This is a genomic window from Streptomyces sp. NPDC054863, assembly GCF_053610825.1.
Window position 1 is genome coordinate 1 of sequence record NZ_JBSGZD010000008.1, and the last position, 54342, is coordinate 54342.

60 protein-coding genes (1 of these 60 only partly in view) are annotated in these 54342 nt (G+C 70.1%); 24 read left to right on the forward strand and 36 right to left on the reverse strand.

Annotated features, from left to right (window positions below; genetic code table 11):
• Window positions 1–210 precede the first annotated feature (210 nt).
• Complete coding sequence (locus ACWGIG_RS03185) at window positions 211–1455, forward strand: TolB family protein (protein WP_453319759.1); 1245 nt, start codon at window positions 211–213, stop codon at window positions 1453–1455.
• A gap of 42 nt (window positions 1456–1497) precedes the next feature.
• On the opposite strand, the gene ACWGIG_RS03190 is transcribed toward ACWGIG_RS03185, so the two are convergent.
• Together ACWGIG_RS03190 and ACWGIG_RS03195 are read right to left on the reverse strand one after the other, a co-directional pair.
• Window positions 1498–2406 (reverse strand): threonine/serine dehydratase, encoded by a 909-nt coding sequence (locus tag ACWGIG_RS03190; protein ID WP_453319760.1) that lies wholly within the window; start codon window positions 2404–2406, stop codon window positions 1498–1500.
• 140 nt (window positions 2407–2546) lie between these two features.
• The gene (locus tag ACWGIG_RS03195) at window positions 2547–3842 is read right to left on the reverse strand and encodes a geranylgeranyl reductase family protein (RefSeq protein ID WP_453319761.1); all 1296 of its coding nucleotides are present in this window, start codon (window positions 3840–3842) and stop codon (window positions 2547–2549) included.
• A gap of 105 nt (window positions 3843–3947) precedes the next feature.
• Between ACWGIG_RS03195 and ACWGIG_RS03200 the strand changes: the two genes are divergently transcribed.
• Complete coding sequence (locus ACWGIG_RS03200; RefSeq protein ID WP_453319762.1) at window positions 3948–4505, forward strand: GNAT family N-acetyltransferase; 558 nt, start codon at window positions 3948–3950, stop codon at window positions 4503–4505.
• Between the two features lie 47 nt (window positions 4506–4552).
• Here ACWGIG_RS03200 and ACWGIG_RS03205 read toward each other — a convergent pair whose 3' ends face one another.
• From ACWGIG_RS03205 to ACWGIG_RS03230, 6 genes are all read right to left on the reverse strand, one after another.
• Window positions 4553–5533, reverse strand: coding sequence for a glutaminase (locus tag ACWGIG_RS03205; protein WP_453319763.1), 981 nt, complete (start codon window positions 5531–5533; stop codon window positions 4553–4555).
• Window positions 5530–6225 (reverse strand): demethylmenaquinone methyltransferase, encoded by a 696-nt coding sequence (locus ACWGIG_RS03210; protein ID WP_453319764.1) that lies wholly within the window; start codon window positions 6223–6225, stop codon window positions 5530–5532. The genes ACWGIG_RS03205 and ACWGIG_RS03210 overlap by 4 nt, the downstream gene beginning before the upstream one ends.
• A 234-nt stretch (window positions 6226–6459) precedes the next feature.
• Window positions 6460–7005 (reverse strand): imidazolonepropionase-like domain-containing protein, encoded by a 546-nt coding sequence (locus tag ACWGIG_RS03215; RefSeq protein ID WP_453319765.1) that lies wholly within the window; start codon window positions 7003–7005, stop codon window positions 6460–6462.
• Window positions 7006–7012: 7 nt separating this feature from the next.
• Window positions 7013–8209, reverse strand: coding sequence for a cyclic dehypoxanthinyl futalosine synthase (gene mqnC, locus ACWGIG_RS03220; protein WP_453319766.1), 1197 nt, complete (start codon window positions 8207–8209; stop codon window positions 7013–7015).
• 140 nt (window positions 8210–8349) lie between these two features.
• A complete protein-coding gene (locus ACWGIG_RS03225; protein WP_453319767.1) occupies window positions 8350–8796 on the reverse strand; it encodes a hypothetical protein in 447 nt (148 codons plus the stop codon).
• 76 nt (window positions 8797–8872) lie between these two features.
• Window positions 8873–10687 carry a protein kinase domain-containing protein gene (locus ACWGIG_RS03230; RefSeq protein ID WP_453319768.1) on the reverse strand — a complete coding sequence of 605 codons (1815 nt, stop codon included), beginning with the start codon at window positions 10685–10687 and terminating at the stop codon, window positions 8873–8875.
• A 230-nt stretch (window positions 10688–10917) separates the two neighbouring features.
• Between ACWGIG_RS03230 and ACWGIG_RS03235 the strand changes: the two genes are divergently transcribed.
• Window positions 10918–11949, forward strand: coding sequence for an alpha/beta hydrolase (locus ACWGIG_RS03235; protein WP_453319769.1), 1032 nt, complete (start codon window positions 10918–10920; stop codon window positions 11947–11949).
• 12 nt (window positions 11950–11961) lie between these two features.
• Here ACWGIG_RS03235 and ACWGIG_RS03240 read toward each other — a convergent pair whose 3' ends face one another.
• Window positions 11962–12834, reverse strand: a complete 873-nt coding sequence (locus ACWGIG_RS03240; RefSeq protein WP_453319770.1) for a menaquinone biosynthetic enzyme MqnA/MqnD family protein — start codon at window positions 12832–12834, stop codon at window positions 11962–11964.
• Between the two features lie 331 nt (window positions 12835–13165).
• Here ACWGIG_RS03240 and ACWGIG_RS03245 point away from each other — a divergent pair, with 331 nt between their 5' ends.
• Window positions 13166–13369, forward strand: coding sequence for a cold-shock protein (locus ACWGIG_RS03245; RefSeq protein ID WP_112451444.1), 204 nt, complete (start codon window positions 13166–13168; stop codon window positions 13367–13369).
• A gap of 118 nt (window positions 13370–13487) precedes the next feature.
• Here the strand turns inward: ACWGIG_RS03245 and ACWGIG_RS03250 are convergent, their stop codons facing one another.
• Window positions 13488–15263 (reverse strand): AMP-dependent synthetase/ligase, encoded by a 1776-nt coding sequence (locus tag ACWGIG_RS03250; protein WP_453319771.1) that lies wholly within the window; start codon window positions 15261–15263, stop codon window positions 13488–13490.
• A gap of 91 nt (window positions 15264–15354) precedes the next feature.
• On the opposite strand from ACWGIG_RS03250, the gene ACWGIG_RS03255 reads away from it, so the two are divergent.
• Both ACWGIG_RS03255 and ACWGIG_RS03260 read left to right on the forward strand, forming a co-directional pair.
• A complete protein-coding gene (locus tag ACWGIG_RS03255; RefSeq protein ID WP_453319772.1) occupies window positions 15355–16413 on the forward strand; it encodes an AraC family transcriptional regulator in 1059 nt (352 codons plus the stop codon).
• Window positions 16414–16556: 143 nt separating this feature from the next.
• Entirely contained in the window at window positions 16557–17741 is a 1185-nt protein-coding gene (locus tag ACWGIG_RS03260) for a lipase family protein (protein ID WP_453319773.1), read from the forward strand.
• A 50-nt stretch (window positions 17742–17791) separates the two neighbouring features.
• On the opposite strand, the gene ACWGIG_RS03265 is transcribed toward ACWGIG_RS03260, so the two are convergent.
• The 4 genes from ACWGIG_RS03265 to ACWGIG_RS03280 all read right to left on the reverse strand — a co-directional run bounded on the left by ACWGIG_RS03265 (window position 17792) and on the right by ACWGIG_RS03280 (window position 20505).
• On the reverse strand, window positions 17792–17926 hold the full coding sequence (locus ACWGIG_RS03265) for a hypothetical protein (RefSeq protein ID WP_453319774.1): 135 nt from the start codon (window positions 17924–17926) through the stop codon (window positions 17792–17794).
• Window positions 17927–18031: 105 nt separating this feature from the next.
• Window positions 18032–18691 (reverse strand): hypothetical protein, encoded by a 660-nt coding sequence (locus ACWGIG_RS03270; protein ID WP_453319775.1) that lies wholly within the window; start codon window positions 18689–18691, stop codon window positions 18032–18034.
• A 113-nt stretch (window positions 18692–18804) separates the two neighbouring features.
• Complete coding sequence (locus ACWGIG_RS03275; RefSeq protein WP_453319776.1) at window positions 18805–19737, reverse strand: alpha/beta hydrolase; 933 nt, start codon at window positions 19735–19737, stop codon at window positions 18805–18807.
• 54 nt (window positions 19738–19791) lie between these two features.
• Window positions 19792–20505, reverse strand: a complete 714-nt coding sequence (locus tag ACWGIG_RS03280; RefSeq protein WP_453319777.1) for a hypothetical protein — start codon at window positions 20503–20505, stop codon at window positions 19792–19794.
• Window positions 20506–20686: 181 nt separating this feature from the next.
• On the opposite strand from ACWGIG_RS03280, the gene ACWGIG_RS03285 reads away from it, so the two are divergent.
• The 4 genes from ACWGIG_RS03285 to ACWGIG_RS03300 all read left to right on the forward strand — a co-directional run bounded on the left by ACWGIG_RS03285 (window position 20687) and on the right by ACWGIG_RS03300 (window position 24684).
• Window positions 20687–21745, forward strand: a complete 1059-nt coding sequence (locus ACWGIG_RS03285; RefSeq protein WP_453319778.1) for a VWA domain-containing protein — start codon at window positions 20687–20689, stop codon at window positions 21743–21745.
• A 155-nt stretch (window positions 21746–21900) separates the two neighbouring features.
• Window positions 21901–22578: an RNA polymerase sigma factor gene (locus ACWGIG_RS03290; protein ID WP_453319779.1), complete on the forward strand. Its 678-nt coding sequence runs from the start codon at window positions 21901–21903 to the stop codon at window positions 22576–22578.
• Between the two features lie 419 nt (window positions 22579–22997).
• Complete coding sequence (locus ACWGIG_RS03295; RefSeq protein WP_453319780.1) at window positions 22998–23390, forward strand: hypothetical protein; 393 nt, start codon at window positions 22998–23000, stop codon at window positions 23388–23390.
• Window positions 23391–23745: 355 nt separating this feature from the next.
• Complete coding sequence (locus ACWGIG_RS03300) at window positions 23746–24684, forward strand: helix-turn-helix domain-containing protein (RefSeq protein ID WP_453319781.1); 939 nt, start codon at window positions 23746–23748, stop codon at window positions 24682–24684.
• Between the two features lie 22 nt (window positions 24685–24706).
• Here ACWGIG_RS03300 and ACWGIG_RS03305 read toward each other — a convergent pair whose 3' ends face one another.
• From ACWGIG_RS03305 to ACWGIG_RS03315, 3 genes are all read right to left on the reverse strand, one after another.
• Complete coding sequence (locus ACWGIG_RS03305; protein WP_453319782.1) at window positions 24707–25357, reverse strand: dihydrofolate reductase family protein; 651 nt, start codon at window positions 25355–25357, stop codon at window positions 24707–24709.
• Window positions 25358–25431: 74 nt separating this feature from the next.
• Window positions 25432–25716, reverse strand: a complete 285-nt coding sequence (locus ACWGIG_RS03310) for a hypothetical protein (protein WP_453319783.1) — start codon at window positions 25714–25716, stop codon at window positions 25432–25434.
• Window positions 25717–25799: 83 nt separating this feature from the next.
• A complete protein-coding gene (locus tag ACWGIG_RS03315; protein ID WP_453319784.1) occupies window positions 25800–26228 on the reverse strand; it encodes an ATP-binding protein in 429 nt (142 codons plus the stop codon).
• 126 nt (window positions 26229–26354) lie between these two features.
• Between ACWGIG_RS03315 and ACWGIG_RS03320 the strand changes: the two genes are divergently transcribed.
• The 4 genes from ACWGIG_RS03320 (at window position 26355) to ACWGIG_RS03335 (ending at window position 29020) form a co-directional block, all read left to right on the forward strand.
• Window positions 26355–27221 (forward strand): helix-turn-helix domain-containing protein, encoded by an 867-nt coding sequence (locus ACWGIG_RS03320; protein WP_453319785.1) that lies wholly within the window; start codon window positions 26355–26357, stop codon window positions 27219–27221.
• The gene (locus ACWGIG_RS03325) at window positions 27218–27463 is read left to right on the forward strand and encodes a DUF397 domain-containing protein (RefSeq protein ID WP_453319786.1); all 246 of its coding nucleotides are present in this window, start codon (window positions 27218–27220) and stop codon (window positions 27461–27463) included. Before ACWGIG_RS03320 ends, ACWGIG_RS03325 begins: the two co-directional genes overlap by 4 nt.
• A 110-nt stretch (window positions 27464–27573) precedes the next feature.
• Complete coding sequence (locus ACWGIG_RS03330) at window positions 27574–28776, forward strand: cytochrome P450 (protein WP_453319787.1); 1203 nt, start codon at window positions 27574–27576, stop codon at window positions 28774–28776.
• Window positions 28777–28816: 40 nt separating this feature from the next.
• Complete coding sequence (locus ACWGIG_RS03335) at window positions 28817–29020, forward strand: ferredoxin (protein WP_453319788.1); 204 nt, start codon at window positions 28817–28819, stop codon at window positions 29018–29020.
• A gap of 274 nt (window positions 29021–29294) precedes the next feature.
• Here the strand turns inward: ACWGIG_RS03335 and ACWGIG_RS03340 are convergent, their stop codons facing one another.
• The 5 genes from ACWGIG_RS03340 to ACWGIG_RS03360 form a co-directional block, all read right to left on the reverse strand.
• Window positions 29295–29960, reverse strand: a complete 666-nt coding sequence (locus ACWGIG_RS03340; RefSeq protein ID WP_453319789.1) for a TetR/AcrR family transcriptional regulator — start codon at window positions 29958–29960, stop codon at window positions 29295–29297.
• A 187-nt stretch (window positions 29961–30147) separates the two neighbouring features.
• Entirely contained in the window at window positions 30148–31470 is a 1323-nt protein-coding gene (locus ACWGIG_RS03345) for a dicarboxylate/amino acid:cation symporter (RefSeq protein ID WP_453319829.1), read from the reverse strand.
• Window positions 31471–31946: 476 nt separating this feature from the next.
• A complete protein-coding gene (locus ACWGIG_RS03350) occupies window positions 31947–32249 on the reverse strand; it encodes a DUF4229 domain-containing protein (protein ID WP_453319790.1) in 303 nt (100 codons plus the stop codon).
• Window positions 32250–32331: 82 nt separating this feature from the next.
• Complete coding sequence (gene mqnE, locus ACWGIG_RS03355; RefSeq protein ID WP_453319791.1) at window positions 32332–33495, reverse strand: aminofutalosine synthase MqnE; 1164 nt, start codon at window positions 33493–33495, stop codon at window positions 32332–32334.
• Between the two features lie 56 nt (window positions 33496–33551).
• Window positions 33552–34007 (reverse strand): Lrp/AsnC family transcriptional regulator, encoded by a 456-nt coding sequence (locus ACWGIG_RS03360; RefSeq protein ID WP_453319830.1) that lies wholly within the window; start codon window positions 34005–34007, stop codon window positions 33552–33554.
• Between the two features lie 155 nt (window positions 34008–34162).
• Between ACWGIG_RS03360 and ACWGIG_RS03365 the strand changes: the two genes are divergently transcribed.
• Window positions 34163–34303, forward strand: coding sequence for a hypothetical protein (locus tag ACWGIG_RS03365; RefSeq protein ID WP_453319834.1), 141 nt, complete (start codon window positions 34163–34165; stop codon window positions 34301–34303).
• A gap of 20 nt (window positions 34304–34323) precedes the next feature.
• On the opposite strand, the gene ACWGIG_RS03370 is transcribed toward ACWGIG_RS03365, so the two are convergent.
• The 3 genes from ACWGIG_RS03370 to ACWGIG_RS03380 are packed head-to-tail and all read right to left on the reverse strand — an operon-like array spanning window position 34324 to window position 37411.
• On the reverse strand, window positions 34324–35007 hold the full coding sequence (locus tag ACWGIG_RS03370) for a UbiX family flavin prenyltransferase (RefSeq protein ID WP_453319792.1): 684 nt from the start codon (window positions 35005–35007) through the stop codon (window positions 34324–34326).
• Window positions 35008–35054: 47 nt separating this feature from the next.
• A complete protein-coding gene (gene mqnP / locus ACWGIG_RS03375; protein WP_453319793.1) occupies window positions 35055–35963 on the reverse strand; it encodes a menaquinone biosynthesis prenyltransferase MqnP in 909 nt (302 codons plus the stop codon).
• Complete coding sequence (locus ACWGIG_RS03380) at window positions 35960–37411, reverse strand: menaquinone biosynthesis decarboxylase (RefSeq protein WP_453319794.1); 1452 nt, start codon at window positions 37409–37411, stop codon at window positions 35960–35962. Before ACWGIG_RS03380 ends, mqnP begins: the two co-directional genes overlap by 4 nt.
• Window positions 37412–37509: 98 nt before the next feature.
• Here ACWGIG_RS03380 and ACWGIG_RS03385 point away from each other — a divergent pair, with 98 nt between their 5' ends.
• A complete protein-coding gene (locus tag ACWGIG_RS03385) occupies window positions 37510–37932 on the forward strand; it encodes a PLD nuclease N-terminal domain-containing protein (RefSeq protein WP_453319795.1) in 423 nt (140 codons plus the stop codon).
• A gap of 183 nt (window positions 37933–38115) precedes the next feature.
• Here ACWGIG_RS03385 and ACWGIG_RS03390 read toward each other — a convergent pair whose 3' ends face one another.
• Entirely contained in the window at window positions 38116–38697 is a 582-nt protein-coding gene (locus tag ACWGIG_RS03390) for a TetR/AcrR family transcriptional regulator (protein WP_453319831.1), read from the reverse strand.
• 98 nt (window positions 38698–38795) lie between these two features.
• Between ACWGIG_RS03390 and ACWGIG_RS03395 the strand changes: the two genes are divergently transcribed.
• Both ACWGIG_RS03395 and ACWGIG_RS03400 read left to right on the forward strand, forming a co-directional pair.
• Window positions 38796–39230, forward strand: coding sequence for a VOC family protein (locus ACWGIG_RS03395; RefSeq protein ID WP_453319796.1), 435 nt, complete (start codon window positions 38796–38798; stop codon window positions 39228–39230).
• A gap of 83 nt (window positions 39231–39313) precedes the next feature.
• The gene (locus ACWGIG_RS03400) at window positions 39314–39916 is read left to right on the forward strand and encodes a DUF4291 domain-containing protein (RefSeq protein ID WP_453319797.1); all 603 of its coding nucleotides are present in this window, start codon (window positions 39314–39316) and stop codon (window positions 39914–39916) included.
• Here ACWGIG_RS03400 and ACWGIG_RS03405 read toward each other — a convergent pair.
• The 8 genes from ACWGIG_RS03405 to hemL form a co-directional block, all read right to left on the reverse strand.
• Window positions 39913–40428, reverse strand: a complete 516-nt coding sequence (locus ACWGIG_RS03405; RefSeq protein WP_453319798.1) for an SRPBCC domain-containing protein — start codon at window positions 40426–40428, stop codon at window positions 39913–39915. The two genes, ACWGIG_RS03400 and ACWGIG_RS03405, sit on opposite strands and share 4 nt — an antisense overlap.
• Window positions 40429–40496: 68 nt before the next feature.
• Window positions 40497–41660: a c-type cytochrome biogenesis protein CcsB gene (gene ccsB / locus ACWGIG_RS03410; protein ID WP_453319799.1), complete on the reverse strand. Its 1164-nt coding sequence runs from the start codon at window positions 41658–41660 to the stop codon at window positions 40497–40499.
• Window positions 41657–43417, reverse strand: a complete 1761-nt coding sequence (resB, locus tag ACWGIG_RS03415) for a cytochrome c biogenesis protein ResB (protein WP_453319800.1) — start codon at window positions 43415–43417, stop codon at window positions 41657–41659. Before resB ends, ccsB begins: the two co-directional genes overlap by 4 nt.
• 4 nt (window positions 43418–43421) lie before the next feature.
• Window positions 43422–44132 carry a cytochrome c biogenesis CcdA family protein gene (locus tag ACWGIG_RS03420; RefSeq protein WP_453319832.1) on the reverse strand — a complete coding sequence of 237 codons (711 nt, stop codon included), beginning with the start codon at window positions 44130–44132 and terminating at the stop codon, window positions 43422–43424.
• A gap of 101 nt (window positions 44133–44233) precedes the next feature.
• Window positions 44234–44857 (reverse strand): TlpA family protein disulfide reductase, encoded by a 624-nt coding sequence (locus ACWGIG_RS03425; RefSeq protein ID WP_453319801.1) that lies wholly within the window; start codon window positions 44855–44857, stop codon window positions 44234–44236.
• Between the two features lie 106 nt (window positions 44858–44963).
• Window positions 44964–46211 carry a twin-arginine translocation signal domain-containing protein gene (locus ACWGIG_RS03430; RefSeq protein WP_453319802.1) on the reverse strand — a complete coding sequence of 416 codons (1248 nt, stop codon included), beginning with the start codon at window positions 46209–46211 and terminating at the stop codon, window positions 44964–44966.
• Window positions 46212–46400: 189 nt separating this feature from the next.
• Window positions 46401–47099, reverse strand: a complete 699-nt coding sequence (locus tag ACWGIG_RS03435) for a histidine phosphatase family protein (RefSeq protein ID WP_453319803.1) — start codon at window positions 47097–47099, stop codon at window positions 46401–46403.
• A complete protein-coding gene (gene hemL, locus ACWGIG_RS03440; RefSeq protein WP_453319804.1) occupies window positions 47096–48403 on the reverse strand; it encodes a glutamate-1-semialdehyde 2,1-aminomutase in 1308 nt (435 codons plus the stop codon). The genes ACWGIG_RS03435 and hemL overlap by 4 nt, the downstream gene beginning before the upstream one ends.
• Before the next feature lie 124 nt (window positions 48404–48527).
• Between hemL and ACWGIG_RS03445 the strand changes: the two genes are divergently transcribed.
• The 3 genes from ACWGIG_RS03445 to ACWGIG_RS03455 all read left to right on the forward strand — a co-directional run bounded on the left by ACWGIG_RS03445 (window position 48528) and on the right by ACWGIG_RS03455 (window position 50648).
• Window positions 48528–49133 (forward strand): hypothetical protein, encoded by a 606-nt coding sequence (locus ACWGIG_RS03445; protein ID WP_453319805.1) that lies wholly within the window; start codon window positions 48528–48530, stop codon window positions 49131–49133.
• A gap of 120 nt (window positions 49134–49253) precedes the next feature.
• Window positions 49254–49442 (forward strand): hypothetical protein, encoded by a 189-nt coding sequence (locus tag ACWGIG_RS03450; RefSeq protein WP_453319806.1) that lies wholly within the window; start codon window positions 49254–49256, stop codon window positions 49440–49442.
• A gap of 63 nt (window positions 49443–49505) precedes the next feature.
• Window positions 49506–50648, forward strand: coding sequence for a magnesium and cobalt transport protein CorA (locus ACWGIG_RS03455; protein WP_453319807.1), 1143 nt, complete (start codon window positions 49506–49508; stop codon window positions 50646–50648).
• A 7-nt stretch (window positions 50649–50655) separates the two neighbouring features.
• Here the strand turns inward: ACWGIG_RS03455 and ACWGIG_RS03460 are convergent, their stop codons facing one another.
• On the reverse strand, window positions 50656–51021 hold the full coding sequence (locus ACWGIG_RS03460; protein WP_453319808.1) for a VOC family protein: 366 nt from the start codon (window positions 51019–51021) through the stop codon (window positions 50656–50658).
• 160 nt (window positions 51022–51181) lie between these two features.
• On the opposite strand from ACWGIG_RS03460, the gene ACWGIG_RS03465 reads away from it, so the two are divergent.
• Together ACWGIG_RS03465 and ACWGIG_RS03470 are read left to right on the forward strand one after the other, a co-directional pair.
• Window positions 51182–51904 (forward strand): Mut7-C RNAse domain-containing protein, encoded by a 723-nt coding sequence (locus ACWGIG_RS03465; RefSeq protein WP_453319809.1) that lies wholly within the window; start codon window positions 51182–51184, stop codon window positions 51902–51904.
• Window positions 51905–51993: 89 nt separating this feature from the next.
• Complete coding sequence (locus ACWGIG_RS03470) at window positions 51994–53484, forward strand: FAD-dependent monooxygenase (protein WP_453319810.1); 1491 nt, start codon at window positions 51994–51996, stop codon at window positions 53482–53484.
• A gap of 73 nt (window positions 53485–53557) precedes the next feature.
• Here the strand turns inward: ACWGIG_RS03470 and ACWGIG_RS03475 are convergent, their stop codons facing one another.
• Window positions 53558–54043, reverse strand: a complete 486-nt coding sequence (locus tag ACWGIG_RS03475) for a hypothetical protein (RefSeq protein ID WP_453319811.1) — start codon at window positions 54041–54043, stop codon at window positions 53558–53560.
• A 66-nt stretch (window positions 54044–54109) separates the two neighbouring features.
• Between ACWGIG_RS03475 and ACWGIG_RS03480 the strand changes: the two genes are divergently transcribed.
• Window positions 54110–54342: the 5' portion of a YnfA family protein gene (locus tag ACWGIG_RS03480; RefSeq protein WP_453319812.1), read on the forward strand. The gene runs 103 nt beyond the window's last position; the window shows 233 of its 336 coding nt (coding positions 1–233); it begins with the start codon at window positions 54110–54112; the stop codon falls past the right edge of the window.

Sequence of the window (54342 nt, forward strand, 5' to 3'; positions counted from 1 at the left end):
GTCCCCCCGCTCGGGGACGGCGGCCCTCGGCCGTGGTCGCGTGCGGGCCGGCCCCAGACGTGCGGACCGGCCGCAGACGCATGAGTGCGTGCCCTGGTTGTGGTCATTTTCGGGGATTGACGCAGTGGCACGTGGTGCGTTCCCCTCGCAGGGGGTCCTCGGCGCATGGCCGGGGACGAAGTGCCAACGGGGGGAACCGTGCTCAGATTTATGCGTGGGGCGTCCGTCACCGTGCTCGCGGGGGCGATGCTCGCGGTCTCGGCGGCGTCCGTGACGGCGGCGCCGACGCCGCGGACCGAGCGGATCACCGTGTCGTCGACCGGGAAGCAGCTCAAGGAGGGGTCGGGCGCCAATGCGCTGAGCGCCGACGGGCGATTCGCCGTGTTCACCACCGCGGACACGCAGGTGGTGCCGGGCGACACCAACGGGCAGAGCGACGTGTTCGTCCGGGACCTGCGCCGAGGAACCGTCGAGCGGGTCAACGTGGCGTCGGACGGGACGCAGGCGAACGGCTCCAGCTACAGCGCGCAGATCAGCGCGGACGGCCGGTACGTCGCCTTCATCTCCTCGGCGACGAACCTCACCAAGTGGTCCCAGGCGCCCGAGTTCGCGCAGGACGTCTACCTGCACGACCGCGGCACCGGCCGCACGGAGCGGGTCAGCGTCGCCCCCGACGGCGGGTCCGCCTGGGCGCGCGACAACCTCGCCATGTCCGCCGACGGCCGCTACCTCGCCTTCGACGGCAACTCCCAGCGGCTGGAGGGTGACCCGAAGAACCAGACGCTCGCGTACCTCGTCGACCGCAGCACCGGCGCCACCAAGCGGATCAGCGACCACATCCCCGCGGAGTGGTACGTCTTCGACGTTGCCCTGAGCGCCGACGGCAGCCACCTGGCCTACGTGCAGCGGCACCCGCGCGGCGGGCGCCACGAGCTGTGGGTCGCCGATCTGCGCACCGGCGCGCAGCGCCTGGTGAACGCCACGCCCGAGGGCACGCCCACCAACGGCTCGCCGCTGGGCGCGAGCCTCTCCGCGGACGGCAGCCTCGTCTCGTACTCCTCCTTCGACGACAGCGTGGTCCCCGGGGCGCCCACGTACACCTGGGAGCTCTACCTGTTCGACAGCCGTACGGGAAAGACCCGGTGGATGACCCACGAGGGCAAGGGCGGGCTGAGCGCGGGTGTGCTCACTCCCGACGGCAGCCGGCTGGCCTACGGGACCGAGGTCCCGGCCGACGGGACGTCGGTGGAGAACGTCCACGTGCTGGACCTGAGGACCGGCAGGACCCAGCTCGTCACCCGCACGCTCGCGGGAGGCCCGCAGACCGAGGGGTACGCGGCGCCCAGCGCGTTCGGCGACCGCGGGCGGCTGCTGTACTTCTTCTCGACGTCGGCCGGGCTCGTCGCCGACGACACCAACGGGGTGGGTGACGGGTTCGTGCAGCGCTTGCGCTGACCGACCGGGGCTGACCGACCGGGGCTGACCCAACCGCTCCGGCTAAGTCAGGTCGCCGAGCCCGGTGTTCGCGCCGCAGAGGACGATAGCGGCGCGAACACCGGGCTCCGGCGCGTAGGCGTAGGCCGTCGCCGCCGCGTGTTCGACGGCGAGGCGGCGTTCGTCCCACAGCCGCTGCCGGGCTTCTACGATCGCCTCGTCCGGTACGAGCACGGAGCGCACGCCGTCGCGGCGGGCCGTGTCGAGGGCGGTCCGCGAGACCCTCGTCGCGCCGAGGGAGTCCGCGGCCACCGAGTCCACGGCGGAGTCGACGACATGGCCGGCGGCGAGGGCGGAGTTCAGGGCGCGGCAGTTCTCCGGTTCGACGGCGACGACCTGAATTCCCTTGTCCAGTGCGGCGGTTGCCACTCCGGCGAAGAGGCCGCCGCCGCCGACCGACACCACGATCGTGTCGAGGCCTTCGGGGGCCTGCCGGAGGATCTCCTCCGTGAGCGTGCCCGCGCCGGCCGCGATGAGCGGGTGGTCGTACGCGTGCGAGGCGAGCGCGCCGGAGGCCGCGGCGAACTCCTCGCAAGCGGCGCGGGCCTCGTCGTACCGCGTCCCGACGAGCCGTACGTCGGCGCCGTACGAACGCAGCCTGGCGACCTTCACCGGCGGTGCGGTCTCCGGGAGGAAGACGCTCGCGCGGACGCCGTGCTCGCGCGCGGCCCAGGCGCAGGCGAGGCCCGCGTTGCCGCCGGAGGCGATGGTCAGTCCTGCGTCGGGCAGCAGTCCCGCCTCGCGGTGGGCGAGCAGGAAGTTCATGGCGCCGCGGGCCTTGAAGCTGCCGGTGTGCTGCATGAATTCGAGGGCGAGGAGGGTGTTGCCGTCCCCCGGGGCGAGGGTGACGGGGCGGACGTGGCCCGCGATGCGGTCGGTGGCGGCTTTGATCTCGCCGGGGGTGAGGGTCATCCTGGGCTCCGGGGGTGGGTGGGCAGCACGGCTGGCGCCGGTGGGGGCGGGGGTTCGGGGCTGCGCCCCGTGCACGGCTGCGCCGCGCGTCCTCGAACGCCGGACGGGCTGGGACGGCTGCCCGGACGGGCCGGGATGCCCTACGAGTTCGGCGCGACCTTCGCCAGGCCGTTGATGATGCGGTCCATCGCGTCGCCGCCCGTCGGGTCCGTCAGGTTGGCCAGCATCTTCAGGGTGAAGCGCATCAGGACGGGGTGGGTGAGGCCCCGCTCCGCCGCCAGCTTCATGATCTTGGGGTTGCCGATGAGCTTCACGAAGGCGCGGCCCATCGTGTAGTAGCCGCCGTACGTGTCCTTGAGGACCTGCGGGTAGCGCGCCAGCGCCATTTCGCGCTGGGCGGGGGTCGCACGGGCGTGGGCCTGGACGATGACCTCGGAGGCGATCTGGCCGGACTCCATCGCGTAGGCGATGCCCTCGCCGTTGAACGGGTTGACCATCCCGCCCGCGTCGCCGACCAGGAGCAGGCCCTTGGTGTAGTGCGGCTGGCGGTTGAAGGCCATCGGGAGGGCGGCGCCGCGGATCGGCATCGTCATGTTCTCGGGCGTGTAGCCCCACTCGGCGGGCATCGACGCGCACCACGCCTTCAGCACCTCGCGCCAGTCCAGCTCCTTGAAAGCCTTGGAGGAGTTGAGGATGCCGAGGCCGACGTTGGACGTGCCGTCGCCCATGCCGAAGATCCAGCCGTAGCCGGGGAGCAGACGGTCCTGCGGGCCGCGCCGGTCCCACAGCTCCAGCCAGGACTCCAGGTAGTCGTCGTCGTGGCGGGGCGAGGTGAAGTACGTCCGTACCGCGACGCCCATCGGGCGGTCCTCGCGGCGGTGCAGGCCCATCGCCAGGGACAGGCGGGTGGAGTTGCCGTCGGCGGCGACCACGAGCGGGGCGTGGAAGGTGACGGGGAGCTTCTCCTCGCCGAGCTTCGCCTCGACGCCCGTGATGCGGCCGGTGCGCTTGTCGACGACCGGGGCGCCGACGTTGCAGCGCTCGTACAGCCGGGCGCCCGCCTTCTGAGCCTGCCGGGCGAGCTGCTCGTCGAAGTCGTCGCGCTTGCGGACCAGTCCGTAGTCCGGGTACGAGGCGAGCTCGGGCCAGTCCAGCTGGAGGCGCTGGCCGCCGCCGATGATGCGCAGGCCCTTGTTGCGCAGCCAGCCCGCTTCCTCGGAGATGTCGATGCCCATGGACACCAGCTGCTTGGTGGCGCGCGGGGTCAGACCGTCGCCGCAGACCTTTTCGCGGGGGAATGCGGTCTTTTCCAGAAGAAGTACGTCCAGGCCCGACTTGGCCAGGTAGTACGCGGTCGCGGAGCCGGCGGGTCCGGCCCCGACGACGATCACATCTGCGCTGTGCTCGGAGGGGGTCGCGGTCGCGGGCTCGGTCACGGCGGGGTCTCCCGTAAGACTCGATGTCGATGTTGTGCCTTGACGGCACAGGGCTATGGGCAGTCTATGGGGGCGTACCTCCCACTCATCTGAAGGGCTGCCCACATGACCCTCACGCCCCCCGCGGCTCCCGAGCTGTCCTCCGCGCCGTCCCGCGCACTCCCCGCCGTGCGGCTGCGCGTGCCGACCGAGGAGGACGCGTACGCCTGGTACGACGTGTTCAAGAATGCGGAGGTCATGGAGTTCCACGGCGGGAAGCCGCACGGTGTTTCCGTGTACGAGGAGCTGACGGCGCGCCAGCGCAAGCACGACGCCGAGCGGGGCTTCTGCCTCTGGACGCTGCTCGACGAGGACGACACCGTGATCGGCTTCACCGGCGCCCAGCCGTGGCCGCACGCCCACTTCGGACCGGTGGGCGAGATCGAGATCGGCTGGCGGCTCGGCCGCGCGTACTGGGGGCGTGGGTACGTCACCGCCGCCGCGCACGCGACCCTGGAGCGGGTACGGGCGGCCGGCGTACCGGAGGTGGCGGCGATGGTGGACGCGCGCAACGCCCGCTCCGTCGCCGTCGCCGAGCGGCTGGGGATGCGGCACGCGGAGACGTTCGTCGTCCCCGACTCCGAGCCGGAGCGCACGGGTTACTGCTTCCGGCTGGAGCTGTAGGGACGTTCTGGAGCTGTAGGGACGCTGCCGGGCGGGCGGGGGCCGGTTCAGAAGACCGAGAGCCCCGTCAGCGTCGTGAACCGGTCCAGTGCCGCTATGCCCGCCACCGAGTTCCCCTGCGGGTCGAGCCCCGGGCTCCACACGCACACCGTGCACGTCCCCGGTACGACGGCCACGATCCCGCCGCCGACGCCGCTCTTGCCCGGCAGCCCGACCCGGTACGCGAACTCGCCCGCGGCGTCGTACGTCCCGCAGGTCATCATCACCGCGTTGATCTGCTTGGCGAGCCTGCGCGGCAGCAGCCGCGTGCCGTCGGCGCGCAGCCCGTGCCGGGCCAGGAAGCGGGTGGCCAGCGCCAGGTCTGAGCAGTTCATCTCGATCGAGCACTGCCAGAAGTAGTGGTCGAGGAGGGCGGGGATGGGGTTGGCGATGTTGCCGTACGCCGCCATGAAGTGGGCGAGGGCGGCATTGCGGTCGCCGTTGTCGGACTCGGAGGCGGCGACCTCCGGGTCGAAGGTGACGTCCGGGTTCCCGCTCTCCTGCCGGACGAACTCCAGCAGCTCGCTGCTCGCGTCGCCGGTGAGGGTCTGGAGCCGGTCCGTCACGACCAGGGCGCCCGCGTTGATGAAGGGATTGCGCGGGATGCCGTTCTCGTACTCCAGCTGTACGAGCGAGTTGAACGGGTTGCCGGACGGCTCCCGCCCCACCTTCTCCCACAGGTCGTCGCCGCCCTGGGCGAGGGCCAGCGCGAGGGCGAAGACCTTGGTGATGGACTGGGTGGAGAACGGCCGCTGCCAGTCCCCCACCCCGTACACCTTGCCGTCGACGTCGGCGATCGCCATGCCGAAGCCGGCGGGGTCGACGCAGGACAGCGCGGGGATGTACGCGGCGACCTGGCCCGTCCCGACCTGCGGGCGGACGTCCTCCTCGATCTGCCGCAGGATGCCCTGGAAATCGAAGTCGACGGGCTGTTCGAGCTCGGACTCGCGCCCGTGCTCCGACTCCACGGCGGCCCTTCCCACGCTCATCGGGCCCGTACGCCCCGGTGCAGCGCGACGACGCCGCCCGTCAGGTTGCGCCAGGCGACCTTCGACCAGCCGGCGCCCTGGAGCTTGGCGGCGAGGCCCGCCTGGTCGGGCCAGGCGCGGATGGACTCGGCGAGGTAGACGTACGCGTCCGGGTTGGAGGAGACGGCCGTGGCGACCGGCGGCAGCGCCCGCATCAGGTACTCGGTGTAGACCGTCCTGAACGGCGCCCAGGTGGGGTGCGAGAACTCGCAGATCACCACCCGTCCGCCCTTCTTCGTCACCCGGAACAGCTCCTTCAGCGCGGCGTCCGTGTCGGCGACGTTGCGCAGCCCGAAGGAGATGGTGACGGCGTCGAAGGACTCGTCCTGGAAGGGCAGCTTCGTCGCGTCACCGGCGGTGAGCGGCAGGTGCGGATGCTTCCGCTTGCCCTCGCGGAGCATGCCGATGGAGAAGTCGCAGGGGACGACGTACGCCCCGGTGGCCGCAAAGGGGAGCGAGGAGGTGGCGGTACCGGCGGCGAGGTCGAGGATCCGCTTCCCGGGTCCCGCGTCCACCGCCTTGGCCACCTCCTTGCGCCAGGCGCGGTCCTGGCCGAGGGAGAGGACGGTGTTGGTCAGGTCGTAGTTCGCCGCCACGTCGTCGAACATCGAGGCGACTTCGTGCGGCTGCTTGTCCAAGGATGCGCGGGTCACTCGCCCATTGTGCAGGGTGCCTGGGCGGCGGGCGTGGGGGGCTCTCCCCGTGCGGGGCCGTGGGGGCTGGTGTCCGGGGCTGCGCCCCGTGCCCGGCTGCGCCGCGCGTCCTCAAACGCCGGACGGGCTGGGATGCCTAGGGGCGCGGGGCTGTACTGGACATGCGGCTCCGCCGCGTGGGCGCGACCAGCCACGACGCGCCCGCAGGTTCAGGCCCGCACGCACCCGCGGGGTTCAGCTCCGCCGGAACACCAGCCGTCCACCGACGACCGTCACCAGGCACTCCCCGCCCTGCTCCGCGAAGACCGCGAAGTCCGCCACCGCCGACGGAGTCAGAGGGTTCGGGGGCGGCGAGTGCAGCACCCGTACCGGTGAGCGCTCGACCGCGACCCGTACGGCGGGATGGGTGAAAGGACCCGCGACCGCCGTCGTCCCCCGCGAGAGGAGGCGCTGGACACCCCGCCGGGCGCTCGCACCCCACCGCGTGTCGGTCATGCCGAGATCGTGCAGGGCCTGCCCGGACAGGGGCTCGGTCCCGAGTGCCTCGGCCTCGCGCGGGTCCGGCCAGTAGTGCGACTGGAGGAGGGACACCGCGTCCGGCTCGTAACGGCCGGGGGTGAGGTACCCGTCCCACTCCCGGACGCGGGCCCGGGGCCCGTGGCCCGCCGCCAGTTCCTCGTACGCACCCACCGCGGAGATGCGGTCGCCGTCCACGACGACCGCGTCCCCGGACACGCCGTCCGCCTCCCGGATCCCCAGGACCCGGTGAATCGTCAGCACGGGCGCGTCAGTTGGAGGCGAGGAGCTTCAGCTCGGGGTGGGCCGTGCCGCCCTCGATCGCCGTGGAGGAGAGGTGCGAGACGACGTGGTCGTCGACCGGGTCGTCGGCCGGGTCGGTGTGCACGACCAGGTGCTCGTACGTCGTGGCGCGCTGGGCCGGGACCCGTCCCGCCTTCCGGATGAGGTCGATGATCTCCATCCGGTTGGAGCGGTGCTTGGCTCCCGCCGAGGAGACGACGTTCTCTTCGAGCATGATCGAGCCCAGGTCGTCGGCGCCGTAGTGCAGGGAGAGCTGGCCGACCTCCTTGCCGGTGGTCAGCCAGGAGCCCTGGATGTGCGCGACGTTGTCGAGGAAGATCCGCGCGATGGCGATGATGCGCAGGTACTCGAAGAGGGTGGCCTGCGTGCGGCCCTTCAGCGCGTTGTTCTGCGGCTGGTAGGTGTACGGGATGAACGCGCGGAAGCCGCCCGTCCGGTCCTGCACGTCGCGGATCATGCTCAGGTGCTCGATGCGCTCGGCGTTCGTCTCGCCCGTACCCATGAGCATGGTGGACGTCGACTCGACGCCGAGGCCGTGCGCCTCCTCCATGATCTCCAGCCAGCGCTCGCCGGACTCCTTGAGCGGCGCGATGGCCTTGCGGGGGCGGGCCGGGAGCAGCTCGGCGCCGGCGCCCGCGAAGGAGTCGAGGCCGGCGGCGTGGATGCGCTGGATCGCTTCCTTCGTCGACACCTTGGAGATGCGGGCCATGTGTTCGATCTCGGAGGCGCCCAGGGAGTGGATGACCAGCTGCGGGTACGCCTTCTTGATCGCGGCGAAGTGCTCTTCGTAGTACTCGACGCCGTAGTCCGGGTGGTGGCCGCCCTGGAACATGATCTGGGTGCCGCCCAGCTCCACGGTCTCCGCGCAGCGGCGCAGGATGTCGTCGAGGTCGCGGGTCCACACGTCGGGGCTCTTCGGCGCGGCGTAGAAGGCGCAGAACTTGCACGCGGTGACGCACGAGTTCGTGTAGTTGATGTTGCGCTCGATGATGTACGTCGCGATGTGCTCGGTACCCGCGTACCGGCGGCGGCGCACGGCGTCGGCGGCCTGGCCCAGCGCGTGCAGCGGGGCGTCGCGGTAGAGGTCGAGCGCTTCCTCGGGAGTGATGCGGCCACCCTCGGCGGCACGGTCAAGGACAGACTGGAGGTCGGCCTTCTCGGTCACCGGGGCGGTTCCTTCCCAAAGGGGTGCACAGCGGGGTGCGGGGCGGTACGGCAAGACCGATCCAGCGTACGCCAGGGGGACACCCGTCCTGTGAGCGGCCACGGGGCAGCCGCAGGGGGGCGGCGGCGTCGTACGCCCGCTCACTGCTCGTGCACGGGCCGCCGCCACCTCGGGACGACGGCCGCCCGGGCCGCCGCCTTCTTCGCTTCGCGGGTGTCCCGTCCCACGGCGATCCGCCACCCCACGCAGCCGGTGAACGCCAGGCCGCCGATCGCGGCCGGCACGTACCCGAACCGGTCCTCCGCGCCCAGCAGCAGGAGGGTCGCCCCGAGGAGCGCCAGGGACAGCAGGGCCAGCAGGCTGCCCCTGTTCTGGAGCCGCCTGGCGTCGCCCGCCGGAAGGCGGTCGCGCAGGAGCCACCACAGCGCGAGGAACACCAGGGCGAAACCGCCGGGTATCGGGGCCACGGACGCCTGCCCGGCGGCGAGGTAGCCGCCCGCCGCGAAGAGCATCGGGGCGCCGACGCCGAACATGGCGGCCCGGGCGGCGCCGGTCGGGACGGTGCTGGGACGCAGAACGAAGACCATGGCCCGGCAGCCTGCCACAGCACCCCGCACCCTCCCCCACGAGCGCCCCGTGCGGCTGCCCCGCCCCCCCCCGGGGCTACTGCTTCCTGAGCGTGCCGTACGGCTTCCCCTGCTTCGTCGAGGGCGACGTGTACTGGAGGGTGCCGTCCGGATTGCGGGTGAGGACCAGTTCGCTGGGCTCTCCGGAGCAGATCAGCGGGGTGGAGGGGCGGGCCGGGTCCAGGCGGCCGTGGACGACGACCTTGTCCGCGGTGGCCGAGACGAGCTTGCCGACCCAGTGGCACTTGGCCACGCCCATCAGGTCGTACGAGGACTTCAGCACCTCCTCGCCCTTGGCCCCCTTGGCGAGCGTGAGCGTGATGGTGCCGTGCGGCTGGTTGGTCGTGCCCTCGGTGAGGTTGCCGCTCCACACCCCGAGGAAGCTGTCCGGCACACCGCCGCCCGGCACCTGCGGAGCCGACGACTTCACTTCCGACGGCTTGGCCGCACCGGGGTCGGCGGCGTCCTTGCCGTTGTGGGACGACTGCAGGTTGGGCAGGAGGAAGGAGGCGCCGAGGGTCACCACGGCCAGCGCCCCGGCCACCGCGAGCACGAGGGTGCAGCTGCGGCGCCCGCCCCGGCCGCCCGGCGTTTCGGAGGGCGTGGACTCGGTGGCGACGGACACGGAGAGCCCGGGCCGCCCCGCCCGCTGCCCGGGGACGTCCGGCTTCTGCCCGGAGGGGGCCTGCCCGCGCTCGGCCGGGACCGCCGCCGGAGTCGCCGCCGGGGTACCGGCAGGGGTCACCGCCGGGGTACCGGCAGGGGTCGCCGTCGGAGTACCGGCAGGGGTCACCGCCGGGGTACCGGCAGGAGTCGCCGCCGGGGTCGCCCCCCGGCCCCCGCCCTCCCCGTACGAACTCGGCGGCGGCCCGAATTCCCCGGCCACCGGAGCCCCGCCGTTCGCCACCGCCCCGTGAGTGAACGGCACGGGCCCGGACCGCGGGTCCGTGCCCGGTGCCGCTTCCAGTTCCAGCAGCCGCACCGCGCTCCGCCCCGCCTCCGCGACCAGCTCCCCCGGCAGCCAGCCCTTCGCGACCTCCGGGGCGGCGCCGGAAGGGGCCAGCCGGGCGGCGATCTGTTCGGGCGTCGGCCGGTCGGCGGCGGACTTGGCGAGGCAGGCGAGCACGAGGTCCCTCAAGTCCCCGCCCAAACCGTCGAGTTCGGGCTCCTCGTGCACCACCTTGTAGAGCAGGGAGGCCGCCGAGTCGCCGGGGAAGGGCGCCGTGCCCGTCGCCGCGTACGCGAGCACCGCGCCCAGCGAGAAGACGTCGGCGGCGGCGGTGACGCCCTTGCCGAGGATCTGTTCGGGCGACATGTAGCCGGGCGAGCCCACCGAGACGCCGGTGGAGGTGAGCGAGGCCGTGGAGTCGGTGGCCCGGGCGATGCCGAAGTCGATGAGGCGGGGGCCGTCGAGGGTCAGCAGCACGTTGGACGGCTTCACGTCCCGGTGTACGAGGCCCAGCGCGTGCACCGCCGTCAGCGCCTCCGCGAGGCCCGCGCCCAGCGCTCGTACGGAAGCGGCCGGCAGCGGCCCGTGCCCCGCGACCGCCTGCGTCAACGAGGGGCCCGCCACGTAACCCGTCGCCACCCACGGCACCCTGGCGTCCGGATCGGCGTCGAGCACGGGCGCCGTCCAGGCCCCGCCGACCCGCCTCGCGGCCTCCACCTCACGGCGGAAACGGGCCCGGAACTCCTCGTCCAGGGCGAAGTGCGGGTGCACGATCTTGACGGCGACCGTCCGTCCGCCGGCACTGCGCCCGAGGTACACCCGGCCCATGCCGCCCGACCCCAGGCGGCCGAGCAGCCGGTAGTCACCGATATTCTGCGGATCGCCCGCGTCCAACGGCTGCATGGTGGTGCGCTCCCCCCGAGGACCCGCTCAGTGGCCCACGCCACGTGAGCCTCGTGAACCCGTACCCCACAGTAGGGCCCACGTGTGCGGGATCACCCGGACAATTCAGACACCGGGTGAACCGATGGCCCCCGGGTCGCATCTCCTTGTACGTAAATCGCCGGCCCCCTCCACCGCGCCCCCCAGCGTCCCTGTCCGCCCCCACCGACTCACCCGCCCGGAGCCCGCCCATGAACCGCCTGGTCAGCCGCCGTCTGATAGCAGTCACCGTGATCGGCTCCGCACTGGCGCTGTCGCTGACCGGCTGCTCGGACGAGGGCGAACCCTACGACTTCAACTCGGCGGCCGGCGGCGGCAATTCCGTCCAGCACGCCGCGGTCTCCGGCGACGGCGCGACCCGGTTGCCGATGGGCCCGCGCGCGGACTTCTCCGTCTTCCGCTCCCTGGACGACGGCACGAAGGTCGCCGAGGCGACGGTGTCCGGTGCGAAGTCCGGTTTCACGGGCAAGGTGTGGGTGTGGGCGCCGAAGCAGTACTTCGACCCCAAGTTCGCGAACAGCGGCTTTCCGGTGCTGATCGCCCTGCCCGGGTCGTACGGATTCGGCAGCAATTACTGGACGAAGCCCACCAACCCGTTCCTCGACACGGTCTCCCGGATGTCCGACGAGGGCACCAGCCTGCCCTTCGTCGTCGTCATGCCGGTACTGAATCCGGAGAAGCGGTACTACGACGGAAGTGACATTCCGGGGCAGCCCAAAATGGGCACCTGGATGACGGACGACGTCCCGGATTTCGTCCGGGCGAATTTCCGTACGTTCAATTCGCGGGACGGCTGGGCGTTCATGGGCTCGTCGTCCGGGGGATTCGTCGCACTGAAATCCGTACTCAAGCACCCGGACCGGTTCAAGGCCGTGATTTCCTCGGGCCCCGACATCGTGCCGGACTCCCCGCTGTGGAAGGGCCACCCGGCTCAGAAGCTCGCGAACAATCCGCGCAAGCTGGCCGGCGACCTGATCAAGAAGCGGGGTGCGCCGGACGTCTACGTGGCGTTCCAGGTGGGCAGCAAGGAGACCCTCCAGCCGCGGGTGAACCGCTTCATCCGGGAGTACGGCAAGGGCCCCGTCAAAACGCATCTGGAGGTCGTCCCGGACGGCGTCCACAACCCGGCGACGTACGTCAGGGGCATGGAGGCGAGCAGCCTCGCCTGGATCAGCTCCCACCTGAAGGCGCCCGTCCCCACGCCGGGCGCCCCCACGCCGTAGTACCGGCGGGGGCTACTCGCCGAGCAGCGTGACCCGGACGTCCGCCGGGTAGCCGGTGGACTCGCCGGTGCGGCGTGCGAACTCCAGGACGCCCTTGATCTGGTCGGACCCGAAGCGGAAGTCCAGCGTCGTGAAGTACTTCTCCAGCAGCTCGGCGTCGAAGTCCTCCCACCGCGCGGCCTGCTCGGCGACCCGGTCGACCTCGGCGAGCGACAGGTCCCGGGAGGCCAGGAACGCCTCGTGCGCCTTGTGCACGTGGTGCGGTTCGCGCGCCAGGTAGTCCTTGCGGGCCGCCCACACGGCGAAGACGAACGGCAGCCCCGTCCACTCCTTCCACATCTGCCCCAGGTCGTGGACCTCCAGGCCGAGCCGGGGCGCGTCGTGCAGCGAGGCCCGCAGCGCGGCGTCCCCGATGAGCACGGCCGCGTCCGCCTCGCGCATCATCAGCGAGAGGTCGGGCGGGCAGGTGTAGTAGTCGGGCTCGACGCCGTACTGCTCGGCGAGGAGCAGTTGTGCCAGGCGTACGGAGGTGCGCGAGGTCGACCCGAGGGCGACCCGCGCCTTGTCGAGCTGTTCCAGGGGCACCTTGGAGACGATCACGCAGGACATCACCGGGCCGTCGCAGCCGACCGCGAGGTCCGGGAAGGCGACCAGGTCGTCGGCGTTGCGCAGGAACTCGACGAGCGTGACGGGACCGATGTCGAGATCACCGCGGATGATCTGCTCGCTGAGCCGCTCGGGGGTGTCCTTCGTCAGCTCGAAGTCGAGCAGGGTTCCGGTCCGTGCGAGACCCCAGTAGAGGGGCATGCAGTTCAGGAACTGGATGTGGCCGACGCGGGGCCGGGTGCGGTTCGGCGTCAGCTCGCCAGCGGTTGAATTGTCCACATCGTGAGGCTAGACCCGGAGTGCGCGGAGGGCCCCTCCGGGGGGCCTGCGCGGGACTCCGGCCCGGGCCGCGCCCCCCTCTCGGACCCCTCCTCGACCGCTCCCCCAAACCCCTCCTGACGTCAGCCGACACGCCCGTGTCAAACATCCGAGTGACGTGATCTTTCCCTCTACCGCTTGCCTGAGGGTGCGTGCTAGGCTCGCCCGCAAGTTGCAGTTTGGTTTCCCTTGCAGTACAGAGCCTGCGGAGCATGTAACCCCGCAGGCTTTTGTTTTCAGACTTCCTTGTAGGTTCTGGAGCAGGGCAACCCTTTGGCCCATGGGAGGGCTTATGGCTACCGGAACCGTCAAGTGGTTCAACGCTGAAAAGGGCTTCGGCTTCATCGCCCAGGACGGCGGCGGCCCGGATGTCTTCGTCCACTACTCCGCGATCAACGCGGCTGGTTTCCGCTCGCTTGAGGAGAACCAGCTCGTGAACTTCGACGTCACGCAGGGCCCCAAGGGCCCGCAGGCGGAGAACGTCACCCCCGCCTAAGTCCTCGACTTGGTGGAAATGACCGATCGCGGTCATTGAACAGCAGTACCCAAGGAGCCCTGTCCCGTGAAAGCGGAACAGGGCTCCTGCCTTTTCGCATTCTTTACGGGTTCATGCTTTACGGGTTCTTGTCGTAAAGCTCTTCGATTTCCGCCGCATAACGCTCCAGGACGGCTTTCCGCCGCACCTTCAGCGTCGGCGTGAGCACCCCGCCCCCGATGCTGAAGTCCTCGTCGAGCACGGCGAAGTCGCGGATGCGGGCGGGCCGCGAAAGCTGCGCGTTGGCGTCCTCCACCGCCTGCCGCACCAGCTCCCGCACGGCGGGGTGTCGCCCCGGCCGCTCCCCCAGCTCGTGCCCCTCCCGCGCCGCCCATCCGGCGATCTCGTCGGCCTCCAGGGTGATCAGTGCGACGGGGTGCGGTCTGCGGTCGCCGACCAGCACGGCGTGCGAGACGTACCGCGACTGCTGGACGGCGTGCTCGACGAGCGAAGGGGTGAGGTTCTTGCCGGAGGAGGTGATGATGAGGTCCTTCTTGCGCCCGGTGATGGTGAGGAACCCGTCCTCGTCGAGCCGCCCCAGGTCACCGGTGTGCAGCCAGCCCTCGTCGTCGAGGGTCTCGCGGGTGGCGGACTCGTTGCCGTGGTACCCGGGAAAGACCATGGCCCCGCGCGCCAGCACCTCCCCGTCGCCGTCCCCCTCCTCCTCGCCGATCCGGATCTCGCAGCCGGGGTAGGCGCGGCCGACCGTGCCGTGGCGGACGGCGTCGGGCCGGTTGAGCGAGATGACGCCGCCGGACTCCGTCATTCCGTACCCCTCGTACACGGGGATCGAGCAGGCCCGCAGGAAGTCGAGGGTCTGCGGGGCGATGGGGGCGGCCCCGGTGAGCGCCCACCGCAGCCGACCGCCGAAGGCGCCGCGCACGAGCCCGTACAGCGACTTCTCGGCGGCTTCGTACGCTTCCCGGTCAGCTTCCGGAAGCCGGCCTTCCGCCGCCAGGACCCCGATCCGCACGGCTTCGTCGAACCGCTCCCTGCCACCCTCCTGGGCCTCCGCCATCCCCAGCACCACCGAGTGCACCTTCTCGAAGAGCCGCGGCACGGACGGCAGATGGGTCGGCCGCACCTCGCCCAGCTCACTGAGGACGTCCTCGATCCGCCCTCCGAAATAGCACAACTCCCCGCCGAACATGAGGGTGTTGAACTCGATGAGCTGCGCGAGGAGATGCGCGAGCGGGAGATAGAGGTACGTGACGTCCCCCGGCCCGCCCCCGATCATCTCGGCCCCGCCGTCGAGCACGGCCCCGAAGTTGGCGTGGGTGAGGCGGCAGCCCTTGGGTGGACCGGTGGTGCCGGAGGTGTAGACGAGGGAGGAGAGGTCGGAGGGGGCGACGGAGGCGGCCCGGGCGAGGAAGTCTTCGAGGGTCACCTGCGTCCGGGGCAGCCCTCCGAGGTCCGGCATGAGGACGGTCCGGAGCCCGGCCCTCTCCCCCTCCGCCCCCTCCACCCGCTTCGCCTGCTCCACGCTCTCGCAGATCACCAGGCTCGCGCCGGAGTCGCGCAGCACCCAGGCCATCTCCTCCTCCCCCGCCGTCGGGTACACGGGGACGGCGACCGCGCCGACCGCGAGCACCGCGAAGTGCGCGTACGTCCACTCGATGCGGGTCTCGCCGAGGAGGGCGACGCGGTCGCCGGGGGCCACTCCGGACGCCATCAGACCGCGCCCGATCTCCCTGACGGTGTCACGGAGTTGGGCGTAGGAGACCGGGCGGGCGCCCTTCGCGCGCAGCGCGGGGAGGTTGCCGTAGCGCTCGCCCGCCCACTCGGTGAACTCCGCCAGGGCCGCGGGCCGCGACCGCATCGCACCAGCGCCCGCCGTGCTCATCGCATCCGTCATGACCCGAAGGTAAGTACACGTCCGGTCGAGGGAGATGACGGGAAACGTCACCCCCGCTGACCCGTGCGCTCAAAGCCGCTACCGTCACGCCATGGGCAAGCGGACGATCACCGTGCACCACGTACGCGCCGTACTGCGGGGTGCCGAGCGCGCGGGCGCCGACCTCGTCCCCCTCCTCCAGGCCGCGCACATCCCGCCGCTGCTGCTCGGCGACGACCGGGCCCGCATCACCTCGGTCCAGTTCGCCCGTCTGTTCCGGGCGTTGTACCGCACCACGCAGGACGAGTTCCTGGGCCTGGCAGCGACGCCCAGCCGCCCCGGCACCTTCGCGATGATGTGCTGCGCGGCGCTGGCCTGCCCGGACCTGGGCCGTGCGATGGAACGCGGCACCGCGTTCTACGGCCTCTTCGACGGCGGCCCCGACCTGACCCTCACCCGGACGCCCACCGAAGCGGTCTTCACCGTCCACAACAACCTCGACACCGACGAGGACCGCTTCCTCACCGAGTGCATGGTGATCATCTGGCACCGCCTGTGCAGCTGGCTGACCGGCAGCCGGATCCCGCTCCGCTGGGCGGAGTTCGACTATCCGCCGCCGCCGCACAAGAGCGAGTACGCGACCCTGTTCGGCTGCCCGGTCCGGTTCGGGGCCCCGCGCACGGCGGCGGGCTTCGACGTGCACTGGCTCGCGGCCCCGCTCGTCCAGGACGAGGAATCCCTCGACTCCCTGCTCCACCGGGCCCCGTTCGACCTCCTCACCCGCCGCGAGTACGGCACGACGGTCGCCGAGCAGGTCCGCCGCTCGCTCGCCCAGGCGCTGCGGGCCGGCCCGCGGCTCCCCTCCCTCACCGACACGGCCGCCCGGCTCGCGGTCAGCCCGGCGACGCTGCGGCGCAGGCTGGACCGCGAGAACACGTCGTTCCAGCAGCTCAAGGACGCGGTACGGAGGGACGCGGCGATCGCGGGCCTGACCGAGGGCAGCGAACCGATCGCCGAGCTCGCCGCCCGCCTCGGCTTCTCGGAGGACACGAGCTTCCACCGGGCGTTCAGGAGGTGGACGGGGACGACGCCGGGGGCGTACCGGGTGAGCCACGTCTGCACGCCCGCAAGAACCCCACCCCAGACCCCACCCCTGACCCCGCCCCTGTGAGACTCCACGTCAGTGAAGCTGAGCATTCCGGTCAGAGCGTTTCTTACTCCCCGGTCACTACGTTCTCCCCACGAACGCGAACACGTACCCGCACCCAGCGGAACGCTGCACCCTGCACCCCCACCCGCTCGTAGGGAGAGCCGATGTCCGTACGTCACAGAGTGCTCGCCGCATCCGCGGCCCTCGCACTGGCCGCCGCGCTGCCGACCGCCGCGTCGGCGACGGCCGCCGAGGACGCACCGCCCGCAGCCCCGGCCACCACGTCCGCCCCCGGCGACCTGGTCTCCTCCTCCCCCACGTCCTTCCACCCCCTCCCCCTCCAGCCCACCCACACCGACGCCTGGCACATCAACTACCGCTCGACGACCGCGAAGGGCGCCGCGAACACCGTCTCGGGCACGGTCATCGTCCCGAAGGACGGCAGGAAGGGCCCGCGCCCGCTCGTCACGTACGCGGTGGGCACGGTCGGCATGGGCGACCAGTGCGCACCGAGCGCGGGCTTCCCGTACGGGACGACGGTGGAGGCGACCCTCATCAACCAGGCCGTCCAGCGCGGCTGGGCGGTGGCGGTCACCGACTACGAGGGGCTGGGCACCCCGGGCGACCACACCTACACGGTCGGCCGGGCGGAGGGCCAGGCGGTCCTGGACGCGGCCCGCGCCGCCCTGAAGCTCCCGTCCGACAGGACCGGCCTGACCGCCGCCTCCCCCGTCGGCATCATGGGCTACTCGCAGGGCGGCCAGGCCAGCAGTTGGGCGGCCGAGCTCCACGACTCGTACGCCCCGGAACTCAACGTCAGGGGCACGGCGACCGGCGGTGTCCCGGCGGACCTGATGGAGGTCGCGAAGTTCAACGACGGCAACCTCGGGGCCGGCCTCATCCTCATGGCAGCGGCAGGCCACGACACCGCCTATCCGGAGCTGAAGCTCGACTCCTACCTCAACCCCCAGGGCAAGGCGTACGTCGACTTCATGCGCAAGAACTGCGTGGCGATCAACGCGATCTCCGCCCCGTTCAAGCGCATCAGCGAGGTCACGACCACCAACCCCCTGGAAGCCCCCGACTGGAAGGCCAGACTGGCCGCGTCCAAGCTGGGCACCCACGCCCCTGACCACCCGGTGTACCTCTACCACGGCGGCCTGGACGAGCTGATCCCGTACAAGGTCGGCCAGCAACTGCGCACGGACTGGTGCAAGGCGGGCGCGAAGGTCCAGTGGCGCTCGCACCCCCTCCTCGAACACATCGGAGGGGTGACGATCGGCGCGTTCCCCGCCATGAACTGGCTCAACGACCGCTTCGAGGGCAAGCCCGCAACCGGCAACTGCTAGCCCCACCCCACCACTTGAGGCCCGGCCGCACGCACCACCCGGCCGGGCCTTCACTCGTCCCGGTCGGGCTCGTCGAAGAGTTCATCGGCCGTGGTCACGGTGAGGGCACGGACCATCCACGCGGTGAGGGTGTCGTGATCGGCGCACGAGGCGATGCGCTCGCGCACCTCGTCGGGGACGGCCACCTCGCGCTGGCCGAGGATGAGCAGGAGCCCCTCCGCGAGGCCTTCGGCGCGACCTTCGGACAGACCCTCGGACCGGCCCTCGGACCGGAGCTCGCATCGTCATCGTCAACGGTTTTCAGGGCGAAGGGCTTCCCGATCTCCAGGCGTGAACGGGCCGGTCACGGGGGCCACGCACTTGTCGACGACGGTCATGTCACCGGCCGCCGAGCCCTCCAGGCAGAGTCGGCCGCCCTTCTCGCGCAGGTCGAGGAAGAACCGTGTGGTCGCACCGGACTGCTTGAGGTCGTGGATGCGGGCGTCGACGTAGCCGAGGCCGTTCAGGATCGCCTTGACCTTGGCGGGAGTGGGGTCGGCCAGATCCCAGAGCGCCTGGGCGATGCGCTCCTCGTGCAGGGAGCTGGCGCACCAGTCGCGGGCGTTCAGCTCCACTTCCGGCCCCGCCGTGGGAGCAATGGGCTCCACGGGGCCGGGCGGCGGTTCCACCGAACCGGGCGGCGGCTTGGCCGGGCCGGACGGCGGTGCCACCGGCGGGCCGCTCGCGGGGCACGACTGCGCGACCTTGCCCAGCATGGCTGTGAAGGCCGCGTCCGGCCGGTCTCCCACGGTGGCCGCGGCCTTGGCCTGCTCTCCGCCCGCGACCGCCTTCTCGGTGCCGCAGGCGCCAAGTGCCAGCGAGGCGACGGCTGTTATCGCGAGGGCGAGGAGCGGGCGGCGGCGCGCGGAGCGGGCGAACGTGGCGGTCGGGGCAGGGCGGCTTCTTCTCATGCGCACAGTCTTTGGGCGAGCCGCCCGTTGCGCGTGAGTACAGGTACCCAGGTGAGTAGGGGTACTCGCTCAAGCTGTACTCGCTCAAGGGGTACTCGCTCAAGCTGTACTCGCTACCCCCCGCTTCCGGCGATCCGCTCCCGCAGCCACGACTCGACCCCGCTCAGCGCCGTCCTGGCCATTGCCGTCGGGTGGCTCGTGAAGCCGTGGGGGGATGCGGGGTAGACGCGGAGTACGACGTCGTTGTGTGCCGCTGAGAGCCTTCCGGCCATCGTCAGGTTGTCCTCCAGCAGTACGTCCTCGCTGCCGACGACCAGCAGCGTGGGCGGCAGCCCGTCGAGGTCTCCGTAGACGGGAGAGAGGTCGGGGACGGTGCGGTCCTCCACGTGCCCGGCGTAGGCCTGGAGGAAGTACTCGTCCGCGATCCGGCGACCGGCCGGGGTGCGGGCACTCAGGTCGTACGTACCGAACTGGAGCGCCGCGCCCGCGAATTGGCCCACGGCGCCCCGGTCCCGCAGCCGCAGGAGCGTCGCCAGGGCGAGGGTGGCCCCGGCGGAGGCGCCGCCGATCGCGAGCCGGGACGTTCCGAAGCGGGCTTCGGCTTCCTCGACGAGCCAGAGCGCTGCTGTTTCGCAGTCGTCGGGCGCCGCCGGCCAGGGGTGCTCGGGTGCCAGCCGGTAGTCGACGCTGACGACGGCGAGGCCAAGGGCGTCCGCGAGCGCGCGGTTGCGCACGTCCCCGCGCGCTGCGGAGTCCAGGTAGAAGCCGCCGCCGTGGATGTCCAGGTGGACGCCGCGCGGCGGACCGTCGGCGGGCGTGAAGATCCGGACGGGGACGCGTGCTTCCGCGGCTCCGACCGTCTCTTCGAGGGCGGGCGGATCGGCGGCAGGCGCAGGGGCGGCGGCCCTCTTCGCCCGTACGTCCCTGAGCTCCGCCGGCGTGCCCGGGCCCCGGCCCGCCACCCTCGACCTGTAGAAGTCCCGGGCTTCCTCGACCTGCTCCGCGGTCACGTCGTCGGCGAACAGTGCGTCCAGCGCGAATCGCACGCGCCCTCCTCGTCATCAATTCGTCAATTCGTCAGTTCGTCACTCGGATCTCCGCTACCGGACGTGCAGCCAGACCCGCAGGGGACCCACCGGCTCGAAGCCGTGGCGGACGGCGACCGCCAGGGCGTCGCCCTGTTCGTAGCCGACCACCGGCAGGACGGGGAACAGCCTGTGCACAGCTTCCAGCACGACCGGCCAGGCCGCGTCGGACCCGCCGTCCCGTGCGAAGACATTGGTGATCCCGACCACCTGCTCACTGCGGCTCGCCACCGCTCCCGCGACCACCCGGCCGTCAGCGGACCGCCCGGCGAGCACGAACGTGGCCGGGTCGTCGAGCAGTTCGGGCCGGAAGAGGTCCGCGTTGCCGGCCCCGTCGTCCCAGGCGAGCGCCCAGGCGCGCAGCGCGTCCGGATCCTCGGCCACGTCCCAGCAGAGGTCCGGCGCCACGGCGGGCGCACTTGCCGGGCGGTGGATCCACTGCGCCTCGAACAGCACCTGGAAGCCGGCCTCGGTCAGGTCGAGGTCGGCGAAGCTGTCCTTGACGGAGGCGCCGGGTGCGACGGTGTCGATCCGGGACACCAGCGCGGCCCGCTCGGCGCCCGGCACCAGCGTCACTGCGTCGGGGTAAAAGAGCGGCGTGCGGGACGGAGCGGCCCAGGCATCCGCCCCGAACCCGCCCGCCGAGCCGTGCGCTCGGCCCATCGCCGTGCACCACTCGGCGTTGTTGCGGGCGGCGGCCAGGACCAGGTGCTGCTGCGGAGTCGTCACGACTACGGATCATGACGACTCCGGCCCGGCCTGTCGAACGGTCTTCCGATGGATCCAGGGCGCCGGGCCCGTGCTCCACATCCCGTACGAAGTGGGCGTTCTCGCAGGTCAGGGGCGTTGTCAGTGGGCCCACCTAGTGTGAAGTCATCACTCGGGGAGCCTCCGAAGGGGGAGCAGAAGCATGTCTGCCAACAAGATCCAGCACAAGGTGAATCACGTCGCGCTGGTCGTGGACTGTTCGGGGTCGATGCGCCCGCACCAGAGCCAACTGGTGCGTGTGGTCGACGAGTTCGTGGCGGGGCTGAAGGCCGAGTCGGACAGCCTCGGGCACGAGACCCGGATCAGCCTCTACTCCTTCGACCACCGGGTGGAGAATCTGGTGTGGGACATGGACGTGAAGCACCTGCCGTCCATGCGCGGGCTCTACAAGGTCAACGGCGGCGCCACCGCCCTCATCGAGGCCTCGCTGAAGTCGCTCGACGACCTGGGGCACATCTGGGAGGAGTACGGCGAGCACAGCTTCCTCCAGATCGTCGTGACGGACGGCGAGGAGAACGCCTCCGGCGGTTCCATGCGGCACGACGGCGACATGACCGTCCTCGGCCCCTGGCTCGACCGGATCGCGGCGAAGATGGGCGGGCTGCCCGGGCACTGGACCTCTGCGATCCTCGTCCCGAATTCCCTGGCCAAGCGCACCGCGCAGAACTACGGCTTCCCGGCGGGGAACATCGCCATCTGGGACGCGGACACCCAGGAGGGTGTCGAGGAGGCCATCGGCGCCGTCCGCGCCGCCGCCACCAGCTTCCTGCGCGGTCGCGAGCAGGGCGTGCGCGGCACGAAGAACCTGTTCGCCGTCGGCCAGGACGTCTCGGTCGACGACGTCCGGGCGAAGCTCGAACCCGTTCCGGCCGACAAGTACCGGCTCCTGAAGGTCGACTCCGAGGTCGAGATCCGGGCCTTCGTCGACTCGCACCCGGGCGTGACGTACGAACGCGGCTCCTGCTACTACCAGTTGGGCACACGCGTCCAGGTCCAGGCCGACAAGGAAGTCATCGTGGTCGAGAAGGACACCGACCGCGCCTACACCGGCGACGCGGCGCGCAATCTGCTGTTCGGCTCGGGTGTTCAGGGGACCGTCTCCGTGAAGGCGGGGAACAACCCCAAGCTGGAGGTCTACGTCCAGAGCCGCTCGGTGAACCGGAAGCTCAAGCCGAAGACGCGGCTGCTCATCATGCTGTGACGAGCACCCTCCGGCACTCACGGCCGGGCTGAATCGGGTGGTTCGGGCGCTTTGCGAATTCGCCTTACACGGCACCGACCCCTGTGGTACGAGTAGCCCGCCGTGGAAGCTGTGAACCTCCTGTGCGAGGCACGCGCCCGGCACACATGGGCACGATGACCAGTGCCAGCGGCCGTGAAGAGGAACGTGTGTCCGTCAGTGAGAACCACCTGGATTCGGATACGGAGGCAGATGCGGAAGCGGAAGCGGAAGTCGAAGCAAGGTCGGATCTGACTGCGGCTGTTGAATGCGCCCGGGGTGGGGATCAGGACGGTTTCTCGGTGCTCTTCCGGCTCGTACAGCCGAAGTTGCTGGGGTACTTGCAGACCATGGTCGGCGACGATGCGGAAGACGTCGCTTCCGATGCCTGGTTGCAAATCAGCAGGGATATAGGGGAGTTCAAGGGGGACGGTTGCGCCTTTCGGGGCTGGGTTCGCGCCGTGGCCCGAAATAGGGCCATCGACCATCTGCGGCGGGTGCGCAGCAGGCCCCAGGGGGTGTCCTGGGAGGTCTGCGGGATTGAGGCGGCGCCCTCCGTGCGGGATTCGGCGGAGGTGGTGATGGATTCCCTCGCGACCGCGTGCGTGATGTCGCTGATTCGCCGCCTGCCGGCCGATCAGGGCGAGGCCGTGCTGCTGCGGGTGCTCGTCGGGCTGGACAGCCCGGAGGCCGGGCGCGTGCTCGGGAAGCAGGCGGGGGCGGTGCGGATGGCCGCCCACCGGGGACTGCGGGGACTGGCGGGCCAGTTGGGCGGCGTCGGGTGCGAGCCCAAGGCTGCCACCAGAGCCGCGTGAGAGACCGCCTCCCACCGCCCCCGCACCGCTTCCCACCACCCCGCCTCCACCGCCCCGCACCGCTTCCACCATGAATTCTTCATTACGGCCGCCGGTGAAAACCGGCGGCCGTTTCGCATGTACCGCATGTATGGGACATGCGGGAAATTCGGCGTGTACACCGTCAAGGACGTCAACGCACCGAAAAGAGGGGCAAGTTGTGGGCGTAGACGAATGAGAAAGCCGGAAGGTTGTACGTGCCGTGGAAATTGAGTGCGTGAGAAGGGCCACGGGGAGAAGGTGTGACGATTGCGGGGTGGGAGCCGCTTGGGTGAGTGGGGAGTGCAGGCCTTACCCCGCCGAATGAATGCGCACCGAGGGGGAGGGTGGAAGCCGTGGCCGCTGGCGTCAGGCAGAAGCGGAGACCGGGAGCCGTGGACATGCGGCACATTGCTCAGGGATATGTGGAGCGGGTGACGATGGGGAATCGGCTGCCGCTGGATTTCTCCGTGAAGAGTCTGCGGATCGTGGACTTTCTGATCGACGAGTTGCGGAACGGCGAAGGCGGAACGGATCAGGCCGACCTCGGGCGGAACCTGTTCGGGCTCGGCGCGTACGTGGGCGAAGTCCTCGTACGGAACGCGGGCTCGAAGTGGGTCGATCTCGGCGAGCCCGAGCGGGACTACTTCCAGCAGCGCGTCGGCATGCGGATGGCGGACGGAATGCTGCGGAGCCCGCTCAGCAAGGTGGCCAACCGGTACGAGGTCGGCCCCGAGGAGTCCCTTGAGCTCTACTACCTGACGCTGCCGGGCCGGGTCCGGGCTGCGGCCTGAGCAGGGCCGAGCAGGGCAGGGCCCGCCCCAGGTCTCTTCCCGCAGGTCACCGCCGGATCGACGGAACCACGTCCGGGTAAAGGGCGACGCTAAACACTTAACCACTCACACCAAGAAATCCCAGCCCGACCGCCGTTGATACCTGCGGGAGGTTGCACGCAGGGTGAGTCACTCGTTCGGGTGGTTGCATCAATTCGAGTGTGGTGTAAGGGAGTTGGCGCGCTAGGGTCCTCCACAGATCCTCAAGGGAGCCGCCACCCGGCTCCCCGCACAACTCCACATACGAAAAGCGGCCTCAGACCGGGACGGCAATCCCGGCCGAGGCCTCTCCACTCAGGAAGAAAGCACCTTCCCCATGGATGACACGTACCTTAGCGCGCCCGGGTCCGTCCCCGTAGGCGTGCAGCACGTCAAATACCGGCATCTCGACCGGTTCACCGTGGTCGGCAATCACCTTGCCCAGAACCGCAATCTCTCCCTCGTCGCCATCGGCCTCGGCGTCTTCATCCAGTCCCTTCCCGACGGCTTCCGCATCGGCATCAAAGAGCTGGCCAGGGACTTCGACGAGGGCGAGCGGCGCATCTCCTCCGCCCTGCGGGAGCTGGAGGACGAGGGCTATCTGGAGCGCAGGCGGGTGCGGCGGGGGCGGGGGCGGTTCGCCACGCTGACCAGGTTCTTCGAGCATCCGGCCGCCCGCGTGCGGGCGAGTATCGACATTGACGCGGGGCCGGAGCCCGAGCCCGAGCCCGGCTCAGCACCAGGCTCAGCCCCAGGCCCACTGGCCGAGGACGGTTCGCCGACCGGAGCGTCCGGAGCGACCCGAGCGATCTCCATCCGGGGCAGGTCCATCGAACTCCCGCTCCCCACCCCCCGGTTGCCCGTCTCCGACGTCCGCCGGCAGATGGCCTGCGAGCTGCTCGCCGGGCTGGTGCAGTACGACCGGCGGCTCCTGCTGCCGGGGGTGGACGTGCTCCGGCTCGCGCCCGCCGTCTGCGCCTGGATGGAGCGGGGCATCACGGCGGACGAAGTACGGACCACCCTGCTCCGCAGCATGCCGGACAGCGCCGTCCCGCACCCCGCCGGGTTCGTACGGTGGCGGCTCGCCGAGCTGCTGCCCTTCGAGACGCCGACGCGGACCCGCTCCCCCTACCGCTCGCGACCGGCCGTCGAGCCGCCGGTCCCCTTCCAGAACTGCGACGAGTGCGGACTCGCCTTCCGGACGAAGGTGCCGGGGCTCTGCCGGGGCTGCCGGGCCACCGCCACCGCCACTCTCCACGCGCTGTGCATGCCCTGAACTCCCGTACAGGGAAGCCTGGTTACTTGCGCCAGAACACGTGGTGGGTGATCCCGCTCGCGCTCGGCACGACCTCCAGGTGGAACCGGTCGCGCAGCTCGTCGGGCGACTCCCAGAGCCGCACCCCGGCGCCGAGCTTCACCGGCGAGACCGCCACGTGGAGCGTGTCGACCAGATCGGCTTCGAGGAACTCACGGATGGTCGTCGCCCCGCCGCCGAGCCGTACGTCCTTGCCCTGCGCCTCTTCCTTCGCCCGCGCGAGGACGCTCGCCGGGTCGCCGTCGGTGAAGTGGAAGGTGGTGTCGGAGAGCGTGAAGGAGGGCCGCAGGTGGTGCGTCATCACGAACACCGGCGTGTGGAAGGGCGGTTCGTCGCCCCACCAGCCCTGCCAGTCGTGGTTCTGCCAGGGGCCGCGCTGCGGGCCGAACTTGTTGCGGCCCATGATCTCGGCGCCGATGTTGTGCGAGAAGTCGCGCGTGAAGTAGTCGTCCAGGCCGCGGCTGCCCCCGGGGTCGGTCCTATTCGGCCAGCTCGCCGTGGCCCCCGCCCACGCCATCAACTCCCCCGGATCGGCGTGCCCGAACGGCCTCTCCAGGGTCTGGTTCTCACCGGCCCCGAATCCGTCGCGCGAAACGACGAAGTTCTGGACCTTCAGCAGTTGTGGGCGGCTCATCCGCTTCTCCTCGTGTGGGGCGTGTGGGGTCCTGCACGGTCAACAGAAGGTATGACCGTTCCGAACGGCCAAACTCATCGCTGTCCCTTGGCCGCCGCCATTCGGACCAGGGAAGCAATCACTGCGGGCGCCACCGCGACCACCACCACGAGGATCACCACCAGGGTGGGATCCGGGCCGGTGTAGTCGCTGCGCACCTCCTGGTTCGAGGCGTACAGCGCCGCCACCGCCACCAGAAGCACCGACACCCCCAGCACGAACGCACCAAGACCCCGACGGGCGGACGGGCTGCGCAGCGGCAGCAGCGCGATCAGCAGCCAGATCACCGCGACGCCTATCCCGAGGACTCCGATGCCCATGGCCCACCTTCACTCTCACCTCAACTGCCCCCAGAATAAGAGCAGTTGACGATCTCACGGGCGTCCCGCCCTGTCACCTCTTCTCACCGATACGGCGTCCCCGGCCAGGGAAGTTCCGCCCAGACCGTCTTTCCGGGGTCGCGCTCCGTGACCCCCCAACGCGCCGCCAGCTCCTCCACCAGCAGCAGGCCGAGACCGCCCTCCTCGCCCGGGGCGAGCGGCTGCGGCGTCGGCCGGCGCTCGCCGCGCGCGTCCGAGACCTCGATGCGGAGTACGTCACCGAGGACCAGCCGCATCGAGAAGTCGCGGCCCGGGAGGTGGCCGTGCAGTACGGCGTTCGCGGCCAGCTCCGCGACGATCGAGACGACGGCGTCGGAGAAGTCGCACCCGTACGGGACGCCCCACTCCTGCATCTGCTGCTGCGCGAGCAGCCGGGCGAGGCGGGCGCCACGACGGGTGGAGGAGAGAAGCTGCTCGAACTCGGCGGCGAGGGTCGGGATTTCACTGTTCATGTGACAGAGCGTGGTCGGTCCGACCTACTCTGAACAGGAGCGACTCGGCGACTGTGGGTAGTTGTACGGGTGCGTGACGTACGTGGTACGGCCAGTCGGACGTGACTCAGAAGGCGGCACCGAGTGATGCAGAAGCCGGAGCAGGAAGCGACCCCCGAGACCCCTTCCCAGGAGGACGGCACCGCGCATCTGTTCAGCGCGCTCGGCAAGCAGATCAAGGCGTTGCGGGAGTATCGGGGCCTGAAGCAGACGGAGTTGGCGACCATGGTCAACTTCGGCGCGGACCTGATCTCGGCGATCGAGCGGGGCGTACGGACGCCGCAGCCGGAGTTCTTGGACGTGGTGGACGATGCGCTGGGCGCGCACGGGACGTTCAAGGCGGCCATCCCGGATGTGATCGAGGCGCTGAAGAAGAATCGGACCCGGCACCCGGACTGGTTCCGCAACTACGCCAATCTGGAGGCCCAGAGCGTCGAGATCTTCGACTACAGCACCATGGCCGTGCCGGGCCTGCTCCAGACCGAGAGCTACGCACGAGCCGTGTTCACCGATCGCAGGCCCTTGCTGAGCGAGGAGACCATCGAGAAGCGCGTGGCGGACCGCTTGGACCGGCAGAAGATCTTTGAGAAGTGGCCCGCACCAAGCGGAAGCTTCATCATCGAGGAGTCGGTGCTCACACGGCCGATCGGCGGCCCGGATGTGCACCGGACGCAGCTGACGCACCTACTGAAGCTGAGCAGAATGCGCACCGTGGAGATCCAGGTCATGCTGCACAGTGTTACTGAACACCCAAGCCTGGGCGGCTCGTTCATCCTGCTGACGCCAAAGGGGCGCCCACAGGTGGCCTACACCGAGACCTACGGCCACCCACGGTTGATGATCGACAGAGAAGAGGTCCGCCTCTACGCAGACCGCTATGCGATCATGCGGACACTGGCGCGTGACCCCGACGAATCCCGGGCCATCATCGAGAAGCTACTTGGAGAGCGATGAACAGCGTTCGACTCGACTGGTTCAAGAGCAGCTACAGCGATGGCGAAGGCGGCGCGTGCCTCGAAGTCGCCTTCGACTGGCGGAAGTCGAGCTACAGCAGCGGCGAAGGCGGCCAATGCATCGAAATCGCCGCCCACCCCACCACCATCCACGTCCGTGACTCCAAACTCTCCGACGCCAGCCCCGTGTTCGGCGTCTCCCCCACCGCGTGGGCGGACTTCGTCTCGTACGCCCGCCGCTGAGGGCATGAGGGTTACCCCTTTGGCCGAACATTGCGTAGACGTGTAGATGCCTCGGGCATCTAGTGGGAAGTGATCGGTAGAGGTCCCTCCATTTCCCTGTGAGGTAGTCCATGACTGAGTCGCATGTGACCAAGACACCCGTCGTCTTCCCGCAGAACCGCACCTGTCCGTACGCCCCTCCGCCCGGCTACGACCCGGTGCGCGCCTCGGGGCAGCCCGTCACCCGGGTCGAGATCTACGACGGGACCGAGGTGTGGATGGTCAGCGGGCTCGCGGAGGCGCGGTCGCTGCTCGCCGACCAGCGGCTGTCGTCGAACCGGGAACGGCCGGAGTTCCCCGTGTTCCAGCGGCGGCTGGAGGGAATCGAGCGGCGACGCGTGGAGCTGCTCGGGGTCGACGATCCCGAACACAACGTACAGCGGCGGAAGTTGATCCCCGGCTTCACGCTGAAGCGGACGGCGGGGCTGCGGCCCGCGATCCAGGAGACCGTGGACCGGCTGCTCGACGCGATGGAGGCGCAGCCGGAGGCGACGGCCGACCTGGTGAGTGCGTTCGCGCTGCCGGTGCCCTCGATCGTCATCTGTGCGCTGCTCGGGGTGCCGTACGAGGACCACGACTTCTTCGAGGGCCAGACGCGGCAGTTGCTGCGGGGGGAGGGACGGAAGGAGGTCGAGGCGGCGCGGGACGCGTTGGACGCCTATTTCTACGATCTGGTTGAGCGGAAACGAGCCCGGGAGAGCGGACTGCCGGTCGGGCTGCTCGACGACATGGTCGCCGTGTTCGAGGACACGGACGAACTGGTCAGCCTCGCGGGGATCCTGCTCATCGCGGGGCACGAGACGACCGCGAACATGATCTCGCTCGGGGTGTACACGCTGCTGGAACACCCGGAGCAGCTCGCCAGGTTCCGGGAGAACCCGGACGGTGTGCCCGCCGCCTGCGAGGAACTGCTGCGGTACCTGTCGATCGCGGACGGGATGTCGCGGCTGGCGCTGGAGGACATCGAGATCGGCGGGGTGACGATCAGGGCCGGGGAAGCGGTGATCCTGTCGACGTCGCTGATCAACCGGGACCCGGCGGTGTACGAGGCGCCGGACGAGCTGGACGTGACGCGCGGGGAACGGCACTTGGCGTTCGGGTTCGGGATCCACCAGTGCCTGGGGCAGAACCTTGCGCGGGCGGAGATGGAGATCGCGCTGAGCACGCTGTTCGCGCGGCTGCCGGGGCTTCGGCTGGCGGTGCCGGCGGCGGAGATCCCGTGCAAGCCGGGGGACACGATCCAGGGCATGGTCGAGCTGCCGGTGGCGTGGTGAGGTCGGCATGAGGAGAGGAGAGGCTGAGGTGGGTTCTCGTATGAGCATCGCGATCGACACGGACGTCTGCATCGGGGCCGGACAGTGCGTCATGACCGCACCGACCGTCTTCACGCAGGACGACGACGGAATCTCGGAGTTGCTGCCGGGGATGGCGGACGGGGGCGGAAGCCCGCTGGTGAAGGAGGCGGCGAGGGCCTGCCCGGTGTCGGCGATCACGGTGCGGGAGGAGGGGGAGGAGTAGCGGCGGCGGCTTGTGCGTCCGCGGCTGCGCGTCGGGGCCGCATTCAGGGGCGCGGGGCTGTACGGGACATGCGGCTCCGCCGCGTGGGCGCGACCCGCCACGACGCACCCGCACGACGCGGACCCGCCACCCTGCACCAGGCAGCCCGCACGACGCGCACCCGCTACCCTGCCTGCGCCCAGCAGCCCGCACGACGCAGACCCGCCGCCCTGCGCCCAGCAGCCCGCACGACGCAGACCCGCCGCCCTGCGCCCAGCAGCCCGCACAGCGCGGATCAGCGGTGCTGGGGCGGTGGGGTCCAGCTGTCGCCCTGCATGAGGTTCCCCAGACCCGCCCAGGCGAAGTTCATGAGGGTGGCGGCGGCTTCCCTGGCACAGACGCCCGGGGTGTCGTTCGCCCAGTCCGCGAGGGACTCGGCCGCGCCGACCAGGGCCTGGGCGAGGCCGGCGACCTCGCGGTCCGGGAGGTCCGGGTTGCCGCGGGCCTCGCGGGCGGCGTCGCCGATCAGATGCGTCACGAAGGCGGTGATCTCCTCGCGCATCGCGGCGACCTCGGCGGCGAACGGCTCGCCGTGCGTACGCGCCTGGTGATGCAGGACGGACCAGCCGTCGGGATGCTCCGCGGTGTGCGTGAAGAACGCGGTGAGCCCCTCCCAGAGCTGGCGGTCGGCCGGGGCATCGACCGCCACCCCGGCCTGCACGGCCTCGACGAGGGCCTTGGATTCGCGCCGTATGCAGGCGGTGAACAGCTCGTCCTTCGAGTTCAGATACAGATACACCAGCGGCTTGGACACCCCCGCCACCTCGGCGATCTGATCCATCGAAGCGGCCCGGTACCCGAGCCTGGCGAAACTCTGCACGGCAGCGTCCACCATCTGCCGCTCCCGCACGGCACGCGGCATCCGCTTGACCTTTGCCGTACCCCGGTCCGCCCCCGCCATGGTCCTGTCCCCTTCGCCCCACCGCATATGCCACCCCGGTCCCCGCAAGCCTACGGCGCCTGCGAGGCACCGCCCGCCCCCACGACGGGAACCGGCAGACGCGAAGGGCCCCGGCCGAGGTGCTCGGCCGGGGCCCTTCCGTGGGTGGTGCAGGTGGTGCAGGTGGTGCGGGTGGTGCAGGCGGTGCTTACGCGGGGACCGGCACGCGTTCCTTGGACGACTCGACGTCCGCGTCCGCGACGACGTCCGCGTCCGGCTTCGACTCGTAGTCGTCCAGCGGGGACGACGACGCCGAGTTGTACGCGTCGTGGTCGAGGATCTTCTCGCGGGCCGAGACGATCACCGGAACCACGACCTGGCCCGCGACGTTCGTCGCGGTGCGCATCATGTCCAGGATCGGGTCGATCGCCATCAGGAGACCGACGCCCTCCAGGGGCAGGCCCAGGGTGGAGAGGGTCAGGGTCAGCATGACCGTCGCGCCGGTGAGGCCTGCCGTGGCGGCCGAGCCGATCACCGAGACGAAGGCGATCAGGATGTACTCCTTGATGCCCAGTTGCACGTCGAAGATCTGCGCGATGAAGATCGCGGCCAGCGCCGGGTAGATCGCGGCGCAACCGTCCATCTTGGTGGTGGAGCCGAAGGGGACGGCGAAGGACGCATAGGCCTTCGGGACGCCCAGGCGCTCGGTGACCCGCTGGGTGACCGGCATCGTGCCGACCGAGGAGCGGGAGACGAAGGCCAGCTGGATGGCCGGCCAGGCGCCCTTGAAGAACTGGATCGGGCTGACCTTGGCGACCGTGGCCAGGAGCAGCGGGTAGACGCCGAAGAGGACCAGGGCGCAACCGACGTAGATGTCGATCGTGAAGGTCGCGTACTTGCCGATCAGGTCCCAGCCGTACTCCGCGATGGCGTGGCCGATGAGGCCGACGGTGCCGATCGGGGCGAGGCGGATGACCCACCACAGGGCCTTCTGGAGCAGCTCCAGGACCGAGTTGGAGAGGGTCAGGATCGGCTTGGCCTTTTCGCCGAGGGCGAGGGCCGCGATGCCCGCGACGACGGCCAGGAAGACGATCTGGAGGACTTCCAGGTCCTTGAACGGCGTGATGATGTCCGTCGGGATGATCCCGGTGAGGAAGTCGATCCAGGAGCCCGCGTTCTTGGGCTTCGCGCCGTCGGCCTCGGTGAGTCCTGTACCGGCGCCCGGGTTGGTGAGCAGGCCGATGACCAGGCCGATCGCGACCGCGATCAGCGAGGTGATCATGAACCAGAGCAGGGTGCGGGTGGCCAGCCTGGCCGCGTTCTGCACCTGGCGGAGGTTGGTGATCGAGACGAGGATCGCGAAGAAGACCAGCGGGGCGACGGCCAGCTTCAGCAACTGGACGAAGAGGTCACCGACGGTGTCGAGGGTGGTGGCCAGCCAGCCGATGTCCTGGCTCTGGGCCAGCCAGCCGAGGAGCGCACCCAGGACGAGACCGCCGAGGATCTGCGCCCAGAACGGGATCTTCGATATGGGGTTCTTCTTCTTGGGCTTCGCGGACTGCTGATCAGTCTGCTCGGCCTTCTGCGCGGGAGACTTCTGCGCGGGGGACGCGGACACGGACACACTCCGGTGAAGGAAGCTGCGGAAGGCAGGAGAGGGGAGAAGAGGGTCGCTGGCTGAGAGCTTCAGAGCTTCAGACGGAGCGGCGACACGCGGCCGAGACACGGCGGCAGAGATCGACATCGAGGCGCGCCACGAGCGGAACGCTCATGGGGTTGCGAGGCGCGGCGGATGTCGTCATGTCGAACACGTTAACACTTGTACTTTGAGAACATCAAAGGTTTTCTTTGGGGCAGGGTGGGGCGGGTGCTGAGCAGGCACGGCAGTGGCGGGATGAAAAACGGGCGGCGCCCCGGTAGTTGAGCCAGTGGCTCGGCTACCGGGGCGCCGTCGAATGTGATGCGGCTTACACCGCCGTCGCGTGGAGGCGTGAAGGCGTGAAGGCCCTACGCGAGGTCCTCCTGCTTGCGGTTGGCTTCCAGGCGGGACTTCGTCTCGTCGACCTTGGCCACGATCCGCTCGGACATCTCGTCGCGCTGCTTGCGGAGCAGCACGAAGCTGAGCGGCGCCGAGACGACGATGGCGAGGAGCAGCACCCACATGACGTTCGAGACGCCGCCGAGGCCGGACGGCAGTACGCGCAGGCTGACCAGGCCCCAGATCACCGCGAAGCAGGCGGCGAAAACGCCCAGGCGCATGGCGGAGTAGCGGAGCGTGGCGTTCTTGGTGCTCACGGCCTTCGTGCTCACGGCAGGACCTTCTTCTCAGCGGTGACCTTATGGGGGCACTGTCCAGTCAAGCACAGGCCCAAAATGATCGGGTCGGGGGTGGTCAGACGCGCATCGCCTGCGGGCTCTCGCGGCGGGCCGCGTCCGGGCCCTCGTACTCCTTGATGATCTCGTAGCGCGTGTTCCGCTCGACCGGGCGGAAGCCGGCGTCGCGGATGAGCTCCAGGAGGTCTTCGCGGCCGAGCTTGTTCGGGGTGCCGTAGTCGTCCGCGTCGTGCGTGATCTTGTACTCGACGACCGAGCCGTCCATGTCGTCCGCGCCGTGCTGGAGGGCGAGCTGGGCGGTCTGCACGCCGTGCATGACCCAGAAGACCTTGACGTGCGGGACGTTGTCGAAGAGCAGGCGGGAGACAGCGAAGGTCTTGAGCGCCTCGGCGCCGGTCGCCATGGTCGTCCGCGCCTGGAGCTTGTTGCGGACCTTGCCGTCCTTCATGTCCACGAAGTCGTGCTGGTAGCGCAGCGGGATGAAGACCTGGAAGCCGTTCGTCTCGTCCTGCATCTCGCGCAGGCGCAGGACGTGGTCGACGCGGTGGCGGGGCTCCTCGATGTGGCCGTACAGCATCGTGGCCGGGGTCTTGAGGCCCTTCTCGTGGGCGAGGCGGTGGATCCGCGACCAGTCCTCCCAGTGGGTGTTGTGGTCGACGATGTGCTGCCTCACCTCCCAGTCGAAGATCTCGGCGCCGCCGCCGGTGAGGGACTCCAGTCCCGCCTCGATCAGCTCGTCGAGGATCTCGGAGGCGGAGAGGCCCGAGATCGTCTCGAAGTGGTGGATCTCGGTGGCCGTGAACGCCTTGAGGGAGACCTGCGGGAGGGCTTCCTTGAGGGCGGAGAGGGAGCGCGGGTAGTAGCGCCACGGGAGGGTCGGGTGCAGGCCGTTGACGATGTGGAGTTCGGTGAGGTTCTCGTTCTCCATCGCCTTGGCGAGGCGGACGGCCTCCTCGATGCGCATCGTGTACGCGTCCTTCTCGCCCGGCTTGCGCTGGAACGAGCAGTAGGCGCAGGACGCGGTGCACACGTTCGTCATGTTGAGGTGACGGTTGACGTTGAAGTGGACGACGTCACCGTTCTTGCGCATGCGCACCTCGTGGGCGAGACCGCCCAGCCAGGCCAGGTCGTCCGACTCGTAGAGCGCGATGCCGTCCTCGCGGCTCAGCCGCTCCCCGGCCCGGACCTTCTGCTCCAGTTCGCGCTTGAGTCCCGCGTCCATACCCGGCCGCCTCCCATGTCTTCGTACGTACAAAAAACCCTCCACCAACCGTACGCCTACACCTCTTCCGGCAGTCCCCCGACCCGGTTCTCCCACTTGGTGGAGAGCACGATGGTGGTGCGGGTGCGGGAGACGCCGCGGGTGCCGCTGAGGCGGCGGATGGTGCGTTCCAGACCGTCCACGTCGCCCGCGCGGATCTTGAGCATGTACGAGTCGTCGCCCGCGATGAACCAGCAGTCCTCGATCTCCTCCAGGTCCTTCAGCCTGCGGGCCACGTCCTCGTGGTCGGCGGCGTCGGAGAGCGAGATGCCGATGAGGGCGGTGACGCCGAGGCCGAGCGACTTGGCGTCGACGGTGGCGCGGTAGCCGGTGATGACACCCGCCGATTCGAGGCGGTTGATGCGGTCGGTGACGCTCGGGCCCGAGAGGCCGACGAGGCGTCCCAGCTCGGCGTACGAGGCCCTGCCGTTCTCCCGAAGGGCCTGGATGAGCTGCCTGTCCACGGCGTCCATATGCCTGAAGCCTTCCATTGTTCAGCGATACCGCGAGTTTACGTATAGAATCTAAGGCACAGGGACTGAATCCCCTGTAGATCTTTCACCAGATCCAAGAAAAACTTTCAGAACATCCGGTTCTGACCTTGTAGCTCCCAGGAGAGTGACCCACCGTGTACACGTCCGAGATGGCCTACGCCCGTATGCGCGAGCTTCAGGAACTGGCCAACCGCTCGCGTGCTCACAAGCCCTCCGCCTCCGCCGCCACCGTGCGCGGCCTCAAGGCCCGTCTGAAGCGCTCCAAGCAGGGCTGACCTCCACCCCTTCCACCGATCTACGGGTTGCGGGAGCCTCTGTTGAGCTCTCCCTCCCACCGGCGGTACAAGCCGTGCGGCACTCCTGCCGCGTCGAGCACCCGCCCCGCGACGAAGTCCACCAGATCCTGGATGTGCGTCGCACCCGCATAGAACGCAGGAGAGGCGGGCAGCACCACGGCGCCCGCCTCGTCCAGCGTCACCAGATGCTTCAGCGTCTGCCCGTTCAGCGGTGTCTCGCGCACCGCCACCACCAGCTTCCGCCGCTCCTTGAGCGTCACGCTCGCGGCCCGCTGCAGCAGGTCCTTCGACAGTCCCAGCGCCACTCCGGCGACACTCGCCGTCGAGGCCGGGACGATGAGCATGCCCTTCACCGCGTACGAGCCCGAGGACGGGCCGGCGGCGAGATCGCCCGCGCTCCAGTGCCGCACGCCGGACAGGTCCAGGTCCTGGAAGGTGTCCGGCTTGCCGTCGGCGCCCCTGCCCAGCCAGGTCGCGAGGTCCTCGCGCCAGTGGCTGTCGCGGTACGCGATGCCCGTCTCGTCGAGGATCGTCAGCCGTGACGCCCGGCTGACGACGAGGTCGACGTCCTCCCCCGCGGCGAGCAGACCGCGCAGCACGGCGGCGGCGTACGGAGTTCCGGAGGCGCCCGACACCCCTACCACCCAGGGGATTCGGCTACGTTCCACGGCGGGCTCAGTCATGGGCGGAGCTTATCGGGGGCCGGATCGCACCGACCCGGCAAGGTGAGTCAGACGGTCAGGCCCCGGACCAGCAGGTCGAGCAGTGCGCACACGAAGAGCGCGATCCCGATGAAACCGTTGACCTGGAAGAACGCCCTGTTCAGACGGGACAGGTCGTGCGGGCGGACGATTCGGTGCTCGTACACGAAGGCCGCCGCGACGATCACCATGCCGGCCCAGAAGAAGAGCCCGGCGTCCGTGCGCACCCCGTACCAGACCAGCAGGGCCGTGGTGATCACGTGGCAGACGCGGGCCCCGTGCAGGGCCGCCGGGATGCCGAAGCGGGCCGGGACCGACTTCACGCCGTGCGCGCGGTCGGCCTGGACGTCCTGTGCGCCGAAGATCAGGTCGAAGCCGCCGATCCAGATGCCGACGGCGACGCCGAGTACGACCGCGTCGCCCGACCAGGTGCCGGTGACGGCGAGCCAGGCACCGACCGGGCCCATCGCCTGGGCCAGGCCGAGGATGGCGTGCGGGAAGTTCGTGAAGCGCTTGCCGTAGGGGTAGACCACCATCGGGATCACGGCGACGGGGGCCAGGGCCAGGCAGAGCGGGTTGAGCAGCGCCGCCGCGCCGAGGAAGACGACGAGGGCGATGCCCGCGCCGGTCCAGGCGGACTTCACGCTGACCGCGCCCGTGACGATCTCGCGGTTCGCGGTGCGCGGGTTGCGGGCGTCGATCTCGCGGTCGATGATCCGGTTCGCCGCCATGGCGAAGGTCCGCAGACCGACCATCGCGAGGGTCACCAGGAGGAGCTTGCCCCAGTGGATGTTCTTGTCCAGCTGGAACATGGCCGTGAGGGCGGCGATGTAGGCGAAGGGCAGCGCGAAGACCGAGTGCTCGATGAGCACGAGGTTGAGGAACGCCCTGACCTTGCCGGGCTGCGGCTGCGGGATTGCTGCTGCGGCGCTGCTCACAGTCCGTATTCCTTCCAGCGGCGGTCCACTTTGGCCGCCGTCGCCGGGTCCGACTCGACCATGTTCGGCCAGCCGCCGTCCCGGGTGTAGCCCTCCTCGGGCAGCTTCTTCGTGGCGTCGACGCCCGCCTTGCCGCCCCAGTACTGCTGGTACGAGGCGTGGTCGAGGTGGTCGACCGGGCCCTCGACGACGGTGAGGTCGCGGGAGTAGTCGACGTTCCCGAAGGCCCGCCAGGCGACCTCGTGGTAGTTCCGTACGTCGCAGTCGGAGTCGACGACCACGATCAGCTTCTCCAGGGACAGCATGTGCGCGCCCCAGATCGCCGACATCACCTTCTGCGCGTGCTTCGGGTACTTCTTGTCGATCGACACGATGATGCAGTTGTGGAAGCCGCCCGCCTCGGGGAGGTGGTAGTCCACGATGTCCGGCACGATGATCTTGAGGAGCGGCAGGAAGAAGCTCTCCGTCGCCCGGCCCAGCGGCCCGTCCTCCGTCGGCGGGCGGCCGACGACGATCGACTGGAGCAGCGGGCGCCTGCGCATGGTGATCGTGTCGATCGTCAGCGCGGGGAAGTCCTCCTGCGGCGTGTAGAAGCCGGTGTGGTCGCCGAAGGGGCCCTCGGGGAGCATCTTCCCGGGCTCCAGCCAGCCTTCGAGTACGACCTCGGCGTGCGCGGGGACCTGGAGTGGAACGGTTTTGCAGTCGACCATCTCGACGCGCCTGCCCTGGAGGAAACCGGCGAAGAGGTACTCGTCGATGTCGCCGGGCAGCGGGGCGGTGGACGCGTACGTCACGGCGGGCGGGGCGCCGAAGGCGATGGCGACCGGCAGCCGCTCGCCCCTCCTGGCCGCGACCTGGTAGTGGTTGCGGCTGTCCTTGTGGATCTGCCAGTGCATGCCGATGGTGCGCTTGTCGTGGCGCTGGAGGCGGTAGAGACCCAGATTGCGGATCCCGGACTCGGGGTCCTTGGTGTGGGTCAGCCCCAGGTTGAAGAAGGAACCGCCGTCCTCGGGCCAGGTGAAGAGCGCCGGGAGCTTGTCGAGGTCCACGTCGTCGCCGGTCAGGACGACCTCCTGGACCGGCGCGTCCTTGATCTTCTTCGGCGGTACGTGGGCGACGGAGCCCAGCTTCGCGAAGGCGTCCTTCACTCCCATGAAGCCCTGCGGCAGCTCCGGCTTCAGCAGACCGCCGATCTGCGCGCTGATCTCGTCGTACGACTTCAGGCCGAGCGCCTTGAGGAGGCGGCGGTCCGTCCCGAAGACGTTCATCGCGAGGGGCATCGAGGACCCCTTCACCTTCTCGAAGAGGAGGGCCGGGCCGCCCGCTTTGTTCACGCGGTCGACGATCTCCCCTACTTCCAGGTAAGGGTCGACTTCCGCCTTGATGCGCTTGAGGTCGCCCTCGCGCTCCAGAGCACGGAGGAACGAGCGAAGATCGTCGTAAGCCATGCCGTCCAGTATCGGACACCGACTACCCTTGGGCCCTCACCGGGGCCGCCAGTACGGCTCCTCTGACGCTGCTTACGCTCCCAGGGGGAAGCCACTCCATGCTCAGGGCACTGATGTTCATCCTGCCGCTGGCGCTGACGATCTACGCGTTCATCGACTGCCTGAACACCCCCGAGGAAGAGACCAAGCACCTGCCGAAGGTCGCCTGGGTCTTCATCATCCTGCTGTTCTGGGTCGTTGGCCCGATCGTGTGGCTCGTGGCGGGCAAGAACCGGCACGCCGTCCAGGGCGGCGGCGGCCCCTCCGACCGGTACCGGGGCAGGCGCACCCAGTGGGTCGCCCCCGACGACAACCCCGAGTTCCTGAAGTCCATCAAGGACGAGCAGAAGAAGGACGAGAACAAGACGGACGAGTCGCTCCTCAAGGACTGGGAGGCGGACCTGCGCCGCCGCGAGGAAGAACTGAAGCCGCGCGGCGAGGACGGTCCGGAGACGGACGACCCCAAGGACCCGGGAAAGTAGCCGGAACCTCCGCGCGGCCCGGTCCGGGTCCGGGTGGTCCGCTCCGGGTCCGGGTGGTCCGGTCCGGGTGGTCCGGTCCGGGTCCGGGTGGCCCGGGTCCGGGTGGTCCGGACGCCGCCCGGACCCTGACCGACCCGCCCGGCCTCCAGCGGCCCTGCCGGGCGCAGGCCCCCCGTCAGCCCTTCAGCCCCGGGTGCGCAGGCCTGCCAGCAGGCGGTCGAGGGTCTGTTCCGCGGCGTGCGGGTCCCCTCCCCTGGCGATCCAGAGCGCGGCCTCGTTCATCGCGCCCGAGAGCAGCCTGGCCAGGGGTTCCACCGGCTGATCTTCGATGGTCCCGGCCTCGGCGAGCACGGTCAGGGCCTCCGCGAGGTGCCGTCCGGAGGACTCCTCGTCCAGGGCCCGCCACTCTTCCCAGCCGAGCACGGCCGGCGCGTCGACCAGCAGGATCTGCCGTACGGCCGGGTCGGTCCCGGCCGCCAGGAAGGCCCGGCAGCCGGCCCTGAGCTGCTCCCACAGGTCCTCGTGCCGCTCGGCCTCCGTCGCGACCCGCTCGCCCAGCTCTCCCTGCACCTCGGCGACGACGGCCCGGAAGAGCCCCGCCTTGCTGTCGAAGTGGTGGTAGGCGGCCCCCTTGGTGACCCCGGCGGACTGCGCCACCTCGGCCAGCACCACCTGGTGGTACCCGTCGGCGGCGAACCGGCGCCGCCCCTCGGCCAGCAGCGCCTGCCGCGTGGCCGCCCGCTGTTCCGCCCGGTTGACCGCCATGGTGCGCACCGCCCTTTCCATTTCGCGTACCCGAGGTATGCTAACGCCATGATTCACATACCCCAGGTATGCGAAATGGACACGGAAGGGCTCCTCCCATGACCGCCTCCACCACCAAGCTCGGCGGCTTCTACCCGGTGCTCGCCTCCCGGGACGTGGCCGCCGCCCGCGACTTCTACACCCGCCACCTCGGGTTCGAGGTGACCTTCGAGGCGGACTGGTACGTGAGCCTGCGCCGCCCCGACGCCCCGCAGTACGAACTGGCCCTCCTCGACCACTCCCACCCGACCCTCCCCGAGGGCCACCGGGCCGCGCTCACGGGCGGCCTGCTGCTGAACTTCGAGGTGAACGACGTGGACGCCGAGCACCGGCGGCTGGTGACAGAGGCAGGCCTCCTCGAACTGCTGCCCCTGCGCACGGAGGAGTTCGGGCAGCGGCACTTCATCGTGGCCGCTCCGGACGGGGTACTGATCGACGTCATCACGGTCGTCCCGCCCAGCGAGGAATTCGCGGCGCAGTACACGGGTGCCTGATCCCGCCTCCCCCTCCCCGGTCCCTGCTGCGCACCGCCGATATCCGCTGGCCCATTGCCGCGCCGTGCGCCAGGCTCTGCGGCATGCCATCCGAGGACGTACCACAGCGTCAGATACGTGCGCTGCACGGCGCAGAGACCGTCACCGTCTACCAGGCGTACTCGCCCGCGATCGGGCTGCCCGCCGTGCGGGACGGGAAGTTCCCGTGGAACTGGAAGCGGGACCGGATGACGTGGATCAAGCCGTCGTACCTGTGGATGGCGTACCGCAGCGGCTGGGCGTCGAAGCCCGACCAGGAGGTCGTACTGGCCGTGGAGATCCGCCGCGAGGGCTTCGACTGGGCGTTGCGGAACGCGGTCCTCTCCCACTACGACCGCAAGCTGCACCCCGGCCAGGCAGCCTGGAAGCGGGAGTTGAGGTCCTCCCCGGTCCGTGTCCAATGGGATCCGGAACGCGACGTCCGACTCCGGCCGCTCCCCTACCGCTCGCTCCAGCTCGGCCTGTCCGGCGAGGCGGTCGAGCGGTACGCGGACGAGTGGATCGTCGGGATCCGGACCGTCTCACCGCTGATGCGCACCATGGGCGACCAGGTGAGGGAGGGGCGGTCGGACCACGCGGCACTGCTGCTGCCGGTGGAGTCGCCGTATCCGGTGCCGCAGGGCGGCCTCCGGCACCTGGGGGCCTAAGCCTGTTCCGCGTAGTCCGCCAGGAGTTCCTCGTAGCGGTCGAGGGACCAGGTCGACCAGTCGTAGGGGGTGCCTGCGAGGGCCGCCGCCAGGAGCTCGAAGTGGACGTGCCAGCCCGCGAGGCGGCTGTTGCGGTCGGCTTCGTCGAGGGCGCGGATCTCGTTGGTGAAGCGCAGGACGGTGGCTGTCGGGCCGTTGGGTTCCAGGTGGAAGCGGGCGCGGCCGTTGACGGTCATCGTGTACTCCGCCACCCGGCCCGGGTCCCAGGCCGTGATGCGGCCCTCCTCGGTCCTCCGCGCGCCCGCGTACCGCCAGGTGAAGGTGGTCGGGGAGCCGAGGTGCGGGTCCCACGGGTCGGGGACCGCGAGCCACTGGCCGAGGCCCGCCGGGGTGGCGACCGCCGCCCAGACGTGGTCCAGGGGGTGCGGCAGCGGCAGTTCGTAGCGGAGGAACCAGGCGCCGGGGCGCGGTTCGGCCTTGCCGTGGGGGAGGGAGGGCGTCGCCGTCGTCATACGGAACAGCCTGGCCCGGCCGCGTACGGGACGCGACCGGGCCAGGCTGGATGGCTGCACGCCAGGCGTCAGACGCCCGCGTACGAGTGCTTGCCGGTGATGAAGATGTTCACGCCGTAGTAGTTCCACAGCCAGGTCGCGAAGGCGAAGAGGGCCAGGTAGGCGGCCTTGCGGCCCTTCCATCCCGCCGTCGCGCGGGCGTGCAGGTAGCAGGCGTAGGCGACCCACGTGACGAAGGACCAGACCTCCTTGGGGTCCCAGCCCCAGAAGCGGCCCCACGCGTCGCCCGCCCAGATGGCGCCCGCGACGATCGTGAAGGTCCAGAGCGGGAAGACACCCGCGTTGATGCGGTACGAGAACTTGTCGAGCGTCGCGGCCGAGGGGAGGCGGGAGACCGCGCTGTCCATGATCCGGCGGAGCGGGACCCGCGCCTTGCGGACGAACATCACGAAGCCGCCCGCGGCGGGCAGCGTCGCCAGGTGGGCCTTGAAGACGTCGGCGCTCTCGCCGAGCTCGGCGCGGACCTCGTAGCGGTCGCGGAGCAGGTAGCCGAGGGTGCCGACGGCGCCGACGTAGAAGACCGCGCCGCAGAAGATGGCCGTGGAGACGTGGATCCAGAGCCAGTACGAGTCCAGGGCCGGGACCAGCTGGTCGCTGTCGGTGTAGAGCCACTTGGTGGCGATGCCGAGGTCCAGGAGGACCGTGGTGACCAGGGGCAGACCGATCCAGCGGACGTTCATCTTCGTGAGGAGGAAGGCGAGGTAGGCGCCGACCGCGACCGTGGAGAAGGTGATGGAGAACTCGTACATGTTGCCCCAGGGGGCGCGCTGTACGGCGACCGCCCGGCACACGACGCCGGCCGCGGCGACCAGGAAGCCGAGGGCGGTGAGGGAGATGGCGATGCGGCCGTAGAGGTCGCCCTTCTCCGTACCGCCCGCGGCGCCCGCACCGTCCTCGGACTCCCGGGTTCCGGCTGCGGCGCGGGTGACGACCTGCGGCTTGTCGAGGACGGCGGTCGAGCCCTTGGCCCGTACCGTCACCGCCGGAGCGGCGGCGGGCCGGGTCAGCGCGGCGGCCGTGCGGCCGACCTTGCTGCGGCTGCCGAAGGTCCACTCGGCGATGTGCGCGAGGAACGCCAGGGTGTAGACCGCCATCGCGGAGTAGACCAGGACATTGCTGATCTGCGCGAGGTTCTCGTTCGTTTCGGTGACTGCGGCGGCTGCGAGGATCACGCGCGCGCTCCTTCGACAGGGGGTTCAGCAGGAGGGGGCGTCGCGGATGTCGGCGCCTGGGTGTGGAGGGAACCGGCCAGGGCGGCCAGTTCCTCGGGGAGACGGCCCGACTCGCTGCGGCCGAGCCCGGCCATCTCGACGACCGTGATGCCGTCGTCGCCGGGTACGGCACGGATCCAGATCCGGCGCCGCTGGATGAAGAGGGACGCGGCGAGGCCGAGGATGGCCGCGACGGCGCCCGCGAGGGCCCACATGTTGCCGGGCTGCTGGGAGACCTGGAAGGTCGCCCACTCCTTGATGTCCTTCTCGAAGGTGACCGAGCCCGCCCCGTCCGGCAGGTCCATCTTCTCGCCGGGCAGGAGCATCTTGGCGAAGGGGCTGCCGTCGGGCTTCTTGAACTGGGTCATCTTGCGGGTGTCGAGCTGGTACACGTTCTGCGGCAGGCCCGCGTCGACGCCGAGGCTGCCCTGATAGCCGGTGAGGGCGAGGGCCGGGTAGTCGAGACCGGGGTACTTGGAGAACATGCTGCCCTTGCCCGCGCCGCCGAAGGTCGGCACGAACACGGCGGTGAAGCCCAGCTGGGTCTTCCTGCCGTTCTTGTCGCGGTAGCCGTCCATCACCTTGACCGCGCCGGTGGAGGTGACGTTCGCGTCGGTGGGCAGGAGCGGGGCCGGGCCGCTGAAGACGGTCCTGCCCCTGCCGTCGCGGACGGTGAGGACGGGGGCGTACCCGTGGCCGATCATGTGGACCTTGGAGCCGCCGACCGTGAGGGGGGTGTTGACCTCGATGACGGCCTTCTTGGTCGCGCCGTCGGCGCCCTCGGAGTAGGTGATGTGGGACTCGTAGACGCGGGGGGTGCCGCGCTGCGGGCCCGTGCGTTCGTACGTACCGACGAAGTTGTCGAGGCGGAAGCTGAACGGCTCCAGGTCGTGGTCGCGGTCGAAGAGCGAGCCCGACTTGAAGTCGTCGTACTGGGTGAGGGTGTTGGAGAAGCCGCCGCCCTCGGTGATCAGCTTGCCGCCCTCGGACTTGAAGAGCTGGCCGGTCGCGAAGGCCAGGAGCAGCACGATCAGCGCGATGTGGAAGATCAGGTTGCCGGCCTCGCGGAGGTAGCCCTTCTCCGCGGTGACCGCGCTGCCCTCGGTGTGCGCGCGGAAGCGGCGCTTCTTCATCAGGGCGAGGGCGAGGGTACGGACCTCCTCGGGGGAGCTGTCCGTGCGCCAGGTCGTGTACGCGGGCATGCGCGTCAGCCGGCCGGGGGCGCCCGGCGGGCGACCGCGGAGCTGGCCGACGAACTGCCAGGTGCGCGGCACGATGCAGCCGATGAGGGAGATGAACAGCAGGATGTAGATCGCGGAGAACCACACCGAGCTGTAGACGTCGAAGAGCTGCACCTTGTCGTAGAGCGGTGCGAGCTTCTCGTGCGCCTTGAAGAAGTCGGCGACCTTCGTCTCGTCGACGCTGCGCTGCGGGATCAGCGATCCGGGGATCGCGCCCAGCGACAGCATGAAGAGGAGGATCAGCGCGACCCGCATCGAGGTCAGCTGGCGCCAGAACCAGCGGGTCCAGCCGATGAGGCCGAAGGCCTGCGGGAGGGGGGTGGTGTCCTCGCGGTCGTCCTTGGGGGCGGTCGAGAGCCCCTCCGAAGAGGCCTGCTCACCGTCCGGTGGGGGCTGGTGTTCGGGGGCTTCGCCCCCGGACCCGGCCTCCGGCCGGGTGTCCTCAAACGCCGGACGGGCTGAAGGTGTCTTGCTCATGGAACTAGATCCCCACCTGGAAGCTTCTCGACCAGCTTTGCATGCTCTGTACGGCGGAGTCCCAGAGGCCCGTGAGGAGCAGGAGCCCGGTCACGATCATCATGATGCCGCCGATGCGCATGACCCAGACGTAGTGCTTCTTCACCCAGCCGAACGCGCCGAGCGCCTTGCGGAAGGCGATGGCGGCCAGGATGAACGGGACGCCGAGGCCGATGCAGTACACGGCCGTCAGGAGTGCGCCGCGCCCCGCGCTGGCCTCGTTGATCGAGAGCCCCATGATCACGCCGAGCGTCGGGCCCAGGCACGGCGTCCAGCCGATGCCGAAGAGGACACCGAGCACCGGCGCCCCGACGAGACCCGCGACCGGCTTCTTGTGGAAGCGGTACTCGCGCTGGGTCAGGAAGGGGAAGGCGCCCATGAAGAAGAGGCCCATCAGCACCATGAGGATGCCGAGGACGATGTTCGTGGTGCCCTTGTACGACTGGAGGGTGGAGCCGAAGTAGCTGAAGAGCGCGCCACCCGAGACGAACACCGCACTGAAGCCGAGGACGAAGAGCGACGCCCCGGCGAACATCCGGCCCCGGCGCTGCTCGGCGAGATCGGTGCCGCTGGTGCCGGTGACGTACGACAGGTAGCCGGGGACCAGCGGGAGCACGCACGGCGAGAAGAACGAGACCAGGCCCGCGAGCAGGGCGATCGGCAGGGCGAGCAGCAGCGCGCCGGACTGGACCGTCTCGGTGGTGTCGGCGGCGAGAACGGCGGTGTCGGCGGCGAAGCGGGCGGTGTCGGCGGCGAGAAGGGTGACGTCCACGCCGGTCACTTCTCGGCGATCAGCGGGTCGATCATCTTGCGGAGCTTCTTCTCGTTGAGTGCGGCGAGCGAGCGGCCCGCGACCTTGCCGTCCTTGTCGATGACGATCGTGGACGGGATGGCCTGCGGGTTGAGGCTGCCCTTGGGGAAGCGCAGCATCAGCTTGCCGTCCGGGTCGTACAGGCTGGGGTATTCGATGCCCGCGTCCTTCTCGAACTGGATCGCCAGGGCCTTCTGGTCGTCACGGGTGTCGATGCCGACGAACTCCACGCCCTTGCTCTTGAGGTCCTTGGAGACCTTCGCGAAGGTCGGTGCCTCGGCACGGCAGGGCGGACACCAGGAGCCCCAGATGTTCAGTACGACGACCTTGCCCTTGAGGGACGCGACGTCGAGGTCCTCGCCCTGGAGGGTCTTGCCGTCGATCTTGGGGGCGGCCTGGCGGTCGGCCTTGGGAACCGTGTCGATGCGGTCCTTGCCGGCGACGAAGTTGCTGCCGCCACCGCCGGACGACTTGCTTCCGTCGCCGCCGCAGGCCGACAGGGCGAGTGCGCCGACGAGCACTGCGGAGACCGCGAGCGCGGTACGGGAGGTGCGGGCCGAGCGGCGGCGGGGGGCGCGGGCGGGACTCATGTGAAAAGTTTCGCATGGCAGTTCCATCGATCTTCCGCACCCCCCTACGTGCCCGCAAAGCCCCTTGCCAAGGGCCTATAAGGGGACGTCACGGGCCGAGCCCGGGCTACGCCGTCTTCTTCAGGAAGGCGTTCCAGCCGCCCGCCGGCTTCTGCCCGACCTGGAGGCTGCGCAGCTTCGCGAGGACCTGGGGGTCCTGCACGTCGAGCCAGTCGACGTACTGCTTGAAGGAGACCATGCGGGTGTCCTTCGTACCGGCTATGTGCTTGATCGCGTCTTCGACGGCGTCCATGTAGATGCCGCCGTTCCACTGCTCGAAGTGGTTGCCGACGTAGAAGGGGGCGCGGTTGGTGGTGTGCGCGCGCTGGAATCCCTTGATGTACGCGCCGGTCGCCTGCTTCTTCCACTCGGGGTAGCGCGAGGTCATGCCCTTGGTGGAGTTCTTCGACTGGTTGGCGAGCATGTTGTAGTCCATCGAGAGGACCTCGAAGCCGCGGCCGGGGAAGGGGATCTGCTGGAGGGGCAGGTCCCAGACGCCCTTGCGCTTCTCGGGCCACATCTGACGGCCGCCGGGCGAGGAGGCGTCGTAGCGCCAGCCCAGCTTCTTGGCGATCGGCAGCAGGTTGTCCTGGCCGAGCAGGCAGGGCGTACGGCCGCCGACCAGTTCCTTCTTGTAGTCGAAGGGCAGCGGGTCGAGGTCGGTCCAGCCGGAGATCGTCTTCCACTCGGTGACGAACTTCATGGCCTGGTCGATCTCGCTCTCCCACTGCGCGGACGTCCAGTTGCCGACCGTGCCGTGGCCGGAGCAGAAGTGCCCGTTGAAGTGGGTGCCGATCTCGTGCCCTTCGAGCCACGCCTGACGCACGTACTTCAGCGTCATCTTGATGTGCTCGTCGGTGAGGTAGCCGATGTCGGACGCGCCGACCTTGTTGTTCGGCGGCTTGTAGAGGTTCTTCTTCGTCTCGGGCAGGAGGTAGAGCCCGGAGAGGAAGAAGGTCATCGCCGCGTCGTGTTCCTTGGCGAGCTTCAGGAAGCGGGGGAAGAGGCCGTTGCCGACCTCGCCCGCGCCGTCCCACGAGAAGATCACGAATTGCGGCGGGGTCTCGCCGGGCTGCAGCGGCACCGGCTTGTCCGGCTGGTTCGGCTGCTTGCCGGTGTCGGCGGTCGAACCGTCACCGATCGGCTTGGCGTCCTCGGTCGGCGCGGGGGTGCCGTCCGCACCGGGCTTCTTCGTGCCCTGCCCCTTGTCGGTGGGGCCGGTCGGCTCCGAGCCGCTCTTGCACGCGGCCAGACCGAGCGCTGCCGCGCCCGCCGCTCCGGCTCCCAGAAGACCCCTTCGACTGATGTCCCGCATAATTCCCCATCCGCATTCGTCGCGCCTTCGGCCCATCAGGATGGACATGAGATTAGAGGGCGCGACGAACGTCAGGGTTCCGGCAAATTGCACATAATTCGCTGAGTGTTCGTGAAATCACGCGCCGAACGTGCGGAGTTCATGTGCATGTGCGACGGATCGGACGGGTCGGCGGGCGCGGGCGGCCGACTACGCGCCGAACGCCTTGGCCTTGCCCTTCACCGGCTTCGCCCCGGCCAGCAGATGCGCCGGTACGAGGTCCCTGGCCGGCTCCGAATAGCCAACGGAAACGATCTTGTCGCCCTGGTACGTGAACGTGGTCAGCGAGGCCAGCGTGCACTGCCGCTTGCGGGGGTCGTGCCACAGCCTGCGGCGCTCGACGAAGCTCCGCACGATCCAGATCGGCAGTTGATGGCTGACCAGGACCGCCTCGTGACCCCGGGCGGCGTCACGGGCCGCGTTGAGCGCGCCCATCATGCGTACGACCTGCTCGATGTACGGCTCACCCCAGGACGGCTGGAACGGGTTGGTCAGGTGGATCCAGTTGGCGGGCTTGCGCAGCGCGCCGTCGCCGACGCCGAAGGTCTTGCCCTCGAAGACGTTGGCCGCCTCGATCAGCGAGGGGTCGGTGGCCAGGTCCAGGCCGTGCGACGTGGCGATCGGCGCCGCGGTCTCCTGGGCGCGCTCCAGCGGGGACGCGGCGACGTGCGTGACGTCCCGGCCCTCCAGGTGCTCGGAGACCCGGTCGGCCATCTTCCGGCCGAGGTCGGAGAGGTGGTAGCCGGGGCGGCGGCCGTAGAGGACGCCGTCCGGGTTGTGCACCTCGCCGTGCCGCATCAGGTGGACGACGGTCAGGTCCTTGCTCGGACTTCCCAACGGGGCGCTCATGCGGTGGCCTCTGCTGCGGCGCGGGCGGCGGCGGGCAGGGCGGCGGCGATGCGCTCGACGGCCTGCGCGTCGTGGGCGGTGGAGACGAAGTACGACTCGAAGGCGGACGGCGGCAGGTAGACGCCCTGCGACAGCATCGAGTGGAAGAACGCGGTGAAGCGGAACGACTCCTGCTTGCGGGCGTCGTCGTAGTCGCGCACCTCGTCCGGGTGGAAGAACACGGAGAACATGTTGCTCGCGTTCTGGAGGCGGTGCGCCACGCCCTCCTTGGTCAGCGCGCCGGTGATCAGGCCCTGGATCTCGGCCGACACCGCGTCCACCTTCTCGTACGCCGCGTCGTCGAGCAGCCGCAGCTGGGCGAGCCCGGCGGCGGTGGCGACGGGATTGCCGGAGAGCGTGCCCGCCTGGTAGACGGGGCCGACCGGAGCCAGGTGCTCCATGACGTCCTTGCGGCCGCCGAAGGCCGCGGCCGGGAAGCCGCCGCCCATGACCTTGCCGAAGGTCATCAGGTCCGGCTTCACCCCGTCGACGCCGTACCAACCGGCCTTGCTCGTACGGAAACCGGTCATCACCTCGTCGGAGATGTACAGCGCGCCGTTCTTCGCGCAGGCCGCTTTCAGGCCCGCGTTGAAGCCCTCGCCCGGCGGGACGACGCCCATGTTGCCGGGCGACGCCTCGGTGATCACGCAGGCGATCTCGCCGGGGTGCGCGTGGAAGGCGGCGTGCACCGCGTCCAGATCGTTGTACGGCAGGACGATGGTGTCGCCTGCCTGGGCGCCGGTCACGCCCGGAGTGTCCGGCAGGGCGAAGGTCGCCAGGCCCGAACCGGCGGCGGCGAGCAGCGCGTCCACGTGTCCGTGGTAGCAGCCGGCGAACTTGATGACCTTCGCGCGCCCGGTGAATCCACGGGCGAGCCGGATGGCCGACATCGTCGCTTCGGTGCCGCTGGAGACCAGTCGTACCTGCTCAACAGGGTCGATCCGGTCCACGATCTCCTCGGCGAGCGCGACCTCGCCCTCACCGGGCGTGCCGAAGGACGTACCGCGTGCGACGGCTTCCTGGACGGCGGCGACGACCTCGGGGTGGGCGTGGCCGAGGATCATCGGCCCCCACGAGCACACGAGGTCGACGTACTCACGGCCGTCGGCGTCGGTGAGGTACGGACCGGTACCGGACACCATGAACCGGGGCGTACCGCCCACGGCCTTGAAGGCCCGTACCGGGGAGTTCACGCCGCCGGGCGTCACGAGGGACGCGCGGTCGAAAAGCGTCTGCGAAACTGGGGCGTCATAGGGGAGGCTCACACGGCAATGGTGTCAGAGGCCCGCCCGGTCTTGCGGACAGGTGTTTCACCGCACGGGTGCGGGGGAGGTCACTGGGACGATGATCGGGTTGCGCGGCCCGGGTCGCGAGTGGTCGGGTGGAGATATGCATCGCGGTGGCGGACTGGGTGAGGGGACCGACGATCTGGGTCCCGAGCGGGCCCGGCGCGGGCGGCACCGCAGGCGTGAGCGTGCGGGGCGCGCGGATGCCCCGGACATGGACGCGGTGGCCGGTGTCGGACGGGAAGCGGGCAGGGAGAGCAGGGTTGGCCGGGTGGGGGTGACCTACAAGTACTTCGGCGCCCCGAACGGCGCGACCGCCGCCCGTGTGCCCATTTCGATGCGCCCGGAGGAACTGGGCGGCGACGAGCTCGGCATGGGCGGCATGTTCACCAAGATCAAGCCGGAGACGATGGCCGCGATGGTCCTCACCGGCATCCAAGGGATACCCCTGCACAAGGTCCCTCCGCTGGAACTGGTCGTCCTGCACCCCGACTACGCCGTGGTGAAGCTCCCCATGACGGTCGTCGACCCGCTGCGCGGCGTCGGCGAGGAAGCGGTGGGGGCGGCGGCGTTCATCTGGTCGACGGTCCCGGACAGGGGCGGCCCGAGCGACGCGTTCAACGTCTACCAACTGCTGCACGAATGGCAGGACTTCAGCCACCGGCTGCACGAGGCGGGACACCAGGCGTACTGCCTGGTCTGGCCCTGAGGGCCCCGGATCCCCCCTCCGTCACTTCGCTTCTCCCATGCCGTCCGTTCATGCGGTTTTCAGGCCATTCTCAGGTGCTCGGAACGGCGATTGTCAGTGGCACCGCCTACGCTTGACGACATGTCCTTCACCTCTCCTACCCCCGATGCCCATGGTTCCGTGCGGTCCGCCGCCGCCGTCAACGCCGAGATCCGCGCACTCTGGTCGCGTGTCGACGGCGCGCTGTCGGCCGCCGACGAGGCGCGGTACCAAGAGCTGCTGGTGGAATGGGCCGAGGCGGTCAGGGCCGGACTGGTCAAAGCTGCGTAAGACGGTGGGCACGGCGCGGTAAGCCGGTGGGCACGACCCGCCGAAGCCGGGCAGACTCCCCGCATGCCCCTCAAGCACCTGCCTCAGCACCTCCCCCTGCAGCGCGGCATGCGCCGCCTGCGCAAGGCCGCCCGGCTGCGTCTCGACTCCGTCCGGCGCACCGTGGATCTCAGCCATCCCGCCCGCTCGCCGCTGGGCAGCGCCGTCGAGAACTGCGTGGTCTTCGAGGAGGGCGTGCGCAGACCCCGTGACTGCTCGGCGGCGGAGGCCCTGGAGCGGGTGCGCAAGCGCGAGGGCGAGGCATTCGTCTGGATCGGGCTGCACGAGCCGGCGCAGGCCGAACTCGACGAGCTGGCCGCCCTGTTCGGGCTGCATCCGCTCGCCGTGCAGGACGCCGACCGGGGTCACAGGCGCCCCAGGCTGGTGCGGTACGACGACACCCTCCTCGCCGTGTTCAAGACCGTCCGCTACGTCGAGCACGAGGAGCTGACCGCGACGAGCGAGATCGTCGACACGGGCGAGCTGACGGTCTTCGCGGGACCCGACTTCGTGATCACCGCCCGGCGCGGCGGGTCGGGGTCGCTCGGCCCGATCCGGGAGGCCCTGGAGGACGTGCCGGAGCAGCTGGCGCTGGGCCCCGCCGCCGTGCTGCACGCGATCGCGGACCACGTCGTCGACGAGTACGAAGCCGTGGTGGAGTCCGTGCAGGACGACATCGACGCGGTCGAGACGGCGGTCTTCAGCGCGGACTCCGGGCGTGTCGACCCCGGCCGGATCTACCAGCTCAAGCGCGAACTCCTGGAGCTGCGGCGCGCGGTGACCCCGCTGACCCGCCCGCTCCAGACGCTCGCCGACCCGCTGCGGCCGATGCCGCCCGTCACGCCGGGCCTCCACCCGTACTTCCGGGACGTCGCGGACCACCTCGCCCGTACCGTCGAGCAGATCGCCTCCTTCGACAACCTCCTCGACTCGATACTCCAGGCCCACCTCGCGCAGGTGACGGTCGCGCAGAACGAGGACATGCGGAAGATCACCGCCTGGGCCGCCATCATCGCGGTGCCGACGATGGTGTGCGGGGTGTACGGAATGAATTTCGACCACATGCCGGAATTGCGGTGGACCTTCGGATATCCGCTGATCGTGGGCGTGATGGCGGTGGCCTGCCTCCTGGTCCACCGAAGTTTCCGGCGCAACGGGTGGCTCTGAAGACGACTCACTCCCGGCAGAGGCAGAACGGATGCCCTGCCGGGTCCGCGTACACCCGGAAGATGCGCTTCCGGTCCTCGGTGTCGAGCGGCCTGGCGCCGAGCGCGAGCACCTGCTCCTCCGCCGCGTCCAGGTCCGGCACGTTGAAGTCCAGGTGCAGTTGCTGGGAGTCGTGGTCGGCGGCCGGCCACTCCGGCGGCCGGTGGCCGGGGGCCAGTTGGAAGGCGAGACGGTGCCCGTCGGGCACGTGCAGCACCCACCACTCCTCGTGACTGTGCTTGACCTCACCGCCCAGGATGCCTGCGTAGAACGCGGCGAGCGCGGGCGGATCCTGGCAGTCGAGCGCGACGAGGGCGTACGTGGCGACGGGCATGGCGATGCTTCCTCCACCGGGAGATCGTGATCCTTCGTACGGGAACGGCTTCCCCCGCACCGCCCGCGTCATGCCGAACCGGTGCCGGGCCGGTGCCGGGCCGGAGCCGGGGTGCCGAAACCCCCGTGCCCGCACGGACCCCCGATGGCATCCTGGCCCCGTGAACGGACCCCGGATCCACATAACCTTCGCCCCCGAACTCCACCTCTTCGTCGCCGCCGAACGCCGCGCCGGCCGCACGGACGCCGTCACCGACGGCGCCTCCAGCCTCGGTCACGTCGTCGAATCGCTCGGCGTGCCCCTGACCGAGGCGGGCGAACTGTACGTGGAGGGCCGCGCGGTCACCGCCGCGCACGTCCCCGCCGAGGGCGAGCACATCGAGGTCCGGTCCTTCACCCGCCCCCAGTCCGTCCCCGGCGCCCCGCTCCGCTTCCTCCTCGACGTCCACCTGGGCACGCTCGCCCGTCGGCTGCGCCTGCTCGGCGTCGACGCCGCGTACTTCAGCGAGGACGTCGGCGACCCTGCACTCGCCACCTACTCCGCGCGCGACCGGCGCGTCCTGCTGTCCCGGGACCGGGGGCTGCTGCGACGCCGCGAGCTGTGGGCGGGCGCGTACGTCTACAGCGACCAGCCCGACGAACAACTCCGCGACGTACTGGGCCGCTTCGCCCCCGTCCTCGCCCCGTGGACCCGCTGCACGGCCTGCAACGGTGACCTGAAGGAAGCCACCAAGGAATCGGTCGCCGAACTCCTGCGCGGCGGCACGGAACGCTCCTACGAAGTCTTCGCCCAGTGCACGGCCTGCGACCGCCCGTACTGGCGCGGAGCCCATCACGCCCGGCTCGCGGAGGTCGTGGACACAGCAGTGGCCGAATTCGGCTAGCCCCGTGCGACGCGGGCGGTCGCGCGGTCTTTCGCGGAGGCTCCCCTTCCACGGGTGTACGCGGCCGAAGACGCGGGGAGGGTGCCGTCATGCCGACCCCTCAGGACGCCCCGACGCCACGAGAGAACCCGACACGGACCCCCGCCGGCGACCCCGGGACGACCGACGCGATCGTCGTTGGCGCGGGCCCCACCGGCCTGCTCCTCGCGGGTGACCTCGCCGCCGCAGGCCTGCGCGTCACCCTCGTCGAACGCCGCGCGCACACCGCCGGCAACCTCACCCGCGCCTTCGCCGTGCACGCCCGCACCCTCGAAGTGCTCGACGCCAGGGGCCTCGCCGACGAACTCCTCAAAACGGGCCGGCAACTCACCCACCTCAACTTCTTCGGCAACCTCAGCCTCGACCTCAGCCGCCTCCACTCCCGCTTCCCGCTCGTCCTGATCACCCCTCAGTACGAGGTCGAGCACCTGCTGGAGCGCCGCGCCCGCGCCGCGGGCGTGGACTTCCGCTACGACACCGAACTCCTCGGCCTCACCCCGCACACGACCGCCGTCACCGCCCGCCTCCGCACCCCCGACGGCGGCGAGAGCGAGCTCAGCGCCCCGTACCTGATCGGCGCCGACGGAGTCCACAGCACCGTCCGCGGCGCGCTCGGCCTGCCGTTCCCCGGCGAGTCCGTCATCAAGTCGATCGTCCTCGCGGACGTACGCCTCACCGACGAGCCCGACTCCACCCTCACCATCGGCGGCCAGGGCGACGCCTTCACCTTCATGGTCCCGTTCGGCGACGGCTACTACCGGGTCATGGGCTGGGACCGCCACCACGAGGTCCCCGAGACCGACCCCGTCGACCTCGCCGAGGTCCGGCACATCGCCCGCGCCGCGCTCGGCAACGACTTCGGCATGCACGACGCGCGCTTCCTGTCCCGCTTCCACAGCGACGAACGCCAGGTCCCCGCCTACCGCACCGGCCGCGTCTTCCTCGCAGGAGACGCCGCACACGTGCACTCACCGGCCGGCGGCCAGGGCATGAACACCGGCCTCCAGGACGCCGCGAACCTCTCCTGGAAGCTCGCTGCCGTACTGCGCGGCCGGGCCGAGGACCAGCTCCTCGACACCTACCACGCCGAACGCCACCCGGTCGGCGCCATGGTCCTGCGCACCAGCGGCGCCCTGATCCGCATCGCCATGGCGCACACCCCGCTCCAGCGCACCGGCCGCGCGGTGGCCACCCGACTCTTCAATTCGCTGCGCCCGGTCACCTCGCGCGCGATGGGCATGATCTCCGGCATCGGCATCTCGTACGGCGCCCCGCGCGGCGCCCACCCGCTGGTCGGCCGCCGCGTCCCCGACCTGGCACTCGCCGAGGGCCGCCTCTACGAACTGCTGCGCAAGGGCGAGTACGTACTGGTGGCGGCGGCCGAGGGCCCGACCCCCACCGACGTACCGCCGCACACGGTCCGGGCGCACTGGGCACGGCAGTCGTCGCTGCTGATCCGCCCGGACGGATACGTGGCATGGGCGGCGTACGCCCCGGGGAAGCGGGCCGGGCGACGCAACGGGCAGCCCGGGAAGAGCTAGGCGGCGCCGACCCGCAGCAGCGGCAACAGCCCCGTTGCCGTTGCCCCGGCCGTCAGAACGTCAGAAGTAAACGTCAGAAGTAGTAGACGTCCCCGGTGTCCGGGGCCAGGACCCGGACCCGGTCGTTGGCCGGGTTGAGGTCCCGCGTCGCCAGGCTCGTTTCCGCCGGCCCCATCCGTACCGTCCGTACCTCCACCACCACCTCGACGGGCGCTCCGCTCACCCGCAGATCGAAGCCGATCCTGCGCGCGCCCGCCGCCCCGGCCCGCAGCGCCCCGGTCTCGCAGACCAGCACGGCGGGCGCCCGGCGCACGCACGCGCGCGGAATCCTCCCCTTCACCGGCGCCGAGAACGACACCCGCACCGCCCCCGAGTCCAGGCTCACCGGCCCGTGGTTCCAGGTCCGCAGCTGCATGGCCAGCCGCCCGCCCTGGTACACGACCTGCCCGTGGTGCCCGAGATCGGCCTCGCCTTCCTCTGCGAGGGCCACTCCCCCCACGCCCAGCGGGAGCAGCCCCGCGACCAGCACCAACAGCCCCTTGCGCAACAGAGATGACATGGACACCCACCTACCCGTTTCCTCCCAAATCCCCCACTCCACCCCTCACATGCCACCCTTATGCCCATGCACGTAGCCCGCTCAGCAGCCCTCTTCCTCGTCGCCGCCCTCTTCGAGATCGGCGGCGCCTGGCTGGTCTGGCAGGGCGTACGGGAGCACAAGGGCTGGATCTGGATCGGCGCGGGCGTGATCGCCCTCGGCCTCTACGGCTTCGTCGCCACCCTCCAGCCCGACGGCGACTTCGGCCGCATCCTCGCCGCGTACGGCGGAGTCTTCGTCGCGGGTTCGATCGTCTGGGG

Coding starts and splice junctions, on each gene's coding strand:
- ACWGIG_RS03455 (WP_453319807.1), top strand. CDS start 49,506: ATGCCCCTCAAGCACCTGCCTCAGCACCTCCCCCTGCAGCGCGGCATG.
- ACWGIG_RS03185 (WP_453319759.1), top strand. CDS start 211: ATGCGTGGGGCGTCCGTCACCGTGCTCGCGGGGGCGATGCTCGCGGTC.
- ACWGIG_RS03260 (WP_453319773.1), top strand. CDS start 16,557: ATGTCCGTACGTCACAGAGTGCTCGCCGCATCCGCGGCCCTCGCACTG.
- ACWGIG_RS03225 (WP_453319767.1), bottom strand. CDS start 8,796: ATGGTCTTCGTTCTGCGTCCCAGCACCGTCCCGACCGGCGCCGCCCGG.
- ACWGIG_RS03370 (WP_453319792.1), bottom strand. CDS start 35,007: ATGACTGAGCCCGCCGTGGAACGTAGCCGAATCCCCTGGGTGGTAGGG.
- ACWGIG_RS03360 (WP_453319830.1), bottom strand. CDS start 34,007: ATGGACGCCGTGGACAGGCAGCTCATCCAGGCCCTTCGGGAGAACGGC.
- ACWGIG_RS03385 (WP_453319795.1), top strand. CDS start 37,510: ATGCTCAGGGCACTGATGTTCATCCTGCCGCTGGCGCTGACGATCTAC.
- ACWGIG_RS03475 (WP_453319811.1), bottom strand. CDS start 54,043: ATGTCATCTCTGTTGCGCAAGGGGCTGTTGGTGCTGGTCGCGGGGCTG.
- ACWGIG_RS03425 (WP_453319801.1), bottom strand. CDS start 44,857: ATGAGTCCCGCCCGCGCCCCCCGCCGCCGCTCGGCCCGCACCTCCCGT.
- ACWGIG_RS03435 (WP_453319803.1), bottom strand. CDS start 47,099: ATGAGCGCCCCGTTGGGAAGTCCGAGCAAGGACCTGACCGTCGTCCAC.
- ACWGIG_RS03305 (WP_453319782.1), bottom strand. CDS start 25,357: ATGAGCCGCCCACAACTGCTGAAGGTCCAGAACTTCGTCGTTTCGCGC.
- ACWGIG_RS03335 (WP_453319788.1), top strand. CDS start 28,817: ATGAGCATCGCGATCGACACGGACGTCTGCATCGGGGCCGGACAGTGC.
- ACWGIG_RS03300 (WP_453319781.1), top strand. CDS start 23,746: ATGGATGACACGTACCTTAGCGCGCCCGGGTCCGTCCCCGTAGGCGTG.
- resB (WP_453319800.1), bottom strand. CDS start 43,417: ATGAGCAAGACACCTTCAGCCCGTCCGGCGTTTGAGGACACCCGGCCG.
- ACWGIG_RS03470 (WP_453319810.1), top strand. CDS start 51,994: ATGCCGACCCCTCAGGACGCCCCGACGCCACGAGAGAACCCGACACGG.
- ACWGIG_RS03250 (WP_453319771.1), bottom strand. CDS start 15,263: ATGACGGATGCGATGAGCACGGCGGGCGCTGGTGCGATGCGGTCGCGG.
- ACWGIG_RS03325 (WP_453319786.1), top strand. CDS start 27,218: ATGAACAGCGTTCGACTCGACTGGTTCAAGAGCAGCTACAGCGATGGC.
- mqnE (WP_453319791.1), bottom strand. CDS start 33,495: ATGGACGCGGGACTCAAGCGCGAACTGGAGCAGAAGGTCCGGGCCGGG.
- ACWGIG_RS03395 (WP_453319796.1), top strand. CDS start 38,796: ATGACCGCCTCCACCACCAAGCTCGGCGGCTTCTACCCGGTGCTCGCC.
- ACWGIG_RS03230 (WP_453319768.1), bottom strand. CDS start 10,687: ATGCAGCCGTTGGACGCGGGCGATCCGCAGAATATCGGTGACTACCGG.
- ACWGIG_RS03235 (WP_453319769.1), top strand. CDS start 10,918: ATGAACCGCCTGGTCAGCCGCCGTCTGATAGCAGTCACCGTGATCGGC.
- ACWGIG_RS03310 (WP_453319783.1), bottom strand. CDS start 25,716: ATGGGCATCGGAGTCCTCGGGATAGGCGTCGCGGTGATCTGGCTGCTG.
- ACWGIG_RS03390 (WP_453319831.1), bottom strand. CDS start 38,697: ATGGCGGTCAACCGGGCGGAACAGCGGGCGGCCACGCGGCAGGCGCTG.
- ACWGIG_RS03285 (WP_453319778.1), top strand. CDS start 20,687: ATGTCTGCCAACAAGATCCAGCACAAGGTGAATCACGTCGCGCTGGTC.
- ACWGIG_RS03320 (WP_453319785.1), top strand. CDS start 26,355: ATGCAGAAGCCGGAGCAGGAAGCGACCCCCGAGACCCCTTCCCAGGAG.
- ACWGIG_RS03200 (WP_453319762.1), top strand. CDS start 3,948: ATGACCCTCACGCCCCCCGCGGCTCCCGAGCTGTCCTCCGCGCCGTCC.
- ACWGIG_RS03340 (WP_453319789.1), bottom strand. CDS start 29,960: ATGGCGGGGGCGGACCGGGGTACGGCAAAGGTCAAGCGGATGCCGCGT.
- ACWGIG_RS03290 (WP_453319779.1), top strand. CDS start 21,901: ATGACCAGTGCCAGCGGCCGTGAAGAGGAACGTGTGTCCGTCAGTGAG.
- ACWGIG_RS03330 (WP_453319787.1), top strand. CDS start 27,574: ATGACTGAGTCGCATGTGACCAAGACACCCGTCGTCTTCCCGCAGAAC.
- ACWGIG_RS03380 (WP_453319794.1), bottom strand. CDS start 37,411: ATGGCTTACGACGATCTTCGCTCGTTCCTCCGTGCTCTGGAGCGCGAG.
- ACWGIG_RS03190 (WP_453319760.1), bottom strand. CDS start 2,406: ATGACCCTCACCCCCGGCGAGATCAAAGCCGCCACCGACCGCATCGCG.
- ACWGIG_RS03400 (WP_453319797.1), top strand. CDS start 39,314: ATGCCATCCGAGGACGTACCACAGCGTCAGATACGTGCGCTGCACGGC.
- ACWGIG_RS03205 (WP_453319763.1), bottom strand. CDS start 5,533: ATGAGCGTGGGAAGGGCCGCCGTGGAGTCGGAGCACGGGCGCGAGTCC.
- ACWGIG_RS03315 (WP_453319784.1), bottom strand. CDS start 26,228: ATGAACAGTGAAATCCCGACCCTCGCCGCCGAGTTCGAGCAGCTTCTC.
- ACWGIG_RS03445 (WP_453319805.1), top strand. CDS start 48,528: ATGCATCGCGGTGGCGGACTGGGTGAGGGGACCGACGATCTGGGTCCC.
- ACWGIG_RS03255 (WP_453319772.1), top strand. CDS start 15,355: ATGGGCAAGCGGACGATCACCGTGCACCACGTACGCGCCGTACTGCGG.
- ACWGIG_RS03245 (WP_112451444.1), top strand. CDS start 13,166: ATGGCTACCGGAACCGTCAAGTGGTTCAACGCTGAAAAGGGCTTCGGC.
- ACWGIG_RS03450 (WP_453319806.1), top strand. CDS start 49,254: ATGTCCTTCACCTCTCCTACCCCCGATGCCCATGGTTCCGTGCGGTCC.
- ACWGIG_RS03405 (WP_453319798.1), bottom strand. CDS start 40,428: ATGACGACGGCGACGCCCTCCCTCCCCCACGGCAAGGCCGAACCGCGC.
- ACWGIG_RS03270 (WP_453319775.1), bottom strand. CDS start 18,691: ATGAGAAGAAGCCGCCCTGCCCCGACCGCCACGTTCGCCCGCTCCGCG.
- ACWGIG_RS03295 (WP_453319780.1), top strand. CDS start 22,998: ATGCGGCACATTGCTCAGGGATATGTGGAGCGGGTGACGATGGGGAAT.
- ACWGIG_RS03430 (WP_453319802.1), bottom strand. CDS start 46,211: ATGCGGGACATCAGTCGAAGGGGTCTTCTGGGAGCCGGAGCGGCGGGC.
- ACWGIG_RS03460 (WP_453319808.1), bottom strand. CDS start 51,021: ATGCCCGTCGCCACGTACGCCCTCGTCGCGCTCGACTGCCAGGATCCG.